This is a genomic window from Pantoea sp. X-Soil-TKNS-1211 (genome assembly GCF_059730495.1).
The window spans coordinates 4,247,762-4,303,378 of record NZ_AP035953.1; the positions used below are offsets into that span (position 1 = coordinate 4,247,762).

The following is a 55,617-nucleotide window of genomic DNA, read 5'->3' on the forward strand; positions in this document are numbered from 1 at the left end:
AGCCGCTGGCCTGGTGCCGGTACTGTGCATTGGTGAAACCGACGCAGAAAACGAAGCGGGCAAAACTGAAGAAGTCTGCGCGCGTCAGATCGACGCGGTGCTGGAAACTCAGGGCGCGGAAGCCTTCCAGGGTGCCGTGATTGCCTACGAACCGGTATGGGCGATTGGTACTGGCAAGTCTGCAACCCCTGCCCAGGCTCAGGCGGTACACAAATTTATTCGTGACCATATCGCGAAGAAAGATGCCGCAGTGGCTGCACAGGTCATCATTCAGTACGGCGGTTCTGTGAATGATAAAAATGCCGCAGAACTGTTTACTCAGCCAGACATCGATGGCGCGCTGGTCGGTGGTGCATCACTGAAAGCTGACGCTTTTGCCGTAATCGTCAAAGCCGCAGCGGCAGCGAAAAACGCGTAAGCGTGCTGATATCTGACGAGGCGGCTGATTAGCCGCCTTTTTTATTGCAGAATCTGGCAACGATGATCCTGCAACTCCTCAGCCGAACCGCTATTTAGCCGGGTCCAGTTGCGTTCAATCGCCATCAGCGCCAGACGACCATCCGGTAACGCAGCCAGCGCCATACCGTATTTCCCCATCTCCGAACGGGCGTCAGGTACTTCTGTTGCCAGACGAATAAAGACGCTCTGCTGTGCCAGTTGCGCGGTTGTCAGGGTGCGAATCTGGTAACGATGGTTTTGCAACGTCTCACTTTGCCATTGCTCGTTAAGCCGTGGCGCCAGCAAATCCAGCTGCTGACGGACATCTGGCCGCAGGCAAGAAATATGGATATGCAGCTGATTTTGCGTACGACCATATTGCGAATTAATCGCCAGTGATAACGCACTATCGTCAATCGGTTTGCCACGGCGCTGCGCCAGTAATCCCCGCTCACGCCAGGCATCCGCAAACAGATTTGGCGTGGCAGACTCCAACAGCAGCGGGCTTTCCATCCCGGAGATTTTTTCGATCGGCATCAGCAGATATTGCAAAGGGCCATTGAGATCTTTCAACGTAACGTAGCCTTTTGCCACAGCCACCTGCTGGCAAGGTGCGGGATCATCTTTCTGCATCATGCCGGGCAGGCACTTTTCGCTGATGATTTGCCACAAGGCATTGGAATTTTTCTGGAAGTGTCCGGCAGCCAGTAATAAACCGACCACCAGAACGGCAAGCAGTAAGATAATCAGACTCAGGGCACGGCGGCTTCCCTGCATGGCTTGATCCTCTGTTCATCATCTGCCAGCATCCTCGCCTGGCGAGTGAGGAATGTCACGGAATTTTGCCGCGCCATAAAGCAAAACGGCCAGCTTGCGCTGACCGTGATACGACTATGACAAAACGATTACGGTTTCATCACCTGATCGTAGGTACCGCCATCGGAGAAGTGGGTTTTCTGGGCTTTATCCCAGCCACCAAATTTGCTGTCGATCGTGAACAATTTTACCGGTGCAAAGGTGCTGGCAAATTTCTTCGCCACCGCTTCATCGCGTGGACGATAGAAGTTTTCTGCCGCGATAGTCTGACCTTCCGGCGAGTAGAGATACTTCAGGTACTCTTCCGCCACTTTACGCGTCCCCTGCTCATCGACCACTTTATCCACCACGGAGACGGTTGGCTCAGCCAGGATCGATTCGCTCGGAGTGATAATTTCAAACTTGTCTTTGCCCAGCTTGTTAACTGCCAGATAAGCTTCGTTTTCCCAGGCAATCAGCACATCACCGATACCACGCTCAACGAAGGTGTTGGTGGCTCCACGCGCACCGGAATCCTGTACTTCAACATTCTTAAACAGCGCTTTGACATATGCCTGCGCTTTAGCCTGATCGCCGTTGTTCTGATCCAGCGCCCAGCCCCAAGCCGCGAGGTAGTTCCAGCGCGCACCGCCGGAGGTTTTCGGGTTTGGTGTAATCACCGAAACGCCCGGTTTGATTAAATCGGCCCAGTCGTGAATCCCTTTCGGGTTACCTTTGCGAACGAGGAAAACAATGGTAGAGGTGTAAGGTGCAGAGTTATCCGGCAGGCGTTTGATCCAGTTCTTATCAATACGGCCACGCTCGGCAATGGCATCAACATCAGACTGCAACGCCAGCGTCACCACATCGGCACGAATACCGTTGATCACCGAGGTGGCCTGCTTGCCTGAACCGCCATGCGACTGGCGGATTACCACATTATCACCGGTTTCCTGCTTGTAATGCGCGCTGAACGCTTTGTTGTATTGTTCATACAATTCACGCGTCGGATCGTAAGACACGTTTAACAGTTGAATATCCTTTGCCAGAACACTGGTTGAAGCCAGTAACAGGGTGATACCAATACTCCACTTGTTCATTGCTTGCTCTCCGAAGTCGTTATAGAACAAGACTGACACAAACTAATCCACAGATTAAAGAATTAAAAATAAGCTGTTATAACTGGATTGAATATAAGCAGAGATAAAAAAGACGCGTTCAATAACGCGCCTTAGTTTTGCTGAGTTAGTAGAGTTTTTTCGCGGTATCCAGCCAGTCGCGTTTGAACGGACGCTTCATGTTTTCAATCGCGTCGATGATGTCGTGATGCACCATCTTCTCGTTCTGGATACCTACACAACGACCGCCGTAACCTTGCAACAGCAGCTCGATGGAGTAAGCGCCCATACGCGACGCCAGAATGCGGTCATAGGCGCAAGGCGCGCCACCACGCTGAATGTGGCCCAATACGGTCGCACGGGTTTCACGTTTGGTTTCAGCTTCGATGTAATGCGCCAAATCGTCGATATCACAGATATGTTCGGTAATCGCCACAATGGCATGTTTTTTACCTTTGGCGATCCCGGCTTTGATTTCGCTGACCAATTCTTCACGGGTGTACGGAATTTCCGGCAGTACGATGAACTCACAGCCACCGGCAATCGCCGCTGCCAACGTCAGATCGCCACAGTAGCGGCCCATCACTTCAACAATCGAAATACGCTGATGCGAAGAGGACGTGTCACGCAGACGGTCAATCGCTTCCACCACAGTTTCCAGCGCAGTGAAATAACCGATGGTGTAGTCAGTACCGGCCACATCGTTATCAATGGTGCCCGGCAAGCCAATGCACGGGAAGCCCATTTCAGTCAGGCGCTTAGCACCCATATAGGAACCATCACCACCGATGACCACCAGCGCATCAATGCCGCGCTTTTTCATGTTTTCGATAGCAACCTGACGGACCTCTTCGTTACGGAACTCCGGGAAGCGCGCAGAACCGAGGAAGGTGCCGCCGCGGTTGATCATGTCGGAAACGCTGTAACGATCAAGGTTGACCATCCGGTCTTCATACAATCCCAGATAGCCGTCGTAGATACCAAAAACTTCAAGTCCTTCACTCAGCGCGGAACGTACGACTCCGCGAATGGCTGCGTTCATGCCTGGGGCGTCGCCGCCGCTGGTCAGTACTCCGATTTTTTTGATCATGACAACCTCTGGATTGTTCAAAGCTAGGGATTATTCTCGCCAGTGCCTCTGCAGTAAAACCAGCTCGCGATCGCACGGCCTTATAGTTGTGAGATAGTATATCAAAGGCTGGATGCTGAATTGATTCAGGTCAGACAAGTTTTCGCTATTTTTTTACAAAGTTGTTAGCGTTACGTCATTTTTATAACGTAACGGCATGATTGTTAAGTATTAAAACTGGAAAAAACCTTGCTGATTTTCCGGTACGACCGAACAGGGATCCTGATGGATGATAACGTCTGAGCCAGGAAACTTGCTGCGCAGCGCCTGTTCAATCTGATCGGCGACCTTATGCGCCTGCACCAGCGGCAGGTGATCGTCCATCTCCAGATGTAGCTGGATAAAACGCGTCGGGCCTGACTGACGGGTACGTAAATCATGCGCGCCGCGTACACCAGGCCAATTGGCAATCACATCAATAATCGCCTGACGTTCTTCTTCCGGCAACGCGCGGTCCAGTAGTGACTGCACCGCCTCATAGCCCATGCGCAACGCGTTATACAGAATATACACCCCAATACCCAGGGCAAATAACGCATCTGCACGGGAAAAACCGTAGCTGGCGAGACCCAACGCCACCAGAATCGCCCCGTTCATAATCACATCAGACTGGTAGTGCAGCATATCGGCGCGAATCGCCTGACTGCGGGTACGTCTGACCACCCAACGCTGAAAAGTGACTAGCACCAGCGTAGAACAGAGTGCAATTAACGTGACCACGATACCGACCAACGGCGCATGCAGGGTTTCTGGCGAAGCCAGATGCTGGATGCCGGTCAAAAACAGGAACAACGCCGATCCGGAAATAAACATGCTTTGTGCCAGCGCCGCCAGTGATTCGGCTTTGCCGTGGCCGAAAGTGTGATCCTCATCAGCTGGTTGCAGCGAATAGCGTACCACCAACAAATTAGTGAGCGATGCGGCGATATCCACCAGGGAATCCACCAACCCAGCCAGCACGCTGACCGAACCGGTGTGCCACCAGGCAAAAATTTTCACGATCAATAACAACGTTGCCAGCACCGTGGCAGCTATTGCTGCACGGTTAACCAGCTTTGCATAGGAGTGTTCCATGCCAATGCCTCATCAGATGACACTCAAGTCACATATCCGTTTGCACAAGTTTATCATTTGCGGGTAAACGCTGCCTGAATTGGCCGTTTAGCAGGAAGATCGACAAGGAAATAAACAGACAAAAAAAACCCCGCCATCATGGCGGGGAAGACAGGGATGGTGTCTATGGCAAGGAAAACAGGGATACTATGTTACTGGTTACTGCTGGTACTACTCACTGCTTGCAGCGGTGACGATGGCTGCAATTCTGAGAGTCGACGCATTTCATTGAGTCGTCGCTCATAATTCTTCTGCACTGTCGCTTGCTGGGCAGGCGTTAGCAGGTGATACATCTGATTACGAACCCGGGCCATCACGATATTTTGCTCTACCTGGGCCTGAGCCATTTTTTCTGCCTGCAGGCGGATGGCCGATTCGTTAAATTTGTCTGCAATGACAAGGTCATGCATAGTTTCTATATCCTGAAAACTGACAGCGGGACGTTCGAGTCGCGCTTGTTGCATCAGGTCTCGCATTTGTTGCCGTTGATGCTCAGTCAATTCAATGCCATCAAACATGTGGCTTTGCGGATTTTGCGTCATACTGCCAGTCGTCAATCCGCCATTTTGATGCATCTCGTCAATCGTCGTCGTCTCTGCAGCAACTGCGCTGACGTGACTGAGAACCATCGCTGAGGCAATGACGACGGCGGTTAAGTTGCGCATCGTTACCCCCAGTTCGTTCCGTTTTGCGATTCAACGAGGGCTAGTGTACGGCGATAGCTGCAAACATCCGTCAGGGGGTGTAAAACTACGTAAAGCGTTGGATTGGCGACATAGGAACACGGTATTTTGCCTGCGGAGGGCAATAAAAAATGAATAAGATCCTGTTGGTTGATGATGACCGCGAATTGACTTCGCTGCTTAAAGAACTGCTTGAGATGGAAGGTTTTGAGGTAATGGTTGCCAGCGATGGCGAGCAGGCACTCAACCTTCTCGATAACACCGTTGACCTGCTGTTGCTTGATGTCATGATGCCGAAAAAGAACGGCATCGATACGCTGAAAGAACTACGTCAGCAGCACCAGACCCCGGTGATTATGCTGACTGCACGTGGTAGTGAACTGGATCGCGTCCTCGGCCTTGAATTAGGCGCGGATGACTATCTGCCTAAACCTTTTAACGATCGTGAGTTAGTCGCGCGTATCCGTGCCATTCTGCGCCGTTCTAACTGGAGCGAGCAGCAGCAACAACACGATAACAGCTCGCCAACGCTGGAAGTCGATTGTCTGCGCCTGAACCCTGGCCGCCAGGAAGCCAGTTTCGATAATGAAACACTGGATCTCACCGGCACCGAGTTCACCCTGCTTTATCTGCTGGCGCAACATCTGGGCCAGGTCGTCTCACGCGAGCATCTCAGCCAGGAAGTATTGGGCAAACGCCTGACACCGTTTGACCGTGCCATAGATATGCATATTTCTAACCTGCGTCGTAAATTACCGGAACGTCGTGATGGTCATCCGTGGTTTAAAACTCTGCGCGGACGTGGCTATCTGATGGTTTCGGCATCATGATTGGAAGTTTGACCACCCGCATCTTCGCCATCTTCTGGCTTACCCTGGCGCTGGTGTTGATGCTGGTTTTGATGGTGCCCAAACTCGACTCGCGTCAGATGACCTCGCTGCTGGAAAGTGAGCAGCGGCAAGGCATCATGATTGAGCAGCATGTTGAAGCAGAGCTGTCTCAGGACCCACCGAATGATTTGATGTGGTGGCGTCGGCTATTTCGTGCCATTGAGAAATGGGCACCGCCTGGCCAGCGGCTGCTGCTGGTAACCAGTGAGGGGCGCGTGATTGGCGCCCAGCACAACGAAATGCAGGTTATCCGCAACTTTATTGGTCAGTCCGATAATGCGGATCATCCTCAGAAGAAAAAGTATGGTCGGGTAGAGATGGTCGGCCCCTTTGCCGTACGTGATGGCGAAGATAACTACCAGTTGTATCTCATCCGTCCCGCCACCAGTTCGCAACTCGATTTCGTCAATCTGTTGTTTGATCGTCCGTTGCTGCTACTGATCGTCACCATGCTGATCAGCTCCCCGTTGTTGTTATGGCTGGCATGGAGCCTGGCGCGCCCTGCGCGTAAGCTTAAGCATGCTGCTGATGAAGTCGCGAGCGGCAACTTACGACAGCATCCGGAACTGGAATCAGGCCCGCAGGAGTTTCTTGCCGCCGGTTCGAGTTTCAACCAGATGGTGAGCGCGCTCGAACGCATGATGACAGCCCAGCAACGCCTGTTATCGGATATCAGCCATGAGTTGCGTACCCCGCTCACGCGTTTGCAGTTGGCTACCGCGTTATTGCGCCGCCGCCACGGCGAAGGGAAAGAACTGGAACGTATTGAAACGGAAGCCCAGCGTCTTGATGGCATGATTAACGACCTGCTGGTGCTGTCGCGTACCCAACATAAAAACGCGTTGGTCAGCGAAGCGATGAAAGCCAATCAGCTGTGGAATGACGTGCTGGAAGATGCCAAATTCGAAGCGGAGCAGATGGGCAAGCGGATGGATGTGCCTTATCCACCCGGTCCCTGGCCGCTGTATGGCAACCCACATGCGCTGGAGAGTGCGCTGGAAAACATTGTGCGCAATGCGCTGCGTTATTCGCATACCCATATCAGTGTCAGTTTTTCGGTGGATATTGAGGGCATCACCGTGCATGTTGACGATGACGGCCCCGGCGTCAGCCCGGAAGATCGTGAGCAAATATTCCGCCCGTTCTACCGTACTGATGAAGCGCGCGATCGTGAATCCGGCGGCACCGGTCTCGGTCTGGCGATTGTCGAAACAGCCGTTCAGCAACATCGTGGTTGGGTGAAAGCCGATGACAGCCCGCTCGGCGGTTTGCGTTTAACGCTCTGGTTGCCGTTGTACTCCGCCCGGCAATAATTTGTTATGCTTCGGCCCTCGTTTCCGGGGGCCTTATGCTAAATATCGTTTTATTTGAACCTGAAATCCCGCCTAATACCGGCAATATCATCCGTCTCTGCGCCAATACCGGTTTTCAGCTGCACCTGATTCACCCGCTAGGTTTTGGCTGGGATGATAAGCGTCTGCGTCGTGCCGGGCTGGATTACCACGAATTCACCGCCATCAAGCATCATGACGATTACGCAACCTTTGTTGCGGCGGAAGCACCGCAGCGGCTGTTTGCGCTCACCACTAAAGGCACGCCAGCGCACAGCGCTGTACGCTATCAGGCAGGGGATTATCTGGTGTTTGGACCGGAAAGCCGTGGCTTACCCGCTGACATTCTTAACGCGCTACCGCCGGAGCAAAAAATCCGTATCCCGATGATGCCGGAAAGCCGCAGCATGAACCTGTCGAACGCCGTGTCAGTGGTGGTATACGAAGCGTGGCGCCAGCTGGATTATGCTGGCGCACTGATCAAGAGCTAGATGCCGTCGCCGTATTCAAAGCCCGGCGAACCATTGAAATGCTGGTCCATATCCATCGAAGGCTTATCGCTGGCAGGCTTACCGACAATACGTGCCGGTACGCCTGCTGCGGTGGTATGCGGCGGCACCGACTGCAACACCACGGAACCGGCACCAATTTTCGCACCGCGCCCCACTTCGATATTGCCAAGAATTTTGGAACCCGCACCAATCATCACCCCTTCACGAATCTTCGGATGACGATCGCCGCTGGTTTTGCCAGTACCACCCAGCGTGACGTTTTGCAAGATGGAGACATCATTCTCCACTACCGCAGTTTCACCGATGACGATGCCGGTAGCATGGTCGAGCATGATCCCATGACCAATACGCGCTGCCGGGTGAATATCGACAGCAAAGGAGACCGAGATTTCATTTTGCAGATAGACAGCCAGCGCGCGGCGACCTTCCTTCCACAACCAATGGCCGATGCGATAGGCTTGCAGGGCGTGGAAACCTTTCAGATACAGCAGCGGCGTAGAATATTTGTCGACAGCCGGGTCACGCTGGCGCACCGCCAGGATATCGTAGGCAGCCGATACGATCATTGAAGGGTCTTCGCGATAGGCTTCCTCGACCACTTCACGAATCGCAATGGCAGGCATAATCGGGTTCGCCAGCTTGTTTGCCAACATGTAGCTAAGCGCACTGCCGAGGTTTTCGTGCTTGAGCAGAGTCGCATGGAAAAAACTGGCCAGCATGGGTTCACAATCGGCCAGCGCCCTGGCTTCCGCTTTGATATTGTTCCAGACCAGTTCTAACTCTTCAGACGACATTGCTGTGTACTCCGGATAAAAAAAGCGCCTGATGGGGCGCTACAGGTGATGAGGCTGGGCATCCTGCTTCAGCTTTGGCTGTTTTCGTCCTTCCTTGTACGACCGAGTAAACTCAATGCTGCCTCTCGCGCTGATTTTTCGCAATATAATACCTGATAAATCTGCTCAGTTATTGGCATCTCAACGCCAACACGCGCAGCTAATGCTTTGACTTCTTTGGTGTTTCTGTAACCTTCTACAACTTGTCCGATAATGCGTTGCGCCTCATCCACGTTCTCGCCTTGCCCCAGCATCATGCCAAAACGGCGGTTACGTGACTGATTATCGGTGCAGGTCAACACCAGGTCGCCAAGACCCGCCATCCCCATGAATGTGGTCGGGTCAGCACCGAGAGCAGCACCAAGCCGGCTCATCTCCGCCAGTCCACGCGTAATCAACGCCGTGCGCGCGTTAGCGCCAAAACCAATGCCATCAGAGATCCCGGCACCGATCGCAATCACGTTTTTGACCGCACCGCCCAACTGCACACCGATAAAGTCAGGGTTGTTATATACGCGGAAACTTTTCCCACAGTGCAACTTTTGCTGCAAATCGTCAGCAAACTGCACATCCGTCGCCGCCAGGGCGATGGCCGTTGGCAAACCTGCCGCCAGTTCTTTGGCAAAAGTGGGTCCAGAGATCACCGCCAACGGGATGGCATCGCCGAGAATTTCACGCGCCACATCCTGCAACAGACGTCCGGTTTCTTTCTCCAACCCTTTGGTCGCCCAGACAATCCGTGAGTCTGCGCGCAAATGTGGCTTGAGTTGCAGCAGGACATCACCGAATACATGGCTCGGCACCACCACCAGCAGATCGCGACTGGCGTTAACCACCTGGGCTAAGTCCGCTTCAGGAACGAGATTGTCGGGGAAAGGCACATCGGGCAGAAAAGCGGTGTTGCAGCGGTCGGACTGAAGTTGCGCGACGCTCTTGGGATTATGACCCCAGAGCAAAACCGGGTGACCATTGCGAGCCAGCGTGATAGCGAGTGCGGTGCCGTACGAGCCGGCACCGATGACGCTAATTGAAGCATTGCGTGTAATCATCAGGCATCCTGATGTGGTGCGTCGCCTTCACCCTGCTGCTGTTGCAGATAATTCATGAACAGCGCATCAAAGTTGACTGGCGCCAGGTTGAGCTGCGGGAAAGTACCGCGAGAAACCAGGCTGGTGATGCATTCACGCGCATACGGGAACAGAATGTTCGGGCAGTATGCACCAAGGCAATGCGCCATCTGAGTACCCTCGATACCGCTGATGGTGAAAATACCTGCCTGCTGGACTTCACACAGGAACGCGGTTTCTTCACCGACGCTGGCGGTTACGGTCACACGCAGCACCACCTCATAGACTTCATCAGCCAGCTGAGAGGACGCGGTGTCCAGATCCAGCTTCACTTCCGGTTCCCACTCTTTCTGGAAAACCTGCGGCGCGTTTGGCGCTTCGAAAGAGACGTCTTTCGTGTAAACACGTTGAATCTGGAACTGCATTTCGTTGGTGCTATGTTCTGACATGTTACAAAATCCTGTAAGTTAGAATTGTGTGGCCGTAAAGTTATGCCTGTAATAAGGGATCAAGTCCCTGGCGCCCGTCCAGCGCAAAGAGATCATCGCAGCCACCAATGTGCTGCGCATCAATAAATATCTGTGGCACTGTCGTTCTGCCGCTGCGTTGAATCATCTCTTCACGTTTCACCGCATCCCCATCGATAGGAAGCTCCTGAAACGTCACACCTTTCTGATTCAGCAACGCCTTTGCCCGGTGGCAATATGGGCAGGTCGCTTTGGTATAAATCTCAACATTAGCCATGCAGTTACCTCTGCGAATTATTTACCGCGTACCAGCGGCAGGTTTTCACCGCTCCAGCCACTCACGCCGTCTTTAAGAACAGAAACCTGCGTGAAGCCTGCGGCACTCAACTGTGCTGCCGGTTCGCCGGCACTCTGGCCCGTGGCACATACCACAATTATGGGCTGAGACTTATGCTTTTCCAGCTCGCCAAAGCTGCCTTTTTTGATGTCCGCCGCCGCTACATTCAGCGCCCCAGAAATGTGTCCTTTGCGGTAGTCGTCGCGCGAACGAACATCTACCACCACCGCGTCCTCTTTGTTAATCAGACGGGTCGCTTCACCACGGCTAATCGTTTTTACCTTCGAGAACATACCTTTAACGGTGGTTACAATCACCAGAACGAGTAAGACAACCCATGCCAGACTGAGGATGGGGTGATTGCTTGCAAACTGCATAATTTCTTGCATGAGGGGTAACGACTCCAGACCGGGCTAATAAGCTAAAACAAGGGTTCTGAGTATACCTGCGCCACCTCGCATGTACAGTCGCTAAGGGGTCAGAGTTACGATTTGTGCGTCATTTTCCAAAAAAAGTGTTCTAATCGCAAAATTAACACAAAGTTTATGCTTGTAAGCTGAAGGCCGACATGTTTGGAAAAGCAAAACCCGGCCCGGTAAACTGGTAAGCGGCTGTTCATCGTGGAATAATTAGCGACTATGAAGGGAAAAGCGATTGTTTTACCAACAAGGACCTGTCACAACGGCCCAGCAAATCCGTTGTCATCACGCTGGTCCGCACTCTCCCTCAGCCTGCTCTGTGCGGGCGCTCTGTTATTGCCGCCCATTGCGCATAGTGACGATGACAGCAAATCGCAGCTGAAATCCATTCAGCAGAATATCGCTGCAAAAGAGAAAAGTGTTCAGGAGCAAAAACAGCAGCGCAGCAAATTGCTTAACCAGCTGGAAAGCCAGGAAAAAGTGATTGCGCAAGCCAGTCGCCAGTTGCGTGAAACCCGCAATAGCCTGAGCGCACTGAGTAACGATATTACCCAACTCAATACCTCCATCGCCCGGCTGGAAAAACAGCAAGCTCAGCAGGAGAAATTGCTGGCACAACAACTTGATGCTGCTTTCCGTCAGGGGCAACACAATGGCTTACAATTGTTACTCGGCGGTGAAGAAGCCCAACGTAGTGAACGCATTCTGGCCTATTTCGGCTACCTCAATGCGGCACGTCAGAAGAATATCGATGACCTGAAACAGACGCAGCAACAGTTGGCGGAACAGCGTCAGGCGTTGCAGGACAAACAGCAGCAGCAAAAAAATCTACTCGCTCAGCAGCAGACGCAGCAGGACAAGCTGGAGTCCGCCAGTGCGGCTCGTAAGAAAACGCTGACGGCCCTGGAAGGTGCGTTGAAAAAAGACCAGGCTGATCTGGTACAAATGCGTCAGAACCAGAGTCGTCTGCAAGACAAAATCGCCAAAGCGGAACGAGAAGCCCGCGAGCGCGCCGAGCGCGAAGCCCGCGAGGCGGAGAAAGTCCGCCAGCGTCAGGCGCAGGCCAAAGCCAAAGGATCCAACTATCAACCTACGCAGAGCGAGCGTGAGTTGATGGCGCGTACCGGTGGTCTGGGCCGTCCCGGTGGCCAGGCCGTCTGGCCGGTGCGCGGACGAGTGGAACATCGTTTCGGCGAAACCATGCAGGGTGAATTACGTTGGAAAGGTCTGGTGATTGATGCACCAGAAGGGACCGAAGTGAAAGCCATCGCCGATGGGCGCGTACTGATGGCCGACTGGCTGCAAGGCTACGGCCTGGTTGTCGTGCTGGAACACGGTAAAGGCGACATGAGCCTTTACGGCTACAATCAAAGTGCGCTGGTGAGTGTTGGTGCCCAAGTGAAGGCAGGACAGCCTATTGCTCTGGTGGGCACCAGTGGCGGCCGCGGTACGCCCTCACTCTATTTTGAAATCCGGCGGCAGGGACAAGCCGTGAATCCACTGCCGTGGTTAGGAAGATAAGCTTTGTTTCAACCTTATAAACTCTCCGCCGCCCTGTGCGGCCTGTTTTTGTCACTTTCCGCCCATGCTGGCAAACTCTCCATCGTCATCGACGACTTTGGCTATCGCCCGGTCGAGGAAAACAAAGTGTTGCAGATGCCGGCAGCCATCTCCGTTGCGGTACTCCCCAACGCCACTTATGCGCGCGAGATGGCGACAAAAGCCCATCAAAGCGGACATGAGGTTCTTATCCATCTGCCAATGGCGCCTCTCAGCAAGCAGCCATTGGAGAAGGATACGCTCACCCCTGAGATGTCCAGTGCGGAAATTGAACGCATCATTCACGATGCGGTGGGGAAAGTACCCTACGCGGTAGGCCTTAACAATCATATGGGCAGCAAGATGACCTCCAGCCTGCCAGGCATGCAGAAGGTGATGCAGGTTCTGAATCACTACAACTTCTACTTCCTGGATAGCATGACCATCGGCAATAGCCAGTCGATCCCTGCGGCACAGGGGACCCATGTGAAAGTTCTTAAACGCCGGGTATTTCTTGATGACAGCCAAAATGATGCCGCCATTCGCCAGCAATTCACCCGGGCGGTGAAACTGGCACAGCGTGATGGTTATGCGATTGCGATCGGACACCCTCATCCCAATACGGTGCGAGTGCTGCAACAAATGCTACCAACATTACCTGCCGACATCACCCTGGTAAGACCCAGCCAGCTGCTGAATGAGCCACTCCATCAAGGTTCCACCATACCATCGACAAAGCCACAACCTGAGCCACACTTCCGAGCGCCTGGCGTCTGTAAGGTCAGTAAATCATTGGCTCCGGTGCCACAGAGTCGGGCTGTTGATATATTGGAAGAAAGCATTGTTGAGAGCCCACTCATCGATTCGCTTAAGATGCTTTTTTAATTTGCAGGTGTGGCCAGGCAGCCCTAAAACCCGGCCTGACCGCCGGGCAATGGCCTAATCCCAGCTCAGTATCACTTTGCCAGAGTGTCCGGATCGCATCTCGTCAAAGGCTTGCTGAAAATCATCAACAGGGAAACGGTGGGTGATAACTGGTGTGAGATCGAGACCGGATTGAATCAACGCCGCCATTTTGTACCAGGTTTCAAACATCTCTCGACCGTAAATACCTTTAATAAACAGCCCCTTGAAGATGACCAGATTCCAGTCGATCGCCATCTCACCAGGCGGAATGCCCAGCAACGCGATACGTCCGCCGTGATTCATCACTTCCAGCATGCTGCGAAACGCCGGGGGCGCACCGGACATTTCCAGCCCAACATCAAAACCTTCGGTCATACCGAGTGATGCCATCACCTCACGCAGATTCTCCTGTGCAACGTTCACGGCGCGCGTGACACCCATTTTGCGCGCCAGATCGAGACGATATTCGTTGATGTCCGTGATCACTACATTGCGTGCGCCAACATGCTTGCATACTGCGGCAGCCATGATGCCGATCGGCCCGGCGCCGGAAATCAACACATCCTCACCCACCAAATCAAACGACAACGCGGTATGCACAGCATTGCCGAAGGGGTCAAAAATGGCCGCCAGTTCGTCGGAGATATTGTCCGGGATTTTGAAGGCGTTAAACGCAGGAATCACCAGGTACTCGGCAAAACACCCCTGGCGATTTACCCCCACGCCAATAGCATTACGACACAGGTGAGTACGTCCGGCCCGACAATTACGGCAGTGGCCGCAGGTGATATGTCCTTCACCAGAAACGCGATCGCCAATCGTGAAACCTTTCACTTCCTGGCCGATAGCCACCACTTCCCCCACATATTCGTGGCCGGTGATCATCGGTACCGGAATGGTTTTACGCGACCAGTCATCCCAGTTGTAGATGTGAACGTCGGTGCCGCAGATGGCGGTTTTACGGATTTTTATCAGCAGATCGTTATGGCCAGGTTCCGGAATCGGCGCATCGGCGATCATCCAAATGCCTTCTTCTGCTTTTAATTTCGCGAGTGCTTTCATTGTCGGCTCCTCAGACGATGATACCCAACTGCTGACCAATACGGGTAAAAGCCGCTACCGCATGTTCCAGCTGTGCCTGGGTATGAGCCGCCGAAATTTGCGTACGGATACGCGCCTGCCCCTTTGGCACCACCGGATAGAAGAAGCCGGTGACGTAAATCCCTTCGCGTTGCAGCAGGCTGGCAAACTCCTGCGCCACTTTCGCCTCCCCGAGCATGACCGGAATGATGGCGTGATCGGCACCCGCCAGGCTAAACCCGGCTGCGGTCATTTTTTCCCGGAAGTAGCGCGCGTTTTCCCACAGACGTTGGCGCAGTCCATCGCCTTCACTGAGGATTTCCAGCACTCGTAGCGAAGCAGCAACAATCGCCGGGGCCAGCGAGTTGGAAAACAGATAAGGACGCGACCGCTGACGCAGCCATTCCACGACCTCTTTTTTCGCGGCGACATACCCCCCGGACGCACCACCGAGCGCTTTGCCCAGCGTACCGGTCAAAATGTCGATGCGATCCATCACCTGACAATATTCATGAGTGCCACGACCACTGGCACCGACAAAGCCGACCGCATGTGAATCGTCCACCATTACCAGTGCATCAAATTCATCCGCCAGATCGCAAATGCCTGGCAGGTTGGCAATCACGCCATCCATGGAGAACACACCATCGGTAGCGATCAGGATATGGCGCGCGCCATTATCGCGCGCGTCCTCCAGACGAGCGCGCAATTCGTGCATATCGTTGTTGGCATAACGATAGCGCTGGGCTTTGCACAGGCGAACGCCATCAATGATGGAGGCGTGATTGAGTGCATCCGAAATGATGGCATCTTCCGCATCAAGCAAGGTTTCAAACAGGCCGCCGTTGGCATCAAAACAGGAGGAGAAGAGGATGGCGTCTTCCATCCCCAGAAAGTCTGCCAGTTTGCGCTCCAACTGCTGATGGATGTCCTGAGTACCGCAGATAAAGCGCACCGAAGCCATGCCGAAACCGTGCGTATCCATCCCCTCTTTGGCAGCCTGAATCAGCGCCGGATGGTTCGCCAGACCCAAATAGTTATTGGCGCAAAAGTTGATGACTGGCTTACCGTTGGCAACGTTGATTTCTGCCTGTTGTGGCGAGGTAATGGTGCGTTCCTGTTTGAACAATCCGTCCTGACGCGTTGTCTCAAGTTGTTGAAGGATTTGCGAATAAAATTGACTGGACATGATTCCGCTCCTCAGATAGCAAAATTTTGGCACATATTACTGATTGAAAGGCGTATTAACGACGTTTCAGCCAATGAAATCTCCATTTTGCAGCATAGTTCACGCTGTGCGCGTGAAATATGACGGGCTTCCGGAGTCATCTGGCTGCCTGCTGCGGACTGAAATGTTATGATGTTAGGTATTCGTGCGTGAAACCTCCTGTTTCACCCCAACTGTTTAAAGGCAAAGCACATGATTATCGTAACGGGTGGCGCTGGCATGATTGGCAGCAACATCGTCAAGGCGTTGAACGATCGCGGTCATACTGACATTCTGGTGGTGGATAATCTGAAGGATGGCACCAAATTCGTGAACCTGGCGGATCTGGACATCTCTGATTACATGGATAAAGAGGAATTCCTCACCTACATCATGTCCGGCGAAGATCTGGGGCCGATTGAAGCGGTATTCCACGAAGGTGCCTGCTCGGCAACGACCGAGTGGGACGGCAAATACATGATGGATAACAACTATCAGTATTCAAAAGATCTGCTGCACTTCTGTCTCGAACGTGAAATTCCGTTCCTGTATGCCTCCTCTGCTGCCACCTATGGCGGTCGCAACGAAAACTTTATCGAAGAACGCCAGTACGAGCAGCCGCTCAACGTGTATGGCTACTCGAAAATGTTGTTTGACCATTACGTGCGCCAGATTCTGCCTGAAGCGGATTCGCCAGTGTGCGGTTTCCGTTACTTTAACGTCTATGGCCCACGCGAAGGCCATAAAGGCAGCATGGCGAGCGTGGCTTTCCACCTCAACACACAAATCAGCAACGGCGAAAATCCTAAGTTGTTTGAAGGCAGCGATGATTTCCGTCGCGACTTCATCCACGTCGATGATGTTGCTGCGGTGAATCTGTGGTGCTGGGAAAATGGTGTCTCCGGCATTTACAACTGTGGCACCGGTCGTGCTGAGTCTTTCCAGGAAGTGGCGGATGCAGTGCTGAAATTCCATCAGCAAGGTGAGATCGAGTACATCCCGTTCCCGGATAAGCTGAAAGGTCGCTACCAGGCGTTCACCCAGGCGGATCTGACCAAACTCCGTGCGGCGGGTTACGACAAGCCGTTCAAAACCGTGGCCCAGGGGGTGGCGGAATATATGGTGTGGCTGAATCGTAACGCATAAGGGATCCGGCAGCAGCGATGAAAATTCTGGTTATTGGCCCTTCCTGGGTCGGCGATATGATGATGTCGCAAAGTCTCTATCGCACGCTCAAGGCTGAGCATCCTGAGGCGGTTATTGATGTAATGGCACCTGCCTGGTGCCGACCGCTGCTGTCACGTATGCCGGAAGTGAATCAGGCGCTGGCGATGCCGCTCGGTCATGGCGCGCTGGCTCTGGGCGAGCGTCGTCGGTTGGGCAAAACCTTGCAGGCGAGTGGTTACGATCGTGCTTATGTGCTGCCGAACTCATTTAAATCGGCGCTGGTGCCATTTTTTGCCGGTATCAAGCGTCGTACTGGCTGGCGTGGTGAGATGCGCTACGGCGTGTTGAATGATGTGCGGGTGCTGGATAAAGCGGCGTTTCCGTTAATGGTCGAACGTTATGTGGCGTTGGGCTATGACAAACCGGTGGCCTCTGCGCAGCAGTTGCCGCAGCCATTATTGTGGCCGCAGCTCAGGGTTGAAGAGGATGAGAAACGCATGACGGCCGCGCAATTTGGGCTTTCTGCCGATCGTCCTGCTATTGGCTTCTGCCCCGGTGCTGAATTTGGTCCGGCAAAACGCTGGCCGCATTACCACTATGCCGCACTGGCGGAACAACTCATCAGCGAAGGCTATCAGGTGGTGCTGTTCGGTTCGGCTAAAGATCGCGAAACCGGTGACACCATTGTGCAGACTCTGCCAGAAACCGCGCGCTATCACTGTAAAAACCTTGCCGGTGATACCCAGTTGGAACAGGCCGTCATTCTACTGGCGCACTGCGCTGCGGTGGTGAGCAACGATTCGGGGTTGATGCATATTGCGGCGGCGCTTAATCGTCCACTGGTGGCGTTGTATGGTCCAAGCAGCCCCGATTTCACGCCACCGTTGTCGCATCAGGCGCGTGTTATTCGCCTGATCACCGGTTATCACAAAGTTCGGAAAGGCGATGCCGCAGAAGGTTATCACCAGAGTCTGATAGATATTCAACCGACGCGCGTGCACCAGGAATTAAGCGCTTTGCTGAATGAGGCGCAGGAGTAAATATGCACGTCCTGATTGTGAAAACGTCCTCAATGGGCGACGTCCTGCACAGCCTTCCCGCGTTGACCGATGCGATGCAGGCCATTCCCGGCATTCGTTTTGATTGGGTAGTGGAAGAGAACTTCGCTCAGATTCCGGCCTGGCATCCTGCCGTGGATAAAGTCATGCCGGTCGCTATCCGCCGTTGGCGCAAGCATTGGTTTGGCAGCCAGCAACGTGAAGAACGCGTGTTATTTAAACGTGAGTTACAGTCGCGTCAGTACGATATCGTGATTGACGCGCAGGGACTGATCAAGAGTGCTGCACTGGTGACTCGCCTGGCGAAAGGTGTAAAGCACGGGCAGGACAGCCGTAGCGCCCGAGAACCTTTCGCCAGCTGGTGGTATGACAAACGCCACGAAATCAATAAACAGCAACACGCGGTGGAACGCACTCGCGAGCTGTTTGCGAAAAGCCTTGGCTATGAAAAGCCAGCCACTCAGGGTGACTATGCCATCGCCGGGCATTTTCTGAGTTCATTGCCGCAAGATGCGCATCAGTATCTGGTATTTTTACACGCGACGACGCGAGACAATAAACATTGGCCGGAAGCGCACTGGCGTGAGTTGATTAAATTGGTGCAGCCAACCGGCCTGCGCGTGAAATTACCTTGGGGCGCTGAGCATGAACATCAGCGCGCGTTACGCCTGGCGGAAGGGTTTACTCATGTTGAGGTGCTGCCACGTCTGACACTGGAGCAGGTGGCGCGACAGTTGGCGGGAGCACGCGCCGTGGTTTCCGTTGATACCGGGTTGAGCCATCTTACGGCAGCATTGGATCGCCCGAATTTAACGTTGTATGGCCCGACGGATCCGGGGCTGATTGGTGGCTATGGTAAGAATCAGATTGCGCTGGTTTCTCCAACCAAAGAACTGGGTGATTTGGTAGCCGATGAAGTAATGGCACATCTTCAGACTGTAATAGCGGAAGACGCAAAATGAATTATGTTCTGATCTATTTGATACTGCTGCCATTGCAGTACATGATGAAACTCTTTAAAAAACCCACCGGAAGAAGTTTAGTCATTCAGACAGCGAAGATCGGCGATTTTATTAATATAACACCTATGCTGCGCGCATTAGGCCAATCTGACGTTTTAATCAGCCGGGCGGTAGAGCCTTTGGTGCGTCATGATGACACCATCACCCGTTACTATCTGATTGAAGACGCAAAGCGCAGCTTATGGAGTAAAATTTGCCTGGCTTTTACCCTGATGAATCGCTACGACAATGTTTATCTGACACAGCCGAACAGTGTTAATCTGTTCTTCGCGTCATTATGCAATGCGCAAAATAAGCAATTTTTACTCACCTATGTGCGTAAATCCTACCATAAAGTCTTCTATCGTAGTGCGACGGGCATCGTCGAGCATACAAAACAGGATTTGACGCTGGATAGCTACCTGAAACTCATTAATCGGGATTATCGTTATACCGATTTTCCCAAGCATGCCACCTCTCCTTTGTATGTTCCGACCACGGTTCCTGTAGCACTTTGCACTCCCGCACAAGGTATAAAGATTGGCATCAGTATTTCTGCCGGAAATAAAGCCAAGACCATCCCTGCTGCTATCTGGGTTCAGATCATTGAGTCATTGTCCGCCCTACCCTGTACATTTTATGTCTTTGGACCTCCGGCTGAGCAACCCTGGCTGGATGAGTTATTAACACTGGCTCCCGACAAAAAAAATATTATCAGCCTGATCGGCCAGTTAAATTTAGAGGATGTGCCCTGGGCTATCTCGCAGATGGACTTTTACATCGCATCTGATTCGGGTAATGCCTATATTGCCGATGCACAACAAGTTCCGGTAATCATGTTCTATGGACCCTGTGAAATCAGAGAACAACGACCGGTAAATCGTGTCTTGTTTATTGGACCCGACAACATTGACGCCTCAACTTTTGTCTTCGCTACTCGATTTAAATTTGAACAACCTCCCGAAGTTCTGTTTGGCTTGAATGAAGATAAGATAATGAAAATTAGCAAGTTTATTGAAGACAACCAGGGGTAGTACAGCATCATGGCAACACACCTTCATACTGAGGCCGTCCAGCAAAGCGAAACACTGCTTAACACGCTGTCTCACAACGACGCATCGGTTATACATGTTGCATTTGGCATTAATCATAACTATGCCAGAGGAATGGGTATTACCCTCTTTTCATTACTCAAGCACCATCCCACTACCGCTTTTCATATTCATATTTTTACCGATACGTTGGCTAATGATGATGTTGACCGTCTAAAGCAATTGGCCGGTAACCAGCCGCTCGCCATAACACTCCATCTCTTCAATGATAGTTGGCTGGAAAAACTGCCTGCGGTCGGACGCTATCCAAAGAGTATTTATTATCGATTCCTGATTCCAGAAACCGTAGCTCGCTATAGTGATCGTGTTTTTTACCTTGATGCCGATACACTGGTGGTAGGCGATTATTCTCCGCTATTCACGTTGGATATCAGTCATGTCATCCTGTGTGCCAGTAATGACACGCTGCGTGCACGCCAGAATCAATGTCCTAAGTTGGGTCTTAAACAAGGTAATTACTTTAACTCTGGCTTCATGTTGATCAACATCCCCCGTTGGCTGGAAAATGACACTACCGAAAAGATAATAGATTTGCTTGTTATTCAGGGTGCAAATTTTGGATTCCCCGATCAGGATGCATTAAATATCCTTCTGGAAAATGAAACCCTGATCTTGCCTGATAAATACAACTTTATTTACGACATTATTGCGAACAAAGTCTGGCATAGTTTTAACGTCCCTGACGATACTGTCATGATCCATTACACGGGGAAATGCAAACCCTGGCATGCATGGAGCGGCGGCGATCTTTCACATCGTTATTTAGAATATTATCGTTTATCGCCATGGTCATCACTGCATCTTGATGAGCCTCTTGATCATAAAGAGATGAAGCGCTTTGCCCGGATAAAATACTATAAAAAAGAATACACCTCCAGTCTCATCTGGATGCTTAATTATATTAAACATAAATTTTTCAAGTAAGAATGATGATGCGCATTGCTGAAATTTCTAAACTAATGAAAACGGAACAGGGAAGAGGAATAATATTTTATTCTCTCACGCTAATCTCGATGGCATTTTTCTTTGTCTCCGGAGAGATTTCCCGCAACGCCTATTACATGTTAACGTACATCTCGTTTTTTAGCTTGGCCTGGCTGGTGTGGCAAGAGAAAAAACTCTATTTTTACTGGATACCTACCTTACTTCTACTGCTAGGCCTGAGTAAGTGGATCTGGGCAATCACAACGATAAACCACCAACTACCACTGATTGCTGAACACTATAAAATCAGTGGAAAAAGAATGATTCTGGGGGCGTTTGTCATCTACTGCGTGTATCGTCTGTCCCCTGGATGGCGGCTACCTGCCCGCCTGGTCCAGGTTGGGACGTTGATTTTGTGCCTGATGATTTTCGTTGTAGCCTGGATTGGCATTGAACAAGTTATCCATACTGGAGAGCGCCCTAAAATCAATTCAGACGCAGCAACCTCTGGCGCATACATGTTCACGGTGCTTTCTCTGGTGACCTTGTGGTCTATCCGCCGTGTTTTCCCACGACATTACGCCGTGCCATATTTTATAACGTTGGTCGTCTCCTTTATTTTACTGGGTGTGACCCAAACACGCTCCGCTATTCTATTGTTCAGCTTCTTTTGTATTGCCAGTATATTGCATCACATTGTGACTACTCCTGGACGTTCAAGATTGATTTGGATGGGTATTTTTTCATTGCTCCTTCTTACCAGCATTTTTAGTCTCAGCAAATACTCAGACAAACTTTTTGATCGCGTCGAGACGGTTAAAACCGAGGTTCAGCAATATTCAGCAGGAGATCCGAGCACCTCAATTGGTGGCCGTTTTGGCATGTGGCAGGCAGGATTGTGGGCATTCACACAACATCCGTGGGGGCAAAGTGCCGACACGCGCAGTGTGGAAACTAAAGAATGGCTGGATAAGCATCAGCCAGAAAATGAAATCGCCTATCTTAATATTCAATATCATACCCACAACGATCTGGTTGATAGCCTTTCTTTGCAGGGCATCGTTGGTGGGATCATCATGCTGGGCTTTTTCATTGGTTTATTGCTGGTGCCGATATTTGGTAAATCTCCCCGCTACGAAGCTTTATTATTAGCTATCCCGGTTATCTATTTTAGCATGGGCGATTCGCAATTTTATAACAGAGAATCTCCTTACTTCATTCTTCTGGTGTGGGGATATTTTATGATGATGAGGCGGGTCAAAATGAGCAGTTCAAACACCATGATTAATCCAGAGCAATAAAAGATGGATGCCGATGACACCTTGTATCCGACAAGGGTATCAGCTGCTGTGGTGGCTAAGCTGCCTTTATCGCGAGTGCGAGAAATAAGCGTCGCATCTGGCTTTCACCCCTGGAGGGTTTGCCCTACAATCAGCTCACTGAATTTTGAGATCATTTAGTATGGCAAGCCTGATTCCAGACCACTTTGCACCCCAAAATATTCTGCTGATAAAGCTGCGCCATCATGGTGATATGCTGCTGACCACACCGGTGATCAATGCACTTCGCCAACGTTACCCACAGGCCAATATTGACGTCCTGTTGTATAAAGAAACCCGCCCGATGCTGGAAGCTCATCCGGCCATTCGGCAACTGCACATCATCGATCGCAACTGGAAAAAGGAAGGCGGCTGGCAGAAATTCCGCCATGAACTCGCGCTGATTTCTGCTGTGCGCGCGTGCCATTACGATTTGGTGATCAATCTGGCTGATCAGTGGCGTAGCGCCATTCTCACGAAACTTTCCGGCTCCCCGGTTCGTATTGGTTTCGCGTTTACCAAGCGCGATAGCGCCATCTGGCGCTGGTGCCATAACCTGCTGGTGAGCACCCATGATCACGGTAATCTTCACACCGTTGAACAGAATATGTCGGCACTGTCCCCTCTCGGCATCACAGCCTCAGGAGCCAAAACTTCTATGCACTTCAGTGCCGCCGACCAGCAAAAAGTGCAGGATGTACTGGCCCACCAGCAGGTCAATGCACCTTATGTGGTGGTGCAACCCACCTCACGCTGGGAATTCAAATGCTGGGATGATGAGAAAGTCGCGCAGTTAATCGACGCACTGACTGCTGATGGCCACACCGTGGTACTTACCGCTGCACCAGATAAAAAAGAGTTATCGATGATTGAACGTATTCAATCACTGAGCCAGAGCGATAGCGTCGTGTCGCTTGCCGGTCAATTCTCTTTACCACAGCTGGCGGCACTGATCGCCGGTGCCCAACTGTTTATTGGTGTTGATTCCGCGCCGATGCATATGGCTGCCGCGCTTGATACGCCTTGTCTGGCGTTGTTTGGCCCCACCAAACTACAATTCTGGCGTCCGTGGGGTGATAACAACCGCGTCATTTGGGCCGGTGATTATGGCCCCCTGCCTGATCCGGATTCCATCGATACCAAAACCAACCAGCGCTATTTATCGACCATTCCGGTTGCGGATGTGCTCGCCGCCGCAAGGAGCTTTTTGCATGAATAAGCTACGCCTGGCAATTGTCCGGCAGAAATATCGCCCGGACGGCGGGGCCGAGCGCTTTATTTCGCGTGCGCTGGAAGCACTGGACAACGAGCAGCTGGACCTCAATATCATCACCCGTAGCTGGCAAGGCACACCGAACCCGGCCTGGCATCTGCACATTTGCAATCCGGCTAAGTTTGGCCGCGTCTCGCGTGAACGCGGTTTTGCCGTCGCGGCACGCGCCTGCTGGGAGCGGGAAAAGTTTGATATTGTGCAGAGTCATGAGCGTATCGCCGGTTGCGATATCTTTCGCGCGGGGGATGGTGTGCACCGTGTCTGGCTTGAGCAACGCGCACGCATCGTCTCATCATGGCAGCGACTGAGCGCTACACTGAGTCCCTATCATCGCTATGTGCTGCGGGCCGAACGAGAAATGTTCAATGCCTCGTCGCTGAAAGCGGTAATCTGTAATTCTGAGATGGTAAAGCAGGACATTTTGCGTTGCTTTTCGCTGGATGCCAGCAAGATTCATGTTATTCACAACGCTATTGATAGCCAGCGTTTTCAACCGGCAGCCGAAGCACAGCGCTTCGCATCACGTCAGCAACTCAGGCTGCCGCAGGATGCCACGGTGATGATTTATGTCGGCTCCGGCTTTGAACGTAAAGGATTAAAAGCCGCAATTGAAGCGGTTGCACGCAGCGATCGCTTCCTGATTGTCGTTGGCCAGGACAAGCAGTTGTCACGTTATCAACAGTTGGCTAATCAACTAAATTGTCTGGAGCGCCTGCGTTTTGTCGGTGTGCAGCAGGACGTACAGCCTTTCTATCATGCTGCAGATGCCTTATTGCTACCGACACTCTATGATCCTTTTCCGAATGTGGTGCTGGAAGCCATGGCCTGTGGGCTCGCGGTAATTACCAGTACCGGCTGTGGTGGAGCCGAATTCATTCAGGCTGGTCAGGAAGGCTTCGTGTGTGATGCCTTGGATATCAAGGCATTAAATGACGCCGTACTGGCAATTCCGTCACTTTCACAAAACTGCGCGTTAGGTGAAGCCGCACGCCGCAGAATTGAACCTTATGGTCCGCAACGACTGGCGCAGGCGCTCACCTCGCTTTACCAGCAAGTGCTTCAGCCTGTTTGATGAAGTGGTATGAGCAGGCGTCAGGTTTCTGATAACATGCCGCCATCTTGATTTCTTATGCTTTTTGACGCGAACCTGTCGTAACGATAACTATGACGATTCTATACACAGCCCTGCTCTACCTGATTCAGCCTCTTATCTGGCTGCGCCTGTGGCTGCGCGGTCGAAAAGCCCCGGCTTATCGCAAGCGCTGGGCGGAGCGCTATGGCTATTGCAGCGGCAAAGTTGAGCCCAACGGCATTGTGCTGCATTCAGTTTCGGTGGGCGAAACCCTCGCTGCGGTGCCGCTGGTACGCGCGTTACGTCATCGCTACCCGACGCTGCCGATCACCGTGACCACCATGACACCCACCGGCTCAGAGCGTGCACAATCGGCGTTTGGCAAAGATGTGCATCACGTTTATCTGCCTTATGATCTGCCAGGTTCAATTAATCGTTTCCTCGATACCGTCAACCCCCGACTGGTGATCATCATGGAAACCGAGCTGTGGCCTAACATTATCCGGATTCTGCATCAGCGCCAGATTCCGCTGGTGATTGCCAACGCCCGCCTCTCTGAGCGTTCCGCCAGGGGCTACAAAAAGCTGGGCGGCTTTATGCGCGACCTGCTGCAACGCATCACCCTGATTGCGGCGCAAAATCAGGAAGATGGCGATCGTTTTCTCAGCCTTGGGTTAAAGCGTTCGCATCTGGCAGTCACCGGGAGCCTGAAGTTTGATATCTCCGTCACGCCAGAGCTGGCAGCTAAAGCCGTCACATTGCGTCGCCAGTGGGCGCCGCGTCGTCCGGTGTGGATTGCCACCAGCACCCATGATGGCGAAGAAGCCATAGTGCTGGATGCGCATCGTCGCCTGCTGGCGCAATTTCCCGATTTGCTGCTGATTCTGGTGCCGCGTCATCCGGAACGTTTCAAAGATGCCCGTGAATTGACGCAGAAGCGTGGTTTCAGTTTCACGCTGCGCAGTAGCGGCGAAATCCCTTCCAGCGCCACACAGGTGGTGATTGGCGATACCATGGGCGAACTGATGTTACTGTACGGCATTGCCGATCTGGCGTTTGTCGGCGGTAGCCTGGTGGAACGTGGCGGTCATAATCCGCTCGAACCCGCAGCCCATGCGATTCCGGTACTGATGGGGCCGCACATCTGGAACTTCAAAGATATCTGCGCCAGGCTGCAACAGGCGGAGGGGCTGATTACCGTGACCGATGTCGTGTCACTGGAGAAAGAAGTCGCCAACCTGCTACAGGACGACGACTATCGCCGCTACTATGGCCGCCACGCGGTTGACGTCCTGCATCAAAATCAGGGCGCATTGCAACGTCTGCTACATTTACTCGAACCCCATTTACCACCGCGAGCACACTAATGTCGCAACGCCAACGCCTCTCCGTGGTGATGATCGCCAAAAATGAAGCTGAACTGCTGCCGGAGGCGCTGGCTTCCGTCAGTTGGGCGGATGAGATCGTGGTGCTGGATTCCGGTAGCCATGATGCAACCGCTGAGGTCGCTCGACAGCTTGGCGCGCAGGTTTATCAGGCTGAAGAAGCCTGGGCAGGCTTCGGCAAACAGCGTCAGCGTGCGCAGGCTTACGCCAGTGGCGATATGATTCTGATGATCGATGCCGATGAGCGCGTCACACCGCCGCTACGCAACGCCATCGAACAGGTGTTGGCTCAGCCCCCTGCCACTACCGTCTACAGTCTGAGCCGCAGTAATCTGTTCCTTGGCCGCTTTATGCGCCACAGTGGCTGGTACCCGGATCGCGTGATGCGTCTCTATCCGCGCCATCTGAACTACAACGACAATCTGGTGCATGAATCCCTGGACACCCAGGGTGCCACCGTCGTCAGGCTGGAGGGTGATTTGCAACATCTGACCTGCCGCGATTTGGTCACCTTCCAGCGCAAGCAGTTGAACTACGCCGAAGCCTGGGCGCAGGAACGCTTTCAACGCGGTAAACGCTGCGGGATTTTTTCCATCTTCAGCCATACGCTGGGCGCATTTCTGAAAACCTTACTGTTGCGTGCCGGTTTTCTCGATGGGAAACAGGGCTGGATTCTGGCTGTCGTCAACGCGCAGTACACCTTCAATAAATATTCGGCGCTGTGGGCGCTGCATAACACTTCAACACAAGGCCGCGTATGAGCACCAAAGCAATTTACCCCGGCACCTTCGATCCCATTACCCTCGGTCATCTGGATATCGTCACACGCGCGGCTCGGATGTTTGACCACATCGTGCTGGCGATTGCCGCCAGCCCGAGCAAAAAGCCGCTGTTCAGCCTGGATGAACGTGTTGATTTGGCACGCCAGGTCACGACGGATTTGGGGAATGTTGAGGTGATCGGCTTCAGCGACCTAATGGCTAACTTCGCCAAAACCCAACAGGCGAATGTGTTGGTACGCGGCCTGCGTGCCGTATCGGATTTCGAATATGAGCTACAACTGGCGCATATGAATCGTCATCTGCTGCCTGACCTCGAAAGCGTGTTTCTGATGCCGTCCGAAGGCTTCTCATTTGTCTCGTCTTCGCTGGTAAAAGAAGTCGCGCGTCACCAGGGCGACGTGCAGGCATTTCTGCCTGCCGTGGTACATCAGGCGCTGCTGAGTAAGCTGGCGCAGCCCTAATGCTGGCAGCGTGGGCACCAGAAGGTGCTGCGTTGCCCGTGCTTGCCACTGACGATCGGCGTGCCACAGGCACGACACGGCTCACCCGCCCGACCGTATACCTGTAATTCCTGAGCAAAATAACCTGGCTTGCCGTCGGTTTGTAGAAAATCACGTAGCGTAGTGCCACCCTGCTCAATCGAACGCAGCAATACCGCCTTGATGGTGTTGACCAACAGCGTCGCTTCAACCTGACTCAGGCTCATGGCCGGCCGATCGGGGCTAATACCGGCGGTAAATAGCGATTCGCTGGCGTAAATGTTACCTACACCCACCACCACCTTGTTATCCATCAGCCATTGTTTAATCACCGTGCGTTTACCGCGCGATTTTTCAAACAGATAGTCACCATCAAATTCATCGCTGAGTGGTTCGGGACCGAGATGCGCCAACACACTGCTGCCCGCTAAATCGTTGGTCCACAGCCAGGCCCCAAATCGACGTGGGTCGGTGTAACGCAACACTTTGCCGTTACTCATCACCAAATCAACATGGTCATGCTTAGCTGGTGGCAGTTCACCGGGTAGCATCCGCAGGCTGCCGGACATGCCGAGGTGAATGATAATCCAGCCGCCAGGCAGCTCCAGCAGCAGATATTTCGCGCGACGCTGTACACTCAACACGGGTTGATCGCTTAACGCATGGATTTCACTGGAAACCGGCCAGCGCAGGCGGGAATTGCGCACCACGGCGTGCAGAATGGTTTCGCCCACTAAGTGGGGTTCGATACCGCGTCGGCTGGTTTCTACCTCTGGTAATTCAGGCATCTCATCTCCTCAACGAACCGCAGAAACAAAAAACCCGGCCGAAGCCGGGTTTTTCGCAGAACACCAAAATTACTTAATTTTGGCTTCTTTGTAGATCACGTGCTGACGTACAACCGGATCGAACTTTTTCAGTTCCAGTTTCTCAGGTTTAGTACGTTTGTTCTTCGTGGTGGTATAGAAGTGACCTGTACCAGCAGAGGAAACCAGCTTGATCTTCTCACGAATACCTTTAGCCATGATTCAGTTCCTTAGTACTTCTCACCACGGGCGCGGATTTCGGCCAGAACCGTATCGATGCCCTTCTTATCAATAACACGCATACCTTTAGCAGATACACGCAGAGTAACGAAGCGCTTCTCGCTCTCAACCCAGAAACGGTGTGAGTGCAGGTTCGGCAGGAAACGGCGTTTCGTCGCGTTCAATGCGTGGGAACGGTTGTTACCGGTCACCGGACGCTTTCCAGTTACCTGGCAGACTCGTGACATGTCTATTCTCCAAAAATCAAATCAGCTCGAGCTTTAAAAACTAGGTTTTGGCCGCCTCGTCAGGCCTTAGCCCGCCCAGGCGAGTTCCATGTGAACCCGCTAAGCTGGCCCAAACGCCAAACCCGAGATTCTCAAAGGTGGCGTAGTATACGCCGGTCAGCGCTGGTGCTCAAGTCCCGAACAAATAAAGATCCCTATGGATCGCGCAAAAACACACCATTTCCGTCGGTTTAGCCCCCAGAATTACAGCCATCCCCGCTCGGCAAAGGAGGTGAACTCGCCATGACCGATCACCAGATGATCGAGCAAGCGAATATTTAGCAGCGTACACGCCTTGCTGATTCTTTCCGTAATTTCGCGGTCTGCGCGGCTGGGTTCGGCGACACCGGAAGGGTGATTGTGCGCCAGAATCACCGCCGCTGCATTGAGTTTCAGCGCTTCGCGCACAATTTCGCGTGGATGCACTTCCACACAGTTTATCGAGCCGGCAAACATTGTCTGCGCCTGTAACACACGGTGCTGATTGTCCAGAAACAGCGCCATAAAGATTTCCCGCTCCTGATGTGCCAGTACGCTTTGCAGATAGTGGCGTGTCACCTGTGGATTCTCCATCACGTTTTCACGCGCCAGCTGGCTGGCAAAAAAGCGTCGTCCAAGCTCAGCCACCGCCTGAATTTGCGTCATTTTCGCCATTCCAACCCCTTTGATGCTTCCCAGCTCCTCTTTGCTGGCGCTCATAATGCGATACAGCGAGCCAAATTCATCTAGCATCTGCCGCGCCAGCATCATTACGCCGATACCACGGGAACCGGTACGCAAAAAAATCGCCAGGAGTTCCTCATCATTTAGCGCATCAGCGCCCTTCAACGCCAGTTTCTCGCGTGGTGCCAGTTCCATCATTGCGTCCTCTTCCCTGCGTTGCGGCTATCCTGAGCGACCGAGATGATGAAATCCAGCCAGTTGTTGGGGTTTTCAGAGCCGCCTCGCAAAGGCCGCAGCCAGTGAAAAGGGCACGGGTGGATTTTGTGGTAAAGTTGCCGTATCTGCCGTGCCTGGCGCGGCAAACTGCATTGAACCGAGGCGATGAAAATGACGGGATTAGCCGGAAAAAAAATTCTGCTGGGCGTAAGTGGCGGCATTGCAGCCTATAAAACACCGGAACTGGTACGGCGTTTGCGCGATCGTGGTGCTGATGTGCGTGTGATGATGACCGAAGCGGCCAAAGCGTTTATTACGCCTCTCAGCCTGCAAGCCGTATCAGGTTATCCGGTATTTAATGATCTGCTCGACCCGGCCGCGGAAGCCGCGATGGGTCATATCGAGCTGGCGAAATGGGCTGATCTGATTTTGCTGGCACCGGCTACGGCCGACCTGATTGCCCGCGTCACCGCCGGGATGGCGAACGATCTGGTGACCACCACCTGCCTGGCGACCGCCGCATCCATTGCCATCGTACCTGCCATGAACCAGCAAATGTACCGTGCGGCCATTACGCAGGAGAACCTGCAACGCCTGCATGCACGCGGTGTATTGATTTGGGGGCCAGACAGCGGCAGCCAGGCCTGTGGCGATATCGGACCTGGCCGGATGCTCGACCCGCTGGCGATTGTGGCTTGTGCGCTGGAATGGGCCTCGCCCGTCAACGATCTGCAACATCTCAACATTATGATCACCGCCGGTCCGACCCGTGAGGCTCTCGACCCGGTACGTTACATCACTAATCACAGCTCGGGCAAAATGGGGTTTGCGATTGCTGCTGCCGCAGCGAAACGGGGTGCAAAAGTGACGCTGGTCGCCGGTCCGGTCACGTTGCCAACACCGGCATGGGTGCAGCGCGTGGATGTCATGACCGCCCAGGAGATGGAAGCAGCGGTGATGGCGCAAATCAGCCAACAACATATTTTCATTGCCAGCGCAGCCGTGGCAGACTACCGGGCGGCAAATATTGCCGCAGAGAAAATCAAAAAACAGGGTGGCGATGATAATGTCACACTGCAACTGGTGAAGAATCCTGACATCGTGGCAGGGGTGGCGGCACTCAAAGAGGGTCGACCCTATGTCGTCGGGTTTGCCGCCGAAACCCGGAATGTGGAAGAATACGCGCGGCAAAAACGGGTCCGTAAAAATCTCGACCTGATTTGTGCCAATGATGTGGCGAAAGCGGGCCAGGGGTTCAATAGCGACACCAATGCTCTTCACCTTTTTTGGCAGGAAGGAGAAAAAGTCTTACCGCTCAGTGATAAGACGCTCCTTGGCCAACAATTATTAGACGAGATTGTCAGCCGTTATGATGAAAAAAATCGACGTTAAGATTCTTGATGCGCGTGTGGGAACCGAGTTCCCGCTGCCAACTTATGCAACCTCGGGTTCAGCCGGGCTGGATTTACGCGCCTGTCTGGATGAAGCACTGGAAATCACCCCAGGCAGCACCGTGTTGGTGCCCACTGGCCTGGCGATTCATATTGGCGATCCCAGCCTCGCGGCGGTGATTCTGCCGCGCTCCGGTCTCGGCCATAAGCACGGCATCGTGTTGGGCAACCTGGTCGGTCTTATCGACTCAGATTATCAGGGTCAGCTGATGGTTTCGGTATGGAATCGCGGGCAGGATAGCTTCACGCTGAACCCAGGCGACCGTCTGGCACAGCTGGTCTTTGTACCCGTGGTGCAAGCCGAGTTTAATCTGGTGGAAGATTTTGACGCCAGCGTGCGCGGCGCGGGCGGCTTCGGTCACTCTGGCCGTCAGTAACACGCGCTTTTCGCTTACGCCTCTGCCCTTGCTTCTTTTCTGCTCTGTGCACATTGAACACAGGGCAGACGCGTGAGTGTTGCCTGTTTATGGTGAATTTCAGGGGTCTTGAAGGTCATGGCAGAAAAAAAGGTCGCGAAGCGCAACCGTCGCGAAGAAATTTTGCAGGCACTGGCGCAGATGCTGGAGTCGAGCGATGGCAGCCAGCGTATCACCACCGCGAAACTGGCGGCCAGTGTGGGTGTTTCTGAAGCGGCACTCTATCGCCACTTTCCCAGCAAAACACGCATGTTTGACAGCCTGATTGAGTTTATTGAAGACAGCCTGATTACGCGCATCAATCTGATCCTGAAAGATGAAAAAGAGACGGTGGCGCGCCTGCGTCTTATCGTGCAGTTGCTTCTGGGATTTGGTGAGCGTAATCCGGGACTGACGCGTATTCTGACCGGCCACGCGCTGATGTTTGAACAGGATCGCCTGCAAGGGCGCATTAATCAGCTGTTTGAGCGCATTGAAGTGCAGCTACGCCAGGTGATGAAAGAGAAGAAGATGCGTGATGGCGAAGGCTTCCTGACCGATGAAACCCTGCTCGCCAGCCAGCTGCTGGCATTCTGCGAAGGGTTGCTGTCGCGCTATGTGCGTTCCGAGTTCCGCTATCGTCCCACTGCGGATTTCGATACCCGCTGGCCGCTGCTGGCGGCACAACTGGTCTAAACCTGGCTCATTCCGTAGCGGCGCTATTTATTGCGCACCCTTGCAAAAACCGCGCGATAAATCGCGCCGCTACGGATGATTAAATCCCGTACTCTTTACGATACGCGCGCACTTTCGCCAGATGGTCAGCCATCTCCGGCTTCTCTTCCAGGTAATCAATCAACTCAGCCAGGGTAATGATTGCCGTGACTTTGCAGCGGTAATCGCGTTCCACTTCCTGAATCGCCGAGATATCGCTGCGACCACGCTCCTGGCGGTCAAGGGAAATCAGCACACCCGCCAGGGTGGCATTATGAGCGTTGATGATGTCCATTGATTCGCGAATCGCCGTACCTGCGGTGATCACATCATCCACCAGCATCACTTTCCCCTGCAGCGGGCTACCCACCAGCAGACCACCTTCGCCGTGATCTTTAGCTTCTTTACGGTTGAAGCAGTAAGGCACATCACGGTCATGATGATCGGCCAGCGCCACTGCGGTGGTGGTGGCAATCGGAATGCCTTTGTAAGCCGGACCAAACAACAGGTCGAAATCAACGCCGCCATCGACCAAGGCCTGCGCGTAAAAACGACCTAACAACGCCAGATCACGCCCGGTGTTAAACAGACCGGCATTGAAGAAATAAGGGCTTTTGCGCCCGGATTTCAGGGTGAACTCACCAAACTTCAATACCCCTTTGTTCAGGGCGAACTCAATAAACTGACGCTGCCAGGCTTTCATTTCTCACTCCTCAAATAAAGAAAAGGCGACTCTCTGGTCGCCTGTTACATCAATCTGCTAACGCCGCTTTCTGCGCCACAATCAATTGCTCAATCCCGCCGCGCGCCAGCGCCAACAATTCCAGCAATTCTTCGTGGCTGAACGGTTCACCTTCTGCCGTACCTTGCACTTCAATCATGCGGCCATCTTCCAGCATCACCACGTTCATATCGGTTTCGGCGGCAGAATCTTCCACATATTCCAGATCGCAACGCGCTTCGCCTGCAACGATGCCAACAGAAATGGCGGCAACCATCCCTTTTAACGGGTTGGTTTTCAGTTTGCCATCGGCCACCAGTTTGTTCAGGGCATCGGCCAATGCTACGCAGGCACCCGTGATTGATGCGGTACGCGTGCCACCGTCAGCCTGAATCACGTCGCAATCCAGCGTGATGGTGTACTCACCCAGCGCCTGCAAATCGACAGCGGCGCGCAGGGAGCGGGCGATCAGGCGCTGAATCTCCAGCGTACGACCACCCTGTTTACCTTTGGCGGCTTCACGCGCCATACGGCTGTGAGTAGAACGCGGTAACATACCGTATTCTGCGGTGACCCAGCCCTGCCCCTGACCTTTGAGGAAACGCGGTACGCCTTCGTCAACAGTGGCAGTGCATAGCACTTTGGTTTCACCGAACTCAACAAGGACCGAGCCTTCGGCATGTTTAGTGTAGTGACGAGTGAGGGTGACGGGACGCACCTGGTTGGCGTGTCGGCCTGCTGGACGCATGGTTTCTCTCCGGCTTGCTTAGGTTTGGCTGCGCATTATACGGACTTCCTCCGCGCCTGTCCTGCCCTGAGGCTGAACAATCGCAGATGAAATTCCGTCCGCACTGTGGCTAAATGCGCGTTTTCCTACTTAAAAAGATAAATGATGACAGCGATACTCCATTTCCTGCTGGCGCTGGTGGTGATCTTTGCCCTTGCGCTATTGGTCAGCCATGACCGCAAACAGATTCGTCCGCGTTTTATTATTCAATTGCTGCTGGTGGAAGCCGCACTGGGCTGGTTTTTCCTGCACTCCGCCAGTGGTCTGGCGGTGGTGAGTTCCGTTGGTGGTTTCTTTGAAACGCTGCTGACCTTCGCTGCTCAGGGCAGTGATTTTGTCTTCGGCGGGATGAGTAAACAGGGCCTCGCCTTTATTTTCCTCGGCGTGCTCTGCCCGATTGTCTTTATCTCCGCGCTGATCGGTATTTTGCAGCACTGGCGCATTCTGCCGCTGCTGATTCGTCTGGTCGGCACGCTGCTGTCGAAAGTTAACGGCATGGGCAAACTGGAGTCGTTTAACGCAGTCAGCACCCTGATTCTTGGTCAGTCGGAAAACTTCATCGCTTATAAAGGCATTTTGGGTGATATCTCCGCGCCACGCCTCTACACCATGGCGGCAACAGCGATGTCCACAGTATCACTCTCCATCGTTGGCGCGTATATGACGATGATTGAAGCGAAATATGTGGTTGCCGCGCTGCTGCTGAATATGTTCAGCACTTTTATCATCCTGTCGATCATCAATCCGATGCGTACACAGGACGAAGAGCATATCGCGCTGGATAAGCTGCATGAAGATCAGAGCTTTTTTGAAATGTTGGGGGAATACATTCTCGCCGGTTTCAAAGTGGCGATGATTATTTTGGCAATGCTGATTGGTTTTATCGCACTGATTGCTGCTGTTAACGCGCTGTTCGCCGCCGTGTTTGGTTACAGCTTCCAGCAATTACTCGGCTACGTATTTTATCCGTTCGCCTGGTTGGTCGGCATTCCCTCTGCGGATGCGTTACAGGCGGCCAGCATCATGGCGACTAAACTGGTAGCCAATGAGTTCGTGGCGATGATCGAGCTGAAAAAAGTGGCAGCAGAAATGACGCCACGCGGCCTGGGGATTTTGTCGGTATTCCTGGTGTCGTTCGCCAATTTCGCCTCGATCGGCATCGTTGCCGGTGCGATTAAAGGGCTGAACGAGGCACAGGGGAACGTGGTTTCGCGTTTCGGCTGGAAACTGGTATACGGATCGACATTGGTCAGCTTACTGTCTGCGGCGTTCGCCGGATTGTTTATCTGAGGAAACAGGGCGGCCTGACAGCCGCCCTGTTTTCAGAAACCCACGCACACCAAGCCATCGATCCGCATCACCGACTCCTGGCTGAAGCGTTTTTTGTAGATATCACGCAACGCGTTGATGTTGTCTGAGTTGGCACGATCTGGCGAATGAATCAGCATCAGCGCTTTGCTATTTTCACGCGCCAGTTTGCCATTCTCGCCCAGCCACTGCCCTTTGGCGTTGTAGACCGATAACCCGTCTTTGAAACGCGGCGTTACATCGCTATCGACAAAGTGCTGCCACTCTTGCTCGCTTACCGTGCCGCCTTGCGGTTTACTCATGCCAAACCACAACGTGGTTTGCATCATCATGTCCCCCCCGGCACACACCGGCGTCGGCGTGCTGGTCGGCGCAGATTGGGTGATGGTGGTGGGATGCGTCTGGCAACCAGCCAGCAGCAATGCCAATGCGAAAGATGCGATAAATTTTGTTGCCATACAGATTTCCCTGAACTGAATGCCCGTCGCTATCATAGGTGTCTGGTTTGAAAAGGCCAGTGATTAGCTGCCCGTATTTCAGGCTTTTACCTGTCATGCCATAGCGTAGCTCGCTATAATTCACTAAATTTTCATCACACGAGTATCGCTTATGATCCGCAGTATGACCGCTTACGCACGTCGCGAAGCCAAAGGCCACTGGGGCAGCGCTGCCTGGGAACTTCGCTCCGTTAACCAGCGCTACCTGGAAACCTACATCCGCCTGCCCGAGCAGTTTCGCAGCCTGGAACCTGTCATTCGCGAGCGTATTCGCACCCGACTGACGCGTGGCAAAATTGAGTGCAACCTGCGTTTTGATGCCGATCCGGGGGCGCAGGGTGAACTGATTCTGAATGAATCTCTGGCAAAACAGCTGGTCCAGGCGGCCAACTGGGTAAAAATGCAGAGCGATGAAGGCGCGATCGACCCACTGGATATTCTGCGCTGGCCGGGCGTGATGTCGGCCCAAGAGCAGGATCTCGACGCCATTAATGCCGAACTGCTGGCGGCACTGGATGGCGCGCTGGATGACTTTATCACGGCACGCGAAACTGAAGGTGCCGCGCTGAAAACCCTTATCGAACAGCGCCTGGATGGAGTAAGCCATGAAGTCAGCAACGTGCGTGCGCAGATGCCTGAAGTATTGAAGTGGCAGCGCGAACGTCTGGTGACCAAACTGGAAGAGGCCGAAGTCCAGTTGGAAAACAATCGTCTGGAGCAGGAGCTGGTGATGATGGCGCAGCGCATTGATGTCGCCGAAGAACTGGACCGTCTTGACGCGCACGTCAAAGAGACCTTCAATATTTTGAAGAAAAAAGAAGCCGTTGGCCGTCGTCTCGATTTTATGATGCAAGAGTTCAACCGCGAGTCGAACACTCTGGCATCGAAATCCATTAACGCCAACATCACCGCTTCTGCCATTGAACTTAAAGTATTGATTGAGCAGATGCGCGAGCAGATTCAGAATATTGAGTAGTACCATCACGGCCCCCTGTTCCGCCGGAGGGCCGTGCAACAAACCAGCATAGTTCCTGCCCACTCGTCGATTTTTTTCAACGCACAACGTAAATAATGCGTAAAGATACGTACCCAGCCATGTCTCCCGGGAACCGGCAATTACCGCTTCTCCGGTGTCAGGAATCAGCTGATTCGTTTATAATCACCTGTAAATTAAGATATCTCTGTACGCCATCAAGATAATCCTTCTTGATAATTTCCTGGTCGATAAATCCGTTCAATCATAAAGATTGCAGAGATTAGGTTTCTTTAACGGCACTATTTGCTAATCTGCCGGTCGAAATTAAGACTGCTGTACCGCGCCCTGGAACACATGGATCTGCTTCTTTGTGCGATACATTCACTGATCACACGAAGGCCTTATGAAAAAAACCGGGCAGTTCTGCTCTCAACTCCTCCACCCACGCTACTGGTTTACCTGGTTTGGGTTGGGCGTGTTATGGCTTCTGGTACAACTTCCTTACCCCATACTCATCCGTCTCGGTGCCGCTGCGGGCAAATTGTCGCGCCGCTTCCTGAAACGCCGCGAGCGCATTACGCGTCGTAATATTGAACTCTGCTTTCCCCACATCAGTGATGAAGAGAAAGAACTGATGATCGCTGGCAACTTCGCCTCGCTCGGCATGGCACTGGCTGAAACCGGTATTGCCTGGTTCTGGTCGGATCGTCGGGTACGCCAGTTGTTTCAGGTGAGTGGTATGGCCAATCTTAAAACCGCCCAGGACCACAAGCGCGGCGTGATGGTGATTGGCGTGCATTTTATGTCGCTGGAGCTGGGAGGACGTATCACCGGTTTGTGCCAGCCCATGATGGCGATGTATCGCAAGCATAACAATCAGGCGATGGAGTGGGCGCAGACCAAAGGTCGTATGCGCTCCAACAAAGCAATGATTGATCGCCGCGATCTGCGCGGCATGGTGCAGGCACTGAAGCAAGGCGAAGCCGTTTGGTTCGCGCCGGATCAGGACTACGGCCCGAAAGGCAGCGTCTTTGCGCCGCTGTTTGCCGTTGAGAAAGCGGCCACGACTAACGGGACTTTTGTGTTATCGCGTCTGGCTCGCCCGGCGATGCTGACTATCGTGCTGATTCGTAATCCGCAGAAAAATGGCTACCAGCTGATCATCCAGCCAGAGCTGGAAAACTATCCGCATGATGATGAATCCGCCGCAGCCGCTTACATGAATAAAGTGATTGAGCGTGAAATCCTGCGTGCACCGGAGCAATATCTCTGGCTGCATCGCCGTTTTAAAACCCGTCCGCCAGGGGAAGCCTCGCTCTACGTCTGACCTGATGCAGCAGGCTACGGCCTGCTGCCTGACCCGCCAAAAAACATTTCACAACCATTCTTAACGAAAAACAGGTTTGTCAAAATTTGCACAGCCTTTTGTAATGGTCGCCATTTCCTTTTCCTGACCAAACTTATGACTCTGCTTTTGACTTCACCCCGGCGAGCGATGCTCGCGGTTGCTGTTGCCAGCGTGCTGCTGGCCGGTTGTGCCAATCCTCACGGCTTACATACCAGTAACCACATGCTTGATGCCAATACGTTACAGGCACATGACACGCTGAAAAATGCACATCTCAGCGCGGCCAATTGGCCTAAAACGCAATGGTGGCAAAGCTTTGATGACGCCCAGCTCAATCACCTGATTAACGATGCCATGGCATCCAACCCGGACCTGCAAGTGGTTAACGCCCAGGCCGACAAAGCCAATGCACAGGTGATTGCTGCCAATGCCGAGCGCTACCCGGATGTTGACCTCAACGCCGGTATTACCCGTTCGCGCGTAGCGAAAGTGGATGATCCCCTGTTACAGGGCAAAACCTACAGTACGTTGCGTACCGCCAATGTTGGTCTGAGTTACACCTTTGATTTATGGGGTGGTAAGAAAGATGCAGCCGAAGCGGCACTCGGCCAGGCACGCGCCAGTGAACTGGATCGCCAGGCCAGTCAGTTAACCCTGGCTGCTAACGTGACGCGTGCATGGAACAATCTAAATCTGGCGTGGACTAATGCCGATCTGGCGAAGCAGGCGGCGGATCGTGCCAATGGCATCGCCAAAATTCAGCAGCAATACGTTTCCGCCGGGCTAACGTCTGACTATCAATATAAACAGGCGTTGTCGGAGCAAAAAACTGCCGAGGCCACGCTCACGGAAGCCAAACAGGACGTCACTGACGCCGGAATTCAGCTGTCAACGCTGGTCGGCAAAGGCCCGGATTACTGGCATAACCTGAAGCCAGCGAAACTGAACGTGCCAACCGCGGCACTGCTACCGGGTAATATTCCCGCCGATCTGCTGGGACGCCGCCCGGATTTGGTGGCCGCCCGTTGGCGGGTTGAAGCGGCAGCAAAAGACATCGCTGCGACCAAAACCGAGTTCTATCCCAATATCAACCTGGTCGCTGAAGCGGGTACACGGTCACTACTGGGCGACGCCTTGTTTGGCGCGCCGAGCCGTTTCTTCAATGTAGGGCCAAGCTTGTCGCTGCCGATTTTCGATGCCGGTAAACGCCGTGCCGATTTAGCAGAAAGCGATGCGAACTGGGATCTGGCAGTGGCGCAATACAACAAACTACTGATTAGCTCGCTGGGCAATGTCAGCGATACCATCACCCAGTTGCAATCCATCCAGGACCAACTGGCACAGCAGGAGAGCGCCAACCAGCTGATTCATAGCGCCTGGAATGACCTGAACCGCGAATATGCGGCGGGCCTGCGTCCTTATCTGGACGTACTGACCATTCAGAATCAGTTAATCGAATCCGACCAGAAACTGGTGGCACTTAAAGCCCAGCAAATCAATCTGGCGGTGGTGTTGATTGAGGATTTAGGTGGTGGATTCCAGAACAGCGGCGCGGCACCTCACAGTTAAGCGGAGCGGCTGGTATTCTGCCGCGCGTTGGTGAATGATGGTGTGCTCATTGAATCAACCTGCGGACAATCATGATGGAACACGATGCTGAGGCTGGCTGGTTGCGGCCTCTTATTGCTGACCGACTTACCCCCTTTCTGGAAATTGATGCAGCGCGTCTGCAACGCAATCTCCAACAGATGCAACAGAAGGCGGATGAAGCTGGCGTTACCCTGCGTCCTCATATCAAAACCCATAAAAGCGTCTGGATTGCCCGGCAACAACGTGCGCTCGGCGCACGCGGTGTTACGGTGTCAAAGCCGAGTGAAGGTGTGGCTTTTATTTTGGGTGGCGAACGTGACCTGTTACTGGCCTATCCGGTGGTGCTGGCCGACACGCTAGCCGAATTACTCCAGGTCGCGGCAGAAAACCATGCCCGTATTACCTGCATTGCAGACTCCCTGAGCGGTGTGACGGCAATAGCTGCTGCCCAGCAGAAGCAGCCCACCGCTGAGCTGGCTGTGGCCATCAAGGTGGATGTTGGTCTGCATCGTGTAGGGGTAAATCCTGACAGCAATGCGGCACTGGAAGTGGCTGAGGCCATCAACGCCGCCGGACTGCCTTTTGCCGGATTGGTTTCGCATGCCGGCCATGCTTACGCTGCCGGTCATGCCGCCGCCATCTGCGAGGTTGCCCGTCAGGAAATCGCGCTAATGCGTGGTGTGCAGCAGCGCCTGATAACGGCGGGATTTGCCCCCTGCCCAATCTCGGTTGGCTCAACCCCTACGGCATTGGCGGCACCGATTGCAGCGGGTAGCGATGAAATCCGGCCCGGCAATTATGCGCTGGTTGATCTGACTGCCTGGCGCTTAGGTTTATGCACACCAGACGCGTTGGCTTTAAGCGTGGTCACACGCGTGGTGGCGGTAAACCCGCATTACGCCATTATCGATGCTGGCTCCAAGATGCTCAGCTCCGATAAAGGTCCTCATGGTACCAACGCCAGTGGCTTTGGCATTGCGGTGGATGAGCAAGGCAATCAGTTTGAGGTGGTGAAATTGTCAGAGGAACACGGCTTTCTGCAATTCAGCCATCAGGCTCCCGCCGTGGGGGCGCTACTGCGCATCTTCCCTAACCACAGTTGTGCAGTAGTCGCGCAATCCGACTGCTTTGTGTTGCGCCATACCGACGGTACAGCTGAAGTGCTTAATATCGAAGGACGCGGTAAGTTCATCTGACCGCGAGGCTTTTTTTGGAAACCTCATCTGCACCACACTTCCGGCACCGGGTCGTTTCCAGCCCGGTAGCCGCGTGCTTTAATGCCTCTTTATCCGCCCAACAGGAGGTCCCATGCTGCCATCTCAGACAGTGACTCTGACCATTCCACGTAACTGGTTAGATTTATATGAAACCATCTGGAAACCCGAGTGTTTCGCAAAATGGGCGAGCGGGCTGAGTAGCAGCACGTTAACGCAGGAAGGGAACATCTGGAAAGCCAAAGGAGCTGAAGGCACGGTAAAGATTCGTTTCACGCCGCATAATCCATTTGGCGTCATGGATCACTGGATCGATACCGGCATCGGTAAGGAGATCTATATGCCGATGCGGGTGATTGCGAATGAACAAGGTGCCGAGGTAGTGATGGTCGTTTACCGTCAGCCGCTGATGTCTGATGAGAAATTTGCCGAGGATGTTGCATGGGTAAAACGTGATCTGGATAACCTCCTTCACCTTTTAACTCATTAGAATCAATGAATTATACAAAAAACCTTACTCTGACATTCTCTGGGTGTAATCGGTACTGGCAAACAATTTTTCTTCACCAAAGCCTTTAACTGTTTTGCACTTTTTATGGTTGTTTTTCATCTTAATCACCAGTTTGGCTAACGCTTCCTCACCAGGAAAATTCCTGGTGAGGAAGTCACCTCTTTCTTCAGGTTCCCTGATTTTCTGATGTTTTTTTATCTATTCTGAGAAACGTAAATCCTCCTTCTTCTGCAATAACGAAAAAGACTAATAAATTAATTACCCTTTTCATTAAATATTCAGTTGCACAGTCTGAAACCATTTATTATTGAGTGGCATTTATAGGAGTTTTCTTATGGTGTTTATTCAAATAAAACACGGTATAACTCCCTTACACACAGCAGCACTTAATAATAACAACCGCAAGGTAATAATATGGAACGCTCAACTTATCCTTTATTATCAGAAAAAGAATTCGTTGAGATTGCCAGACGGATTATGGCCGGAGAATATAATTATCAAAATGGATTTTATCGTGATCTGGCGGATTTCCTTCTGACCGGAGGAGATGCCGCCATGACACAAAAACAATTGCACACCAGGGGCGTCTTTTTAAATTCCGAACATCATTTAATTGAATGCATCATTACATGGCAATCACTGAAAGGTATTTCAGGGTTGCGCCAGGATTGGCTGCACTGATGAAATCTGTGCTCTGGTCTTTTCGCCCGGGCGACCCTTAATTTGCACTGGTACATGTACCATAACGAGCAGAGTATGACGATACGTGTAAGAAACCTGACCGGCGCCACCAAGTGGTCAATATTGTCATCAATTAAAATCATTGGCATCGGTGTGTTGCAGCTTTCACTTCTGGCGCAAATATTACAAGCAAATGAGTTGAACTTGCTTGCTGTTGCCATTGTATGCTTATTAGTTATAGACACATTATCTGATCGCGGGTTTGGTAATTCAGCCATCCGCAACCAGAACTTAAGCATAAGTGATCTCTCCGTGCTCTATTGGGGGAACATGTTGCTTGGACTATTAATATTCGCCGTCATGTTTATTGGTAGCGATCTTTTTAGCCGCATAATGAATCAACCCGAACTGGCAATTATGCTGGAAATGATATCGGTGATTTTCATTATTATTCCACAAGGGCAACATTATCGCGCTATCTTACAGCGGGAAAAACAATTTACACGAATTGCGTTTACAGAAATCTTGTCAGTGCTGGTGGGGCTGAGCGTGACTCTGTTCATTGTTTGGCTAACCCCCTCAGTACTCTGTGCTCTCTGGGGATACCTGGCAATGGTCTCAATCCGCATGCTGGTCTACTGCTACTACGGTCGTTCATGGTTTCAGCCTGAATACCGTTTTAGCCTGAAAAGCTTTGCCGGAGTGCGAGCAAGAAACGGATAATAAAAACAAGTCTGTATGGTGGGCTCTGGGCATCTGAGAGGATGCGTTCGCGTGCTGCTAGTCAGCACGCTTTTTTCTTTTTAACCCTGCAACCTTTGCTGCCAGGGCCACAGGCTCCGGCAGATTAACGCGTGATGAACACAGCATTCGCATCATTTTTTATAATGCGAACAAGAAATATCTCTTCTTACTTCCCCGTAAAACAGGCCTGTTCACGCTATTATTATCAAAACAGCTAATCCGATGGTGTTATTTTAGAAAATCTCAGTGGTCTGGGTTCTGAGAAATCTTTAGCCTTGCCGCCAATCATCTGGAGTGCTCTATGCTGTTAACCGTTCTCTACATCATTGGTATCACCGCCGAAGCCATGACCGGTGCGCTCGCGGCGGGCAGGCGCAAAATGGATCTGTTTGGCGTCATTATTATCGCTTCAGTTACCGCTATTGGCGGCGGATCAGTGCGCGACATTCTGCTCGGTCACTATCCTCTGGGTTGGGTAAAACACCCCGAATACATCATGATTGTCGCTGCGGCGGCGGTGATAACCACGGTAGTGGCACCATTGATGAATCATCTGCGCAAAGTCTTCCTGGTGCTGGATGCGCTGGGCCTGGTGGTTTTCTCCATTATTGGTGCCCAGGTGGCATTGGATGGCGGCCATACGGCGGTGATTGCCGCCATTAGCGCGGTAATCACCGGCGTGTTTGGCGGCGTACTGCGCGATATGTTCTGCAACCGAATTCCGCTGGTTTTTCAGAAAGAGCTGTATGCTGCTGTCGCATTCGCCTCAGGCTGGCTCTATATACTGCTGTTGAAAACATCCCTGGCGAATGAAGTGGTGGTGATCGCCACGCTATTGTTCGGCTTTTTTGCCCGCCTGTTGGCGCTGCGTTTTCGCCTCGGCTTGCCGATTTTCAACTACCCCCATCCCGATCACTGACGCACCGTCGGGGAAAGTTTGTTGCTGTAAAAAAGTGATGAGTTGCTGCACCTGATGATCATGCAGCATTGCCACAATCCGCTGCGCCAGAGTGCCGCCAATACCTGGTAGCTGCTGCCAGTTCTCCACACTGCGCGTCTGCAAGTCCTGCCACTGGCTGTCAGGCATGGCTTGCAACGCCGCTCGCGGTATCGGCAGGCCCAACGCCATCACCCAGCGGCGCAGCGGTTGTTGACGCGTCTGATTAAATCGATGCCAGATCTGCTGCGCGCGTGACGGAGATATCCCTGCCACCTGAGCGATTTGTTCTGGTGTGAGTTCCATCCAGGAAAACAGATGGGTGATGGTTCCGCTGTCCAGCAGACGTTGCCAGGTACTGCGTTGTATGCCACTCATATCCAGCACTGATTTCTCGCTGAGCCAGCTCAGGCGTGATAAGAATTGTGCCCGGCAGGGTGGACTGAATGTCAGACAACTGAGCTCGTTGAAATCATCGCTTTCTGGCGCATCAGGATATTCACGCTGTGCAACGCGCCAGATGACCCGTTCAACACGTGGAATGCCCAGCCCGGCGAGAGCCAACGTCACCTGATCGCCCGCGATCACATCCAGCTCACGCCAACGTCGTAGCGAACCAATATTTACCCGGCGCACAGTTTTATCATCTAACTGCACCGGGTTCAGATTCAGCACCACAGCGATTTTCCCGGTACGCCCGATATTGAACGCTACCGAACGAACTTCACTGCTGACTTCTGTAGGCTGATATTTCCACGCGGCTGACCAGTCGCCCTGCCCTGGTTGCCAGTCGCGCCCCCTGCGGCCTGGTGACTGGTGGATAACAATGCCGTCAGTGACAAAGGGTAATCGCCCCTGGAACCAGCTATCGCGCCAGCTTGCTACCTCGTCCTCATCATTGACCCGTTTACTCCAGCGTTCCGTGAGGTTAAATCCCCAGTGCGACAACTGCGCCAGACGCTCTGACATGGATGCCGGACCATCCGGCCACGCCCAGATAAACACCCCCAGTTGTTCCAGCAGTGGAGTGGCATCACGGCGCATCATCGCTCCCGCCACCTGTGCTCGTGCATTCTTGCCTCCGTCCTGCTCCTGCTGGTGATCGGTCATCTGCAAAAACAATTCCCCCTGGAGTACCACCTCATCGCGTGTTGTTGCAATTTGCTGTGGAATGGCGGGGATCTGGACTGCCTTCGCCCGCCACTCCTCACCACGCCAACCATCGCCACGACTGAGAATGGAAGCCAGATGCCCCTGACGATACACCAGCGTAATAGCCACACCGTCAACCTTCGGTTGCACCCACAAATCCGACTTTCCCTGCATCCACTCCATAACTGCCCGCTTGTCGCGCAATTTGCGTACACCGGTATGCGCTACCGGATGGTGCGAAGAGCCGTCGGTTGTCGGTTGTGCCGAGTAAGCTGTCTGATCGGGTGTGAAACAGCGCTGCCACTGTTGCAGGCGTTGGTGCAAGCTGTCGTAATCGGCATCACTCACCAGATTCTGTCCCTGTCGGTAATAGGCGTCATCCCAGTGACGCAGCTGAGTTTGTAACTGGGTGATCTCCTGCCCTGCGCGGATCGGAGACCAGTTCGGACAGAGCGTCTCGGCTAATACACCCGCACTGAATAGCCACAACATCAAGACCATGTATCCTTTCATCTTCGCTCTCCTTTTTGTCTATTGGAGAACACCCTGCAACTTGCTACCAGCAGCGGAAAAGGATTCTGGATGCTATGTTCCAGCGTTTTTTCACCGCTTACAGCGCTGAACAATACGACTGGTGCTGCCTCACAAAAAAAGAAATATGCCTGACGCGGCGGCAAACGCTGCGTGGCGTGCGTAAGCCGTGTATACTGTGCAGGAAATCGACTCCGCTCTTTACTCAATTCAAGAAAATCATGGCTCAAGGCACGCTTTATATTGTTTCTGCCCCCAGCGGCGCAGGTAAATCCAGCCTGATTCAGGCGCTGTTAAAGACACAACCGTTGTACGATACGCAAGTGTCTGTTTCCCATACCACCCGTGGCGTACGTCCCGGCGAGAGTCATGGTGAACACTACTTTTTTGTATCGAAACCAGAATTTGAAGCCATGATTGCCGAGGATGCCTTCCTTGAGCATGCGGAAGTATTTGGCAACTATTACGGTACCTCCCGTGCGGCCATTGAACGGGTACTGGCAACCGGCGTTGATGTTTTTCTTGATATCGACTGGCAAGGTGCGCAGCAAATTCGCAAGAAAATGCCTGCCGCACGCAGCATTTTTGTCTTGCCACCTTCAACGGAAGAGCTGGATCGCCGTCTGCGAGGCCGTGGACAGGATAGCGAAGAGGTCATTGCCCGCCGTATGGCTCAGGCCGTGGCGGAGATGAGTCATTATGCCGAATACGATTATTTAATTGTGAATGATGATTTTGATCTGGCGTTGTCCGATCTGAAAACCATTATTCGCGCAGAACGTCTGCGCATGAGTCGCCAGAAATCGCGACATGATGCTTTAATCAGCAAACTATTGGCAGTCTGAATTCACTTTCAGTATTATGCCCAGTCATTTCTTCATCTGTGGAGTAGCACACCTATGGCACGCGTAACCGTTCAGGACGCAGTAGAAAAAATTGGTAACCGTTTTGACCTGGTGTTGGTCGCTGCACGTCGTGCACGTCAGATGCAGGTAGGCGGTAAAGATCCGCTGGTTCCGGAAGAAAACGATAAAGCCACCGTTATTGCGCTGCGCGAAATCGAAGAAGGTCTGATCACTAACCAGATTCTGGATGTGCGTGATCGTCAGGAACAGCAAGAGCAGGAAGCCGCTGAATTACAAGCCGTTACCGCTATCGCTGAAGGTCGTCGTTAACAGCACCCTGCAGGTCAACCTTGTATCTGTTTGAAAGCCTCAATCAACTGATTGAAAAATACTTGCCTGAGGAGCAAATCAAGCGCCTCAAGCAAGCTTATCTTGTTGCGCGTGATGCCCACGAGGGACAAACACGCTCCAGCGGTGAGCCTTACATCACCCATCCTGTTGCTGTTGCCTGCATTCTGGCCGAGATGAAACTCGACCACGAAACGCTAATGGCAGCGCTGCTGCACGATGTTATCGAAGATACCCCCGCCACATACCAGGATATGGAACAACTGTTTGGCAAAAGTGTTGCCGAACTGGTGGAAGGGGTGTCGAAACTCGATAAGCTGAAGTTCCGTGATAAGAAAGAAGCTCAGGCTGAAAACTTCCGCAAAATGATCATGGCAATGGTGCAGGACATCCGTGTCATTCTGATCAAACTGGCTGACCGCACCCACAACATGCGCACGCTTGGCTCGCTGCGACCGGACAAACGCCGTCGTATCGCACGAGAAACCCTCGAAATTTATAGCCCGCTGGCCCACCGTCTCGGTATTCATCACCTGAAAACCGAGCTGGAGGAGCTGGGCTTTGAAGCGTTGTACCCGAACCGTTATCGGGTCATCAAAGAGGTGGTCAAAGCAGCGCGCGGTAATCGTAAAGAGATGATCCAGAAGATTCTTTCTGAGATTGATGGCCGACTACAGGAAGCCGGTATTCCCTGTCGCGTCAGTGGCCGTGAGAAGCATCTCTACTCGATCTACCGCAAAATGCATCTGAAAGAGCAGCGATTTCACTCGATAATGGATATTTACGCCTTTCGCGTCATCGTGAAAGATTTAGATACCTGCTATCGCGTGCTCGGACAGATGCACAGTCTGTACAAACCGCGCCCCGGACGCGTAAAAGATTACATCGCTATCCCCAAGGCCAACGGCTATCAATCTCTGCATACCTCAATGATTGGCCCGCACGGCGTGCCGGTAGAGGTGCAAATCCGTACTGAAGATATGGATCAGATGGCGGAAATGGGGGTGGCGGCACACTGGGCCTATAAACAGGCCGGTGAAAGCGGCACCACCGCGCAAGTGCGCGCGCAACGCTGGCTGCAAAGCCTGCTTGAGCTGCAACAGAGCGCGGGAAGCTCCTTTGAATTTATCGAAAGCGTGAAATCGGATCTCTTTCCCGACGAGATTTATGTGTTCACGCCAGAAGGCCGCATTGTCGAACTTCCCGCTGGCGCGACCCCTGTCGACTTTGCCTACGCGGTCCATACCGATATCGGCCATGCCTGTGTCGGTGCGCGTGTTGACCGTCAGCCTTATCCATTGTCGCAGTCGCTCACCAGCGGTCAAACCATAGAAATCATTACCGCGCCAGGCGCACGACCTAACGCCGCCTGGCTCAACTTTGTCGTGAGCTCCAAAGCGCGCGCTAAAATTCGCCAGTTGCTGAAAAACCTCAAACGCGAGGATTCAGTTAACCTTGGCCGTCGCCTGCTCAGCCATGCGCTGGGTGGTAGCCGCAAATTGGCCGAGATCCCGACGGAAAGCGTCCAGCGCGAACTGGAACGCATGAAGCTGACCAGCCTGGACGATCTGCTGGCAGAGATTGGTCTCGGTAACGCCATGAGCGTGGTGGTGGCGAAAAATCTGCTGCAATCAGACAACTCAGCACCGCTCACCAGCAACAAACGTAATAAGCTGCCGATTAAAGGTGCTGACGGCGTCCTGATTACCTTTGCCAAATGCTGCCGTCCGATTCCAGGCGATCCGATCGTCGCACACGTCAGCCCGGGTAAAGGCCTGGTGGTGCACCACGAGTCCTGCCGCAATATTCGCGGCTACCAGAAAGAACCTGAAAAGTTCATGCCGGTAGAATGGGATAAAGTGACCGATCAGGAATTTGTTGCCGAAATTAAAGTCGACATGTTTAACCATCAGGGGGCGCTGGCTAACCTGACGGCGGCAATCAACACCGCTGGTTCAAACATCCAAAGCCTCAATACCGAAGAACGAGACGGCCGCGTTTATAGCGCCTTTATCCGCCTGACCGCGCACGATCGCGTCCATCTGGCTAACATTATGCGTAAAATTCGCGTAATGCCGGATGTGATTAAAGTTCACCGAAATCGTAATTAGTGCATGAACGATCAACGTTTTGCTCGTATCCGCGAGATGCTGGCCCTGCGCCAGCACGATCTCACCGTCTGTATGGAACAGGTGCATAAGCCGCACAATGTCTCGGCGGTCATCCGCACGGCTGATGCTGTGGGTATTCATGAAGTCCATGCGGTCTGGCCCAGCGTACGTATGCGCACCATGGTGTCGGCCTCCGCAGGCAGCAATAGTTGGGTGAAGGTAAAAACTCACCGCAATATAGCTGAAGCGGTATCCCATCTGAAAACTCAGGGTATGCAGGTGCTGGCGACTAACCTGTCTGCCAAAGCGGTGGATTTTCGCGAGATCGATTACACGCGCCCAACCTGTATTCTGATGGGGCAGGAAAAAACCGGTATCACCGCAGAAGCGTTAGCGCTGGCGGATCAGGACATCATTATCCCGATGGTCGGTATGGTGCAGTCACTCAATGTCTCAGTCGCTTCGGCGCTGATCCTGTATGAAGCACAACGCCAGCGACAAAATGCCGGTATGTACCAGCGTACCTACAGCTTGCTGGATGAAGAGGAACAGCAGCGTCTGCTGTTCGAAGGGGGCTACCCAGTGCTGGCTCGCGTGGCGAAGCAAAAAGGACTGCCCTATCCGCACATCAACGACCTCGGTGAAGTGGAAGCCGATGCCGGATGGTGGTCTACCATGCAAGCGACGGGCAAAAAATGAAAGGCCGTCTGCTGGATGCCATTCCGCTCAGTACCCTGACCGGCGTCGGCGCCAGCCAGGCGGCGAAACTGGCTAAAATTGGCCTGTACACCATCCAGGATCTACTGCTGCACCTGCCGTTACGCTACGAAGATCGCACCCAACTCTATCGTATTAATGACCTGCTACCGGGCATCTGGGCCACGGTGGAAGGTGAAGTGTTAAGCAGTGAAATCACCTTTGGCCGCCGCCGTATGTTGGTGTGCCAAATCAGCGATGGTACTGGCGTGCTGACCATGCGCTTTTTTAACTTCAACGCCGGGATGAAAAACAGCCTGGCGACAGGCCGTCGTGTCACCGCTTACGGTGAAATCAAACGTGGTCAGCGCGGCGCGGAAATTATCCATCCCGAATATCGCATCCAGGGTGAACACAGCAACGTTGAGCTGCAGGAAACCCTGACGCCGGTTTATCCCACCACCGAAGGCATTCGTCAGGCAACGCTACGTAACCTGACCGATCAGGCGCTGACGTTGCTGGAAACCTGCGCCATTGCCGAGCTGTTGCCACCGGAACTGAGCGGCGGATTAATCAGCCTGCCGGATGCCTTGCGCACCCTGCACCGTCCACCACCTGATTTACGCCTGAGTGAACTGGAAACCGGACGCCATCCGGCACAGCGCCGGTTGATTATGGAAGAACTGCTGGCACATAACCTCAGCATGCTGGCAGTGCGCGCGGGTGCGCAGCGCCATCACGCGTTGCCGATGCCTGCCAATCATCAGTTGGTCGATAAATTACTGGCCGCCCTGCCGTTTTCCCCCACCGGAGCACAGCAACGCGTGGTAGCAGAAATCGAACGCGACCTGGCACATGACTTCCCAATGATGCGCCTGGTGCAGGGTGATGTGGGATCGGGCAAAACGTTGGTGGCGGCCATGGCGGCGTTAAATGTGATTGCCTATGGCAAGCAGGTGGCGCTCATGGCTCCCACCGAATTGCTTGCCGAACAGCACGCCAATAACTTCCGTCAGTGGTTTGCACCACTCGGCATTGAAGTGGGCTGGCTGGCTGGCAAGCAGAAAGGCAAGGCACGTCAGGCGCAGCAGGAAGCCATTGCCAGCGGTCAGGTGGCAATGGTGGTCGGCACCCATGCGCTGTTCCAGGAACAGGTACAATTTAGCGGTATGGCGCTGGTGATTATCGATGAACAGCACCGATTTGGCGTCCATCAGCGACTGGCGCTGTGGGAAAAGGGCGAAGAGCAGGGTTTTCATCCGCATCAGTTGATCATGACCGCCACACCGATTCCACGCACCCTGGCGATGACCGCCTACGCGGATCTTGATACTTCAACCATTGATGAACTACCGCCAGGGCGTACCCCGGTCACCACTGTCGCCATTCCCGACAGCCGCCGTAACGATATCATCACGCGCGTACAAAGCGCCTGTCATGAAGGTCGTCAGGCGTATTGGGTGTGTACACTGATTGAAGAATCCGAACTGCTGGAGGCACAGGCGGCTGAGGCCACCTGGCAGGAGCTAAAAGTGGCGCTGCCGGATCTGCAGGTTGGACTGGTGCATGGCCGCATGAAACCGGCTGAAAAACAGGCGGTGATGCAGGCGTTCAAAGCCAATGAAATCCAGCTACTGATCGCCACTACGGTAATCGAGGTCGGGGTGGATGTGCCGAATGCCAGCCTGATGATTATCGAAAACCCGGAACGCCTTGGCCTGGCACAGCTGCATCAGCTGCGTGGACGCGTCGGTCGCGGCGCGATCGCCTCGCATTGTGTGTTGCTGTACAAAGCGCCACTGAGTAAAACGGCGCAGAAGCGCTTGCAGGTACTGCGCGACAGCAACGATGGTTTTGTTATCGCCCAGCACGATTTGGAAATTCGTGGTCCCGGTGAATTGCTCGGCACACGCCAGACTGGCAATGCAGAATTTAAAGTCGCCGATTTGCTACGAGATCAAGCCATGATCCCGGAAGTTCAGCGCGTGGCACGCCATATCCACCAGCATTATCCCGAACAGGCGGTGGCGTTGATTGAGCGCTGGTTACCAGAAACCGAACGCTACAGTAACGCGTAGCGGCGCGATTTATCGCGCAATTTCGTGCGTGTTGCAGGAAAACCCCGCGCGATAAATCGCGCCGCTACGAATGGGTCAGGCCCCTGTGTTTTTACCGCGGTCCAGCGCGGTAAAATCCCCGACAAATTTTTGCAGTAACCGCGCCAGCTCAACACGCTCATTCTCCTGCCACGCCTGAAACACCTCACCGTAAATCCTGCTCCGTGCCGCATCGATTTTATCGGTCATCATCTTGCCTGCTGCCGTAATGACCGCCTCATTGACGCGCTTATCCTTTGCATTTTTCTGGCGCTGCGCCAGACCGATTTCCTCCAGCTTCGCTACCTGTCGACTGACAGTGGTGTAGTCACGGCCAACCCGATCCGCCAGTTCAACCACACCAATCGGACCGAACCGGCTGATCTGCACCAGCAGCGGAAACAATGCGCGATCGAGCTGAATATTGGATTCTTTAATCAGTAATTCATCACGTTGCGGGCGGTTGAATGTCCCAACAATGGTCAGCAACGCATTGTGCAGATCATCGAAGGTTGAACTATTATGTGTATTTTGCACGCTTTTCATTGACGGCATCCAGAGACAGGAATAATGTGTGCATAATACACATATATTCCAATTTACTGAAGGTGAAAAAATGAAAGCAGCAATAGTTTCCTCAGCAGGTGAACTGCCGGTGTACGGCGATTTCCCTGAACCTCAAACCGATGACCACCAGGTTGTGGTCACGGTCAAAGCCGCTGCCATTAGCCAACTGGCGAAAGCACGAGCGGCAGGCACCCATTACAGCTCGGCCATGCAATATCCGTTTATTACCGGGGTCGATGGCACCGGTTATCTCAGCAACGGCGACCCGGTGTATTTCCTGGCTTTTAACGCCCCCTGGGGCAGTATGGCGGAAAGAACTCAGGTACCGACCAAAGCTATCGTACCACTACCAGGAACACTGGATCCGGTGCTGGCTGCTGCACTTGCCAATCCGGGTATGTCCTCCTGGGCAGCGTTAACGCGCCGGGCGCGTTTGCTGCAAGGCGAGACCGTATTGATCAACGGGGCAACCGGGACATCAGGCGGGCTGGCAGTGCGTATCGCGCGCCATCTCGGGGCCGGAAAAATCATCGCCACCGGGCGTAACCGCGAAGTGCTGGAACAGTTACGCGCCCAAGGTGCGGATATCACGTTGACGCTCGATGCGTTACCAACCGCATTGCCCGCACTGATGGCTGAAGGGATTGATGTGGTGCTGGATTATCTGTGGGGCCAGAGCGCGCTCAATATCATGCAAGCAGCGGTTGCCGGTGGTGAGAAGGTGGTACGCTTTGTACAAATAGGTTCTCTGAGCGGTCAGGAGATCACGTTGCATAGCAAATTGCTGCGCTCCTCTGGCCTGACCCTGATGGGCAGTGGTCTCGGCAGCGTATCAAATGCCGAGTTGGTGGCCTGTATCGGTGAATTGCTAACAGCCGCAGCACAAAGCGATTTTTCGATCCCCTTCCAGATGCGACCATTGAGTGAAGTCCATACCGCCTGGGGTGAAGATGACAGCCGCTGCCGTACGGTATTTATCCTCTGACGTGAAGGATGTGAAAAGGGGCATTGCAAACGTTTGCTTTCATTTGGCATCGGTTTAAAATCGCCCCTTTGTTGTGATTGAGAACGTCCACCATGTCCGTCGATACCGCTGAATCCCGCCAGACTGCCAGTGCCGCCACTGTGGCAAAAAGTGAACTGATTTATCGTCTTGAAGACCGTCCACCGCTGCCGCAAACGCTGTTTGCCGCCTGCCAGCATCTGCTGGCGATGTTTGTCGCAGTGATCACCCCCGCGCTGCTGATTTGTCAGGCGCTGGGCCTGCCCGCACAAGATACCCAGCACATTATCAGCATGTCGCTGTTTGCCTCTGGCGTCGCATCAATTCTGCAAATCAAGACATGGGGGCCGGTCGGATCCGGTCTGCTGTCAATTCAGGGCACCAGTTTTAACTTTGTCAGCCCGTTGATTATGGGTGGCATGGCGCTGAAAAATGGTGGGGCCGATATTCCCACCATGATGGCGGCGCTATTTGGCACGCTGATGGTGGCCTCATGCACCGAGATGGTGTTGTCTCGCGTGTTGCACCTGGCACGCCGCATTATTACGCCGCTGGTATCGGGCATTGTGGTGATGATCATCGGTTTGTCGCTGATTCAGGTAGGACTAACCTCGATCGGCGGTGGCTTTGCTGCCATGAATGATCACAGTTTTGGTGCACCGAAAAACCTGCTGCTGGCGGGTAGCGTGTTGGTGGTGATTATTCTGCTTAACCGTCAGCGCAATCCTTATTTGCGTGTCGCCTCGCTGGTGATCGCCATGGCCGTTGGCTACTTGCTGGCATGGGCGCTCGGCATGTTGCCGGAAAATACCACGCCGACCAACCAGGCATTGCTCTCGGTGCCATCACCGCTCTACTACGGCCTCGGTTTTGACTGGAATCTGCTGATTCCGCTGATGCTGGTGTTTATGGTGACCTCACTGGAAACCATCGGGGATATTACCGCTACCTCTGACGTTTCTGAACAGCCGGTAAGTGGCCCGCTGTATATGAAACGTCTTAAAGGCGGCGTACTGGCCAATGGCCTCAACTCTTTTGTATCCGCATTGTTCAATACGTTTCCAAACTCCTGTTTTGGGCAGAATAATGGCGTGATCCAGCTGACCGGCGTTGCCAGCCGCTATGTCGGTTTTGTGGTAGCGCTAATGTTGATTGTGCTTGGCCTGTTCCCGGCGGTCAGCGGATTTGTGCAACACATTCCTGAGCCGGTGCTGGGCGGCGCAACGATTGTGATGTTTGGTACTATCGCAGCATCAGGTGTGCGCATCGTTTCGCGTGAGCCACTTAATCGTCGCGCCATTATGATTATCGCGCTATCGCTGGCGGTTGGCCTGGGCGTTTCGCAGCAGCCGCTGATTCTGCAATTCGCGCCAGACTGGCTGAAAACGCTGCTTTCCTCGGGTATTGCCGCGGGTGGTATCACCGCTATCGTGCTCAACCTCGTCTTCCCCCAGGGGGAGTAATACTCACGGCAGGCTGATGCCTGCCTGATATTTATCCGCTTTTACATCCAGGCTGTTGAGCTGTAACGGTAATTCAGGCATAACAACCTCTTACCGGATAAAAGATCGGGATGGATGCAATGAAATTTCTAGGCAAATTTTTCCTTACTTTACTGCTGCTAATTCTGCTGGCACTGGTCATCCTGTATGTGTTGCTGCAAACACAATGGGGCGCAGGCTGGTTTAGCCGTTGGGTAAGCGACAAAACGGAATGGCATCTTTCCCTCAGTAAAATCGAACACAACCTCTCTTCTCCCTCGCACATCATCCTTGATGACTTCAGTTTTGGCCACGATGGCCAGCCAGCGGTGTTGGTGGCGAAACGCGTTGATCTCGGGCTGGCATTGGTACAATTCAGCGATCCGCTGCACTTTAGCAGCATTGAATTGCGCGATGGCGAAGTGAATCTGGCTAACCTGACACCCGATAACGCGCTGCCGCTCCAGGCCAACCGTCTGCAACTCAATAATATGCGCATCGATAGCCCAGGCAGCGCGCTACCGATGTTTGCCCGTAAGGTGAACGGTGGCATTTTGCCGTGGAAGCCAACCGCCAACGATATGCTGGGAAGCGATGCACAGTTCCAGATGAGCGCCGGTGAAATGACTTTAGATGGCGTGCAGGGAAATAACGTCTTGCTGCAAGGCAATGTGGCGCAGCGCCGTCTGGTATTAAGCAACATTGGGGCCGATCTGGCTCGGGGTTCAATGACCGGTGATGCCGAGCGCGATGCGCAGGGCAACTGGAAGATTAACCAGCTACGCCTCAATGATATCCGCCTGCAAACCCATAAAACCCTGCTCGATTTCCTCAATCCGATCAGCGATGTGCCATCGGTGACGATTAACCGACTGGATATGACCGACGCGCGTTTACAAGGGCCTGACTGGGCGGTGACTGATCTCGATTTAACCCTGAAAAACCTCACCTGGCGCGGTAACGACTGGCAGAGTGAAGACGGTTCTCTGGCGATGAACGCCGGTAATTTTATTAACGGTGCTTTTGAATTGAATGATCCCATTGTGAATGCTGGCTTCTCAGCACAGGGGATCGCACTGACGCAGTTCAGTTCCCGCTGGGCCAATGGCGTCATACGTGCCAGCGGTAACTGGACGCGCAGTGATAAACGCCTGACGCTGGATGAACTGGCGGTGGCCGGACTGGAATATACCCTGCCGCAGAACTGGCGCGATCGCTGGCAGCAAAGCTTACCGACGTGGCTCGACAGCGTGCTGGTGAAGCGTGTGACCGTAAACCGCAACCTG

58 protein-coding genes (2 of these 58 only partly in view) are annotated in these 55,617 nt (G+C 53.1%); 37 read left to right on the top strand and 21 right to left on the bottom strand.

Annotated elements, in window-relative coordinates:
• Positions 1–418, top strand: partial view of a triose-phosphate isomerase gene (tpiA, locus tag AC6I8W_RS20055; protein ID WP_497836398.1) — the 3' portion only. 350 nt of this gene lie to the left of the window's left edge; only the last 418 of its 768 coding nucleotides appear in the window; its start codon lies beyond the left edge, outside the window; the stop codon is at positions 416–418.
• Positions 419–459: 41 nt separating this feature from the next.
• Here tpiA and AC6I8W_RS20060 read toward each other — a convergent pair whose 3' ends face one another.
• The 5 genes from AC6I8W_RS20060 to cpxP form a co-directional block, all read right to left on the bottom strand.
• On the bottom strand, positions 460–1,215 hold the full coding sequence (locus tag AC6I8W_RS20060; RefSeq protein WP_497836399.1) for a CDP-diacylglycerol diphosphatase: 756 nt from the start codon (positions 1,213–1,215) through the stop codon (positions 460–462).
• A gap of 128 nt (positions 1,216–1,343) precedes the next feature.
• Positions 1,344–2,333 carry a sulfate ABC transporter substrate-binding protein gene (locus tag AC6I8W_RS20065; protein WP_497836400.1) on the bottom strand — a complete coding sequence of 330 codons (990 nt, stop codon included), beginning with the start codon at positions 2,331–2,333 and terminating at the stop codon, positions 1,344–1,346.
• Positions 2,334–2,478: 145 nt separating this feature from the next.
• A complete protein-coding gene (gene pfkA, locus AC6I8W_RS20070; RefSeq protein WP_480366696.1) occupies positions 2,479–3,441 on the bottom strand; it encodes a 6-phosphofructokinase in 963 nt (320 codons plus the stop codon).
• Between the two features lie 210 nt (positions 3,442–3,651).
• Positions 3,652–4,554 (bottom strand): CDF family cation-efflux transporter FieF, encoded by a 903-nt coding sequence (fieF, locus tag AC6I8W_RS20075; protein WP_497836401.1) that lies wholly within the window; start codon positions 4,552–4,554, stop codon positions 3,652–3,654.
• A 191-nt stretch (positions 4,555–4,745) separates the two neighbouring features.
• Entirely contained in the window at positions 4,746–5,258 is a 513-nt protein-coding gene (cpxP, locus tag AC6I8W_RS20080) for a cell-envelope stress modulator CpxP (RefSeq protein ID WP_497836402.1), read from the bottom strand.
• Positions 5,259–5,407: 149 nt separating this feature from the next.
• Between cpxP and cpxR the strand changes: the two genes are divergently transcribed.
• From cpxR to trmL, 3 genes are read left to right on the top strand one after another with little or no spacing between them, the layout of a single operon-like run.
• Complete coding sequence (gene cpxR / locus AC6I8W_RS20085; protein WP_013511005.1) at positions 5,408–6,106, top strand: envelope stress response regulator transcription factor CpxR; 699 nt, start codon at positions 5,408–5,410, stop codon at positions 6,104–6,106.
• Complete coding sequence (gene cpxA / locus AC6I8W_RS20090) at positions 6,103–7,479, top strand: envelope stress sensor histidine kinase CpxA (protein ID WP_021186123.1); 1,377 nt, start codon at positions 6,103–6,105, stop codon at positions 7,477–7,479. The genes cpxR and cpxA overlap by 4 nt, the downstream gene beginning before the upstream one ends.
• Before the next feature lie 35 nt (positions 7,480–7,514).
• The gene (gene trmL, locus AC6I8W_RS20095) at positions 7,515–7,988 is read left to right on the top strand and encodes a tRNA (uridine(34)/cytosine(34)/5-carboxymethylaminomethyluridine(34)-2'-O)-methyltransferase TrmL (protein WP_497836403.1); all 474 of its coding nucleotides are present in this window, start codon (positions 7,515–7,517) and stop codon (positions 7,986–7,988) included.
• Here the strand turns inward: trmL and cysE are convergent.
• The 5 genes from cysE to AC6I8W_RS20120 all read right to left on the bottom strand — a co-directional run bounded on the left by cysE (position 7,985) and on the right by AC6I8W_RS20120 (position 11,102).
• The gene (cysE, locus tag AC6I8W_RS20100; RefSeq protein WP_497836404.1) at positions 7,985–8,803 is read right to left on the bottom strand and encodes a serine O-acetyltransferase; all 819 of its coding nucleotides are present in this window, start codon (positions 8,801–8,803) and stop codon (positions 7,985–7,987) included. The genes trmL and cysE overlap by 4 nt on opposite strands.
• Before the next feature lie 68 nt (positions 8,804–8,871).
• Complete coding sequence (gene gpsA / locus AC6I8W_RS20105; protein WP_497836405.1) at positions 8,872–9,891, bottom strand: NAD(P)H-dependent glycerol-3-phosphate dehydrogenase; 1,020 nt, start codon at positions 9,889–9,891, stop codon at positions 8,872–8,874.
• The gene (gene secB / locus AC6I8W_RS20110; RefSeq protein WP_013511010.1) at positions 9,891–10,358 is read right to left on the bottom strand and encodes a protein-export chaperone SecB; all 468 of its coding nucleotides are present in this window, start codon (positions 10,356–10,358) and stop codon (positions 9,891–9,893) included. Before secB ends, gpsA begins: the two co-directional genes overlap by 1 nt.
• 40 nt (positions 10,359–10,398) lie before the next feature.
• Entirely contained in the window at positions 10,399–10,653 is a 255-nt protein-coding gene (gene grxC, locus AC6I8W_RS20115; protein WP_013511011.1) for a glutaredoxin 3, read from the bottom strand.
• A gap of 17 nt (positions 10,654–10,670) precedes the next feature.
• Positions 10,671–11,102 carry a rhodanese-like domain-containing protein gene (locus AC6I8W_RS20120; protein ID WP_013511012.1) on the bottom strand — a complete coding sequence of 144 codons (432 nt, stop codon included), beginning with the start codon at positions 11,100–11,102 and terminating at the stop codon, positions 10,671–10,673.
• Positions 11,103–11,351: 249 nt separating this feature from the next.
• Between AC6I8W_RS20120 and envC the strand changes: the two genes are divergently transcribed.
• Together envC and AC6I8W_RS20130 are read left to right on the top strand one after the other, a co-directional pair.
• Positions 11,352–12,653: a murein hydrolase activator EnvC gene (envC, locus tag AC6I8W_RS20125; RefSeq protein WP_497836406.1), complete on the top strand. Its 1,302-nt coding sequence runs from the start codon at positions 11,352–11,354 to the stop codon at positions 12,651–12,653.
• A gap of 3 nt (positions 12,654–12,656) precedes the next feature.
• The gene (locus AC6I8W_RS20130) at positions 12,657–13,556 is read left to right on the top strand and encodes a divergent polysaccharide deacetylase family protein (RefSeq protein WP_497836407.1); all 900 of its coding nucleotides are present in this window, start codon (positions 12,657–12,659) and stop codon (positions 13,554–13,556) included.
• Positions 13,557–13,610: 54 nt separating this feature from the next.
• Here the strand turns inward: AC6I8W_RS20130 and tdh are convergent, their stop codons facing one another.
• Both tdh and AC6I8W_RS20140 read right to left on the bottom strand, forming a co-directional pair.
• Entirely contained in the window at positions 13,611–14,639 is a 1,029-nt protein-coding gene (gene tdh, locus AC6I8W_RS20135) for an L-threonine 3-dehydrogenase (protein ID WP_497836408.1), read from the bottom strand.
• Between the two features lie 10 nt (positions 14,640–14,649).
• Entirely contained in the window at positions 14,650–15,846 is a 1,197-nt protein-coding gene (locus AC6I8W_RS20140) for a glycine C-acetyltransferase (RefSeq protein WP_497836409.1), read from the bottom strand.
• Between the two features lie 231 nt (positions 15,847–16,077).
• Here AC6I8W_RS20140 and rfaD point away from each other — a divergent pair, with 231 nt between their 5' ends.
• From rfaD to coaD, 11 genes are all read left to right on the top strand, one after another.
• Positions 16,078–17,010: an ADP-glyceromanno-heptose 6-epimerase gene (gene rfaD / locus AC6I8W_RS20145; RefSeq protein WP_480366722.1), complete on the top strand. Its 933-nt coding sequence runs from the start codon at positions 16,078–16,080 to the stop codon at positions 17,008–17,010.
• Between the two features lie 17 nt (positions 17,011–17,027).
• Positions 17,028–18,071 (top strand): ADP-heptose--LPS heptosyltransferase RfaF, encoded by a 1,044-nt coding sequence (gene rfaF, locus AC6I8W_RS20150; protein WP_497836410.1) that lies wholly within the window; start codon positions 17,028–17,030, stop codon positions 18,069–18,071.
• 2 nt (positions 18,072–18,073) lie between these two features.
• Positions 18,074–19,051 (top strand): lipopolysaccharide heptosyltransferase RfaC, encoded by a 978-nt coding sequence (gene rfaC / locus AC6I8W_RS20155; protein WP_497836411.1) that lies wholly within the window; start codon positions 18,074–18,076, stop codon positions 19,049–19,051.
• Positions 19,048–20,124, top strand: coding sequence for a glycosyltransferase family 9 protein (locus AC6I8W_RS20160; protein ID WP_497836412.1), 1,077 nt, complete (start codon positions 19,048–19,050; stop codon positions 20,122–20,124). The genes rfaC and AC6I8W_RS20160 overlap by 4 nt, the downstream gene beginning before the upstream one ends.
• Positions 20,125–20,133: 9 nt before the next feature.
• The gene (locus AC6I8W_RS20165) at positions 20,134–21,126 is read left to right on the top strand and encodes a glycosyltransferase family 8 protein (RefSeq protein ID WP_497836413.1); all 993 of its coding nucleotides are present in this window, start codon (positions 20,134–20,136) and stop codon (positions 21,124–21,126) included.
• A 2-nt stretch (positions 21,127–21,128) separates the two neighbouring features.
• Complete coding sequence (locus AC6I8W_RS20170) at positions 21,129–22,427, top strand: O-antigen ligase family protein (protein WP_497836414.1); 1,299 nt, start codon at positions 21,129–21,131, stop codon at positions 22,425–22,427.
• Positions 22,428–22,587: 160 nt separating this feature from the next.
• Positions 22,588–23,664, top strand: a complete 1,077-nt coding sequence (gene rfaQ, locus AC6I8W_RS20175; RefSeq protein WP_497836415.1) for a putative lipopolysaccharide heptosyltransferase III — start codon at positions 22,588–22,590, stop codon at positions 23,662–23,664.
• Positions 23,657–24,790, top strand: coding sequence for a glycosyltransferase family 4 protein (locus tag AC6I8W_RS20180; RefSeq protein ID WP_497836416.1), 1,134 nt, complete (start codon positions 23,657–23,659; stop codon positions 24,788–24,790). Before rfaQ ends, AC6I8W_RS20180 begins: the two co-directional genes overlap by 8 nt.
• Before the next feature lie 92 nt (positions 24,791–24,882).
• Positions 24,883–26,157, top strand: a complete 1,275-nt coding sequence (gene waaA / locus AC6I8W_RS20185; RefSeq protein ID WP_497836417.1) for a lipid IV(A) 3-deoxy-D-manno-octulosonic acid transferase — start codon at positions 24,883–24,885, stop codon at positions 26,155–26,157.
• Positions 26,157–26,936, top strand: a complete 780-nt coding sequence (locus AC6I8W_RS20190; protein ID WP_497836418.1) for a glycosyltransferase family 2 protein — start codon at positions 26,157–26,159, stop codon at positions 26,934–26,936. Before waaA ends, AC6I8W_RS20190 begins: the two co-directional genes overlap by 1 nt.
• A complete protein-coding gene (coaD, locus tag AC6I8W_RS20195; RefSeq protein WP_497836419.1) occupies positions 26,933–27,418 on the top strand; it encodes a pantetheine-phosphate adenylyltransferase in 486 nt (161 codons plus the stop codon). The genes AC6I8W_RS20190 and coaD overlap by 4 nt, the downstream gene beginning before the upstream one ends.
• On the opposite strand, the gene mutM is transcribed toward coaD, so the two are convergent.
• The 4 genes from mutM to radC form a co-directional block, all read right to left on the bottom strand.
• Positions 27,415–28,224, bottom strand: a complete 810-nt coding sequence (gene mutM, locus AC6I8W_RS20200; protein ID WP_497836420.1) for a bifunctional DNA-formamidopyrimidine glycosylase/DNA-(apurinic or apyrimidinic site) lyase — start codon at positions 28,222–28,224, stop codon at positions 27,415–27,417. The genes coaD and mutM overlap by 4 nt on opposite strands.
• A 69-nt stretch (positions 28,225–28,293) precedes the next feature.
• Positions 28,294–28,461, bottom strand: a complete 168-nt coding sequence (rpmG, locus tag AC6I8W_RS20205; RefSeq protein WP_001051798.1) for a 50S ribosomal protein L33 — start codon at positions 28,459–28,461, stop codon at positions 28,294–28,296.
• A gap of 11 nt (positions 28,462–28,472) precedes the next feature.
• Positions 28,473–28,709 carry a 50S ribosomal protein L28 gene (rpmB, locus tag AC6I8W_RS20210; protein WP_013511031.1) on the bottom strand — a complete coding sequence of 79 codons (237 nt, stop codon included), beginning with the start codon at positions 28,707–28,709 and terminating at the stop codon, positions 28,473–28,475.
• Positions 28,710–28,952: 243 nt separating this feature from the next.
• Positions 28,953–29,609: a RadC family protein gene (gene radC, locus AC6I8W_RS20215; RefSeq protein WP_497836421.1), complete on the bottom strand. Its 657-nt coding sequence runs from the start codon at positions 29,607–29,609 to the stop codon at positions 28,953–28,955.
• A gap of 189 nt (positions 29,610–29,798) precedes the next feature.
• On the opposite strand from radC, the gene coaBC reads away from it, so the two are divergent.
• The 3 genes from coaBC to slmA all read left to right on the top strand — a co-directional run bounded on the left by coaBC (position 29,799) and on the right by slmA (position 32,169).
• Complete coding sequence (coaBC, locus tag AC6I8W_RS20220; protein ID WP_497836422.1) at positions 29,799–31,019, top strand: bifunctional phosphopantothenoylcysteine decarboxylase/phosphopantothenate--cysteine ligase CoaBC; 1,221 nt, start codon at positions 29,799–29,801, stop codon at positions 31,017–31,019.
• Positions 30,997–31,455 (top strand): dUTP diphosphatase, encoded by a 459-nt coding sequence (gene dut, locus AC6I8W_RS20225; RefSeq protein ID WP_013511034.1) that lies wholly within the window; start codon positions 30,997–30,999, stop codon positions 31,453–31,455. Before coaBC ends, dut begins: the two co-directional genes overlap by 23 nt.
• 117 nt (positions 31,456–31,572) lie before the next feature.
• The gene (gene slmA, locus AC6I8W_RS20230; protein ID WP_497836423.1) at positions 31,573–32,169 is read left to right on the top strand and encodes a nucleoid occlusion factor SlmA; all 597 of its coding nucleotides are present in this window, start codon (positions 31,573–31,575) and stop codon (positions 32,167–32,169) included.
• Between the two features lie 79 nt (positions 32,170–32,248).
• Here slmA and pyrE read toward each other — a convergent pair whose 3' ends face one another.
• Complete coding sequence (pyrE, locus tag AC6I8W_RS20235) at positions 32,249–32,890, bottom strand: orotate phosphoribosyltransferase (protein ID WP_021186098.1); 642 nt, start codon at positions 32,888–32,890, stop codon at positions 32,249–32,251.
• Between the two features lie 49 nt (positions 32,891–32,939).
• Positions 32,940–33,656 carry a ribonuclease PH gene (rph, locus tag AC6I8W_RS20240; RefSeq protein WP_497836424.1) on the bottom strand — a complete coding sequence of 239 codons (717 nt, stop codon included), beginning with the start codon at positions 33,654–33,656 and terminating at the stop codon, positions 32,940–32,942.
• 144 nt (positions 33,657–33,800) lie between these two features.
• Between rph and AC6I8W_RS20245 the strand changes: the two genes are divergently transcribed.
• Positions 33,801–34,985 (top strand): NupC/NupG family nucleoside CNT transporter, encoded by a 1,185-nt coding sequence (locus AC6I8W_RS20245; RefSeq protein ID WP_497838238.1) that lies wholly within the window; start codon positions 33,801–33,803, stop codon positions 34,983–34,985.
• A 32-nt stretch (positions 34,986–35,017) separates the two neighbouring features.
• On the opposite strand, the gene AC6I8W_RS20250 is transcribed toward AC6I8W_RS20245, so the two are convergent.
• The gene (locus AC6I8W_RS20250; RefSeq protein WP_497836425.1) at positions 35,018–35,461 is read right to left on the bottom strand and encodes a DUF3574 domain-containing protein; all 444 of its coding nucleotides are present in this window, start codon (positions 35,459–35,461) and stop codon (positions 35,018–35,020) included.
• Positions 35,462–35,612: 151 nt separating this feature from the next.
• Here AC6I8W_RS20250 and AC6I8W_RS20255 point away from each other — a divergent pair, with 151 nt between their 5' ends.
• From AC6I8W_RS20255 to AC6I8W_RS20290, 8 genes are all read left to right on the top strand, one after another.
• Complete coding sequence (locus AC6I8W_RS20255; protein ID WP_497836426.1) at positions 35,613–36,476, top strand: YicC/YloC family endoribonuclease; 864 nt, start codon at positions 35,613–35,615, stop codon at positions 36,474–36,476.
• A gap of 403 nt (positions 36,477–36,879) precedes the next feature.
• Positions 36,880–37,803: a kdo(2)-lipid IV(A) palmitoleoyltransferase gene (gene lpxP, locus AC6I8W_RS20260; RefSeq protein WP_497836427.1), complete on the top strand. Its 924-nt coding sequence runs from the start codon at positions 36,880–36,882 to the stop codon at positions 37,801–37,803.
• 168 nt (positions 37,804–37,971) lie between these two features.
• Complete coding sequence (locus AC6I8W_RS20265; RefSeq protein ID WP_497836428.1) at positions 37,972–39,393, top strand: efflux transporter outer membrane subunit; 1,422 nt, start codon at positions 37,972–37,974, stop codon at positions 39,391–39,393.
• Positions 39,394–39,467: 74 nt separating this feature from the next.
• Entirely contained in the window at positions 39,468–40,610 is a 1,143-nt protein-coding gene (locus tag AC6I8W_RS20270) for an alanine racemase (protein ID WP_497838239.1), read from the top strand.
• A gap of 112 nt (positions 40,611–40,722) precedes the next feature.
• Positions 40,723–41,118: a polyketide cyclase gene (locus tag AC6I8W_RS20275; protein ID WP_480366757.1), complete on the top strand. Its 396-nt coding sequence runs from the start codon at positions 40,723–40,725 to the stop codon at positions 41,116–41,118.
• Positions 41,119–41,553: 435 nt separating this feature from the next.
• On the top strand, positions 41,554–41,820 hold the full coding sequence (locus AC6I8W_RS20280) for a hypothetical protein (RefSeq protein ID WP_497836429.1): 267 nt from the start codon (positions 41,554–41,556) through the stop codon (positions 41,818–41,820).
• Positions 41,821–41,895: 75 nt separating this feature from the next.
• A complete protein-coding gene (locus AC6I8W_RS20285; RefSeq protein ID WP_497836430.1) occupies positions 41,896–42,543 on the top strand; it encodes an oligosaccharide flippase family protein in 648 nt (215 codons plus the stop codon).
• 322 nt (positions 42,544–42,865) lie between these two features.
• Positions 42,866–43,483, top strand: a complete 618-nt coding sequence (locus AC6I8W_RS20290) for a trimeric intracellular cation channel family protein (RefSeq protein WP_497836431.1) — start codon at positions 42,866–42,868, stop codon at positions 43,481–43,483.
• On the opposite strand, the gene ligB is transcribed toward AC6I8W_RS20290, so the two are convergent.
• Positions 43,397–45,166: an NAD-dependent DNA ligase LigB gene (gene ligB / locus AC6I8W_RS20295; protein ID WP_497836432.1), complete on the bottom strand. Its 1,770-nt coding sequence runs from the start codon at positions 45,164–45,166 to the stop codon at positions 43,397–43,399. The genes AC6I8W_RS20290 and ligB overlap by 87 nt on opposite strands.
• A gap of 239 nt (positions 45,167–45,405) precedes the next feature.
• On the opposite strand from ligB, the gene gmk reads away from it, so the two are divergent.
• The 5 genes from gmk to recG are packed head-to-tail and all read left to right on the top strand — an operon-like array spanning position 45,406 to position 51,262.
• Positions 45,406–46,029 (top strand): guanylate kinase, encoded by a 624-nt coding sequence (gene gmk / locus AC6I8W_RS20300; RefSeq protein WP_480366763.1) that lies wholly within the window; start codon positions 45,406–45,408, stop codon positions 46,027–46,029.
• A 54-nt stretch (positions 46,030–46,083) separates the two neighbouring features.
• On the top strand, positions 46,084–46,359 hold the full coding sequence (gene rpoZ / locus AC6I8W_RS20305; RefSeq protein WP_013511051.1) for a DNA-directed RNA polymerase subunit omega: 276 nt from the start codon (positions 46,084–46,086) through the stop codon (positions 46,357–46,359).
• 20 nt (positions 46,360–46,379) lie between these two features.
• Positions 46,380–48,488 carry a bifunctional GTP diphosphokinase/guanosine-3',5'-bis pyrophosphate 3'-pyrophosphohydrolase gene (gene spoT, locus AC6I8W_RS20310; protein ID WP_497836433.1) on the top strand — a complete coding sequence of 703 codons (2,109 nt, stop codon included), beginning with the start codon at positions 46,380–46,382 and terminating at the stop codon, positions 48,486–48,488.
• Between the two features lie 3 nt (positions 48,489–48,491).
• Positions 48,492–49,187, top strand: a complete 696-nt coding sequence (trmH, locus tag AC6I8W_RS20315; RefSeq protein WP_497836434.1) for a tRNA (guanosine(18)-2'-O)-methyltransferase TrmH — start codon at positions 48,492–48,494, stop codon at positions 49,185–49,187.
• Complete coding sequence (recG, locus tag AC6I8W_RS20320) at positions 49,184–51,262, top strand: ATP-dependent DNA helicase RecG (RefSeq protein ID WP_497838240.1); 2,079 nt, start codon at positions 49,184–49,186, stop codon at positions 51,260–51,262. Before trmH ends, recG begins: the two co-directional genes overlap by 4 nt.
• A 75-nt stretch (positions 51,263–51,337) precedes the next feature.
• On the opposite strand, the gene AC6I8W_RS20325 is transcribed toward recG, so the two are convergent.
• On the bottom strand, positions 51,338–51,826 hold the full coding sequence (locus AC6I8W_RS20325) for a MarR family winged helix-turn-helix transcriptional regulator (protein ID WP_497836435.1): 489 nt from the start codon (positions 51,824–51,826) through the stop codon (positions 51,338–51,340).
• A 70-nt stretch (positions 51,827–51,896) separates the two neighbouring features.
• On the opposite strand from AC6I8W_RS20325, the gene AC6I8W_RS20330 reads away from it, so the two are divergent.
• From AC6I8W_RS20330 to AC6I8W_RS20340, 3 genes are all read left to right on the top strand, one after another.
• Positions 51,897–52,832, top strand: coding sequence for a quinone oxidoreductase family protein (locus tag AC6I8W_RS20330; protein WP_497836436.1), 936 nt, complete (start codon positions 51,897–51,899; stop codon positions 52,830–52,832).
• 92 nt (positions 52,833–52,924) lie between these two features.
• Complete coding sequence (locus AC6I8W_RS20335) at positions 52,925–54,313, top strand: nucleobase:cation symporter-2 family protein (protein WP_497836437.1); 1,389 nt, start codon at positions 52,925–52,927, stop codon at positions 54,311–54,313.
• A 119-nt stretch (positions 54,314–54,432) separates the two neighbouring features.
• Positions 54,433–55,617 carry the 5' portion of an AsmA family protein gene (locus AC6I8W_RS20340; RefSeq protein WP_497836438.1) on the top strand. Its footprint extends 498 nt past the window's final position, so the window shows 1,185 of its 1,683 coding nt (coding positions 1–1,185); its start codon is at positions 54,433–54,435; the stop codon falls past the right edge of the window.

What these genes read in the sequence shown, in the direction of transcription:
- AC6I8W_RS20060 (WP_497836399.1), bottom strand. Translation starts at nt 1,215, where the DNA reads ATGCAGGGAAGCCGCCGTGCCCTGAGTCTGATTATCTTACTGCTTGCC.
- AC6I8W_RS20065 (WP_497836400.1), bottom strand. Translation starts at nt 2,333, where the DNA reads ATGAACAAGTGGAGTATTGGTATCACCCTGTTACTGGCTTCAACCAGT.
- pfkA (WP_480366696.1), bottom strand. Translation starts at nt 3,441, where the DNA reads ATGATCAAAAAAATCGGAGTACTGACCAGCGGCGGCGACGCCCCAGGC.
- fieF (WP_497836401.1), bottom strand. Translation starts at nt 4,554, where the DNA reads ATGGAACACTCCTATGCAAAGCTGGTTAACCGTGCAGCAATAGCTGCC.
- cpxP (WP_497836402.1), bottom strand. Translation starts at nt 5,258, where the DNA reads ATGCGCAACTTAACCGCCGTCGTCATTGCCTCAGCGATGGTTCTCAGT.
- cpxR (WP_013511005.1), top strand. Translation starts at nt 5,408, where the DNA reads ATGAATAAGATCCTGTTGGTTGATGATGACCGCGAATTGACTTCGCTG.
- cpxA (WP_021186123.1), top strand. Translation starts at nt 6,103, where the DNA reads ATGATTGGAAGTTTGACCACCCGCATCTTCGCCATCTTCTGGCTTACC.
- trmL (WP_497836403.1), top strand. Translation starts at nt 7,515, where the DNA reads ATGCTAAATATCGTTTTATTTGAACCTGAAATCCCGCCTAATACCGGC.
- cysE (WP_497836404.1), bottom strand. Translation starts at nt 8,803, where the DNA reads ATGTCGTCTGAAGAGTTAGAACTGGTCTGGAACAATATCAAAGCGGAA.
- gpsA (WP_497836405.1), bottom strand. Translation starts at nt 9,891, where the DNA reads ATGATTACACGCAATGCTTCAATTAGCGTCATCGGTGCCGGCTCGTAC.
- secB (WP_013511010.1), bottom strand. Translation starts at nt 10,358, where the DNA reads ATGTCAGAACATAGCACCAACGAAATGCAGTTCCAGATTCAACGTGTT.
- grxC (WP_013511011.1), bottom strand. Translation starts at nt 10,653, where the DNA reads ATGGCTAATGTTGAGATTTATACCAAAGCGACCTGCCCATATTGCCAC.
- AC6I8W_RS20120 (WP_013511012.1), bottom strand. Translation starts at nt 11,102, where the DNA reads ATGCAAGAAATTATGCAGTTTGCAAGCAATCACCCCATCCTCAGTCTG.
- envC (WP_497836406.1), top strand. Translation starts at nt 11,352, where the DNA reads ATGAAGGGAAAAGCGATTGTTTTACCAACAAGGACCTGTCACAACGGC.
- tdh (WP_497836408.1), bottom strand. Translation starts at nt 14,639, where the DNA reads ATGAAAGCACTCGCGAAATTAAAAGCAGAAGAAGGCATTTGGATGATC.
- AC6I8W_RS20140 (WP_497836409.1), bottom strand. Translation starts at nt 15,846, where the DNA reads ATGTCCAGTCAATTTTATTCGCAAATCCTTCAACAACTTGAGACAACG.
- rfaD (WP_480366722.1), top strand. Translation starts at nt 16,078, where the DNA reads ATGATTATCGTAACGGGTGGCGCTGGCATGATTGGCAGCAACATCGTC.
- rfaF (WP_497836410.1), top strand. Translation starts at nt 17,028, where the DNA reads ATGAAAATTCTGGTTATTGGCCCTTCCTGGGTCGGCGATATGATGATG.
- rfaC (WP_497836411.1), top strand. Translation starts at nt 18,074, where the DNA reads ATGCACGTCCTGATTGTGAAAACGTCCTCAATGGGCGACGTCCTGCAC.
- AC6I8W_RS20160 (WP_497836412.1), top strand. Translation starts at nt 19,048, where the DNA reads ATGAATTATGTTCTGATCTATTTGATACTGCTGCCATTGCAGTACATG.
- AC6I8W_RS20165 (WP_497836413.1), top strand. Translation starts at nt 20,134, where the DNA reads ATGGCAACACACCTTCATACTGAGGCCGTCCAGCAAAGCGAAACACTG.
- AC6I8W_RS20170 (WP_497836414.1), top strand. Translation starts at nt 21,129, where the DNA reads ATGATGATGCGCATTGCTGAAATTTCTAAACTAATGAAAACGGAACAG.
- rfaQ (WP_497836415.1), top strand. Translation starts at nt 22,588, where the DNA reads ATGGCAAGCCTGATTCCAGACCACTTTGCACCCCAAAATATTCTGCTG.
- AC6I8W_RS20180 (WP_497836416.1), top strand. Translation starts at nt 23,657, where the DNA reads ATGAATAAGCTACGCCTGGCAATTGTCCGGCAGAAATATCGCCCGGAC.
- waaA (WP_497836417.1), top strand. Translation starts at nt 24,883, where the DNA reads ATGACGATTCTATACACAGCCCTGCTCTACCTGATTCAGCCTCTTATC.
- AC6I8W_RS20190 (WP_497836418.1), top strand. Translation starts at nt 26,157, where the DNA reads ATGTCGCAACGCCAACGCCTCTCCGTGGTGATGATCGCCAAAAATGAA.
- coaD (WP_497836419.1), top strand. Translation starts at nt 26,933, where the DNA reads ATGAGCACCAAAGCAATTTACCCCGGCACCTTCGATCCCATTACCCTC.
- mutM (WP_497836420.1), bottom strand. Translation starts at nt 28,224, where the DNA reads ATGCCTGAATTACCAGAGGTAGAAACCAGCCGACGCGGTATCGAACCC.
- rpmG (WP_001051798.1), bottom strand. Translation starts at nt 28,461, where the DNA reads ATGGCTAAAGGTATTCGTGAGAAGATCAAGCTGGTTTCCTCTGCTGGT.
- rpmB (WP_013511031.1), bottom strand. Translation starts at nt 28,709, where the DNA reads ATGTCACGAGTCTGCCAGGTAACTGGAAAGCGTCCGGTGACCGGTAAC.
- radC (WP_497836421.1), bottom strand. Translation starts at nt 29,609, where the DNA reads ATGATGGAACTGGCACCACGCGAGAAACTGGCGTTGAAGGGCGCTGAT.
- coaBC (WP_497836422.1), top strand. Translation starts at nt 29,799, where the DNA reads ATGACGGGATTAGCCGGAAAAAAAATTCTGCTGGGCGTAAGTGGCGGC.
- dut (WP_013511034.1), top strand. Translation starts at nt 30,997, where the DNA reads ATGATGAAAAAAATCGACGTTAAGATTCTTGATGCGCGTGTGGGAACC.
- slmA (WP_497836423.1), top strand. Translation starts at nt 31,573, where the DNA reads ATGGCAGAAAAAAAGGTCGCGAAGCGCAACCGTCGCGAAGAAATTTTG.
- pyrE (WP_021186098.1), bottom strand. Translation starts at nt 32,890, where the DNA reads ATGAAAGCCTGGCAGCGTCAGTTTATTGAGTTCGCCCTGAACAAAGGG.
- rph (WP_497836424.1), bottom strand. Translation starts at nt 33,656, where the DNA reads ATGCGTCCAGCAGGCCGACACGCCAACCAGGTGCGTCCCGTCACCCTC.
- AC6I8W_RS20245 (WP_497838238.1), top strand. Translation starts at nt 33,801, where the DNA reads ATGACAGCGATACTCCATTTCCTGCTGGCGCTGGTGGTGATCTTTGCC.
- AC6I8W_RS20250 (WP_497836425.1), bottom strand. Translation starts at nt 35,461, where the DNA reads ATGGCAACAAAATTTATCGCATCTTTCGCATTGGCATTGCTGCTGGCT.
- AC6I8W_RS20255 (WP_497836426.1), top strand. Translation starts at nt 35,613, where the DNA reads ATGATCCGCAGTATGACCGCTTACGCACGTCGCGAAGCCAAAGGCCAC.
- lpxP (WP_497836427.1), top strand. Translation starts at nt 36,880, where the DNA reads ATGAAAAAAACCGGGCAGTTCTGCTCTCAACTCCTCCACCCACGCTAC.
- AC6I8W_RS20265 (WP_497836428.1), top strand. Translation starts at nt 37,972, where the DNA reads ATGCTCGCGGTTGCTGTTGCCAGCGTGCTGCTGGCCGGTTGTGCCAAT.
- AC6I8W_RS20270 (WP_497838239.1), top strand. Translation starts at nt 39,468, where the DNA reads ATGGAACACGATGCTGAGGCTGGCTGGTTGCGGCCTCTTATTGCTGAC.
- AC6I8W_RS20275 (WP_480366757.1), top strand. Translation starts at nt 40,723, where the DNA reads ATGCTGCCATCTCAGACAGTGACTCTGACCATTCCACGTAACTGGTTA.
- AC6I8W_RS20280 (WP_497836429.1), top strand. Translation starts at nt 41,554, where the DNA reads ATGGAACGCTCAACTTATCCTTTATTATCAGAAAAAGAATTCGTTGAG.
- AC6I8W_RS20285 (WP_497836430.1), top strand. Translation starts at nt 41,896, where the DNA reads ATGACGATACGTGTAAGAAACCTGACCGGCGCCACCAAGTGGTCAATA.
- AC6I8W_RS20290 (WP_497836431.1), top strand. Translation starts at nt 42,866, where the DNA reads ATGCTGTTAACCGTTCTCTACATCATTGGTATCACCGCCGAAGCCATG.
- ligB (WP_497836432.1), bottom strand. Translation starts at nt 45,166, where the DNA reads ATGAAAGGATACATGGTCTTGATGTTGTGGCTATTCAGTGCGGGTGTA.
- gmk (WP_480366763.1), top strand. Translation starts at nt 45,406, where the DNA reads ATGGCTCAAGGCACGCTTTATATTGTTTCTGCCCCCAGCGGCGCAGGT.
- rpoZ (WP_013511051.1), top strand. Translation starts at nt 46,084, where the DNA reads ATGGCACGCGTAACCGTTCAGGACGCAGTAGAAAAAATTGGTAACCGT.
- trmH (WP_497836434.1), top strand. Translation starts at nt 48,492, where the DNA reads ATGAACGATCAACGTTTTGCTCGTATCCGCGAGATGCTGGCCCTGCGC.
- recG (WP_497838240.1), top strand. Translation starts at nt 49,184, where the DNA reads ATGAAAGGCCGTCTGCTGGATGCCATTCCGCTCAGTACCCTGACCGGC.
- AC6I8W_RS20325 (WP_497836435.1), bottom strand. Translation starts at nt 51,826, where the DNA reads ATGAAAAGCGTGCAAAATACACATAATAGTTCAACCTTCGATGATCTG.
- AC6I8W_RS20330 (WP_497836436.1), top strand. Translation starts at nt 51,897, where the DNA reads ATGAAAGCAGCAATAGTTTCCTCAGCAGGTGAACTGCCGGTGTACGGC.
- AC6I8W_RS20335 (WP_497836437.1), top strand. Translation starts at nt 52,925, where the DNA reads ATGTCCGTCGATACCGCTGAATCCCGCCAGACTGCCAGTGCCGCCACT.